This is a genomic window from Agromyces salentinus (assembly GCF_009749395.1).
GTDB lineage: Bacteria > Actinomycetota > Actinomycetes > Actinomycetales > Microbacteriaceae > Agromyces > Agromyces salentinus.
The window spans coordinates 55933-112598 of sequence record NZ_WBIR01000014.1 but is presented as its reverse complement, the minus strand read 5'-3'; the positions used below and the strand labels follow the sequence as shown (position 1 = coordinate 112598).

At 72.1% G+C, this 56666-nt stretch carries 52 protein-coding genes (2 of these 52 only partly in view); 34 read left to right on the top strand and 18 right to left on the bottom strand.

Annotated features, from left to right (window positions below; genetic code table 11):
- From GQQ95_RS13585 to GQQ95_RS13570, 4 genes are all read left to right on the top strand, one after another.
- Window positions 1-348 carry the 3' portion of an aldehyde dehydrogenase family protein gene (locus GQQ95_RS13585; RefSeq protein WP_157428206.1) on the top strand. The gene continues 513 nt to the left of window position 1, outside the view, so the window shows 348 of its 861 coding nt (coding positions 514-861); its start codon lies beyond the left edge, outside the window; the stop codon is at window positions 346-348.
- A gap of 7 nt (window positions 349-355) precedes the next feature.
- Entirely contained in the window at window positions 356-595 is a 240-nt protein-coding gene (locus GQQ95_RS13580) for a hypothetical protein (RefSeq protein ID WP_157428205.1), read from the top strand.
- A gap of 36 nt (window positions 596-631) precedes the next feature.
- A complete protein-coding gene (locus GQQ95_RS13575) occupies window positions 632-2116 on the top strand; it encodes an SDR family oxidoreductase (protein ID WP_157428204.1) in 1485 nt (494 codons plus the stop codon).
- 66 nt (window positions 2117-2182) lie between these two features.
- On the top strand, window positions 2183-3196 hold the full coding sequence (locus GQQ95_RS13570; RefSeq protein WP_157428203.1) for a glycerophosphodiester phosphodiesterase: 1014 nt from the start codon (window positions 2183-2185) through the stop codon (window positions 3194-3196).
- Window positions 3197-3269: 73 nt separating this feature from the next.
- On the opposite strand, the gene mmuM is transcribed toward GQQ95_RS13570, so the two are convergent.
- Both mmuM and GQQ95_RS13560 read right to left on the bottom strand, forming a co-directional pair.
- Complete coding sequence (mmuM, locus tag GQQ95_RS13565; protein WP_246205503.1) at window positions 3270-4199, bottom strand: homocysteine S-methyltransferase; 930 nt, start codon at window positions 4197-4199, stop codon at window positions 3270-3272.
- The gene (locus tag GQQ95_RS13560; protein WP_157428201.1) at window positions 4192-4470 is read right to left on the bottom strand and encodes a metal-sensitive transcriptional regulator; all 279 of its coding nucleotides are present in this window, start codon (window positions 4468-4470) and stop codon (window positions 4192-4194) included. The genes mmuM and GQQ95_RS13560 overlap by 8 nt, the downstream gene beginning before the upstream one ends.
- A 103-nt stretch (window positions 4471-4573) precedes the next feature.
- On the opposite strand from GQQ95_RS13560, the gene GQQ95_RS13555 reads away from it, so the two are divergent.
- Window positions 4574-6460, top strand: a complete 1887-nt coding sequence (locus GQQ95_RS13555; protein WP_157428200.1) for a DUF2207 domain-containing protein — start codon at window positions 4574-4576, stop codon at window positions 6458-6460.
- On the opposite strand, the gene GQQ95_RS13550 is transcribed toward GQQ95_RS13555, so the two are convergent.
- On the bottom strand, window positions 6416-6664 hold the full coding sequence (locus GQQ95_RS13550) for a hypothetical protein (protein WP_157428199.1): 249 nt from the start codon (window positions 6662-6664) through the stop codon (window positions 6416-6418). The two genes, GQQ95_RS13555 and GQQ95_RS13550, sit on opposite strands and share 45 nt — an antisense overlap.
- Window positions 6665-6776: 112 nt before the next feature.
- On the opposite strand from GQQ95_RS13550, the gene GQQ95_RS13545 reads away from it, so the two are divergent.
- The 9 genes from GQQ95_RS13545 to GQQ95_RS13505 all read left to right on the top strand — a co-directional run bounded on the left by GQQ95_RS13545 (window position 6777) and on the right by GQQ95_RS13505 (window position 16801).
- Complete coding sequence (locus tag GQQ95_RS13545; RefSeq protein ID WP_157428198.1) at window positions 6777-7508, top strand: ZIP family metal transporter; 732 nt, start codon at window positions 6777-6779, stop codon at window positions 7506-7508.
- Between the two features lie 276 nt (window positions 7509-7784).
- Window positions 7785-9908: a DEAD/DEAH box helicase gene (locus GQQ95_RS13540; protein ID WP_157428197.1), complete on the top strand. Its 2124-nt coding sequence runs from the start codon at window positions 7785-7787 to the stop codon at window positions 9906-9908.
- Window positions 9909-10062: 154 nt separating this feature from the next.
- Window positions 10063-11094 (top strand): 6-phosphofructokinase, encoded by a 1032-nt coding sequence (locus tag GQQ95_RS13535; RefSeq protein ID WP_157428196.1) that lies wholly within the window; start codon window positions 10063-10065, stop codon window positions 11092-11094.
- A gap of 35 nt (window positions 11095-11129) precedes the next feature.
- Entirely contained in the window at window positions 11130-11615 is a 486-nt protein-coding gene (locus GQQ95_RS13530) for an 8-oxo-dGTP diphosphatase (RefSeq protein ID WP_157428195.1), read from the top strand.
- A gap of 97 nt (window positions 11616-11712) precedes the next feature.
- Entirely contained in the window at window positions 11713-12894 is a 1182-nt protein-coding gene (locus GQQ95_RS13525; protein WP_157428194.1) for an inorganic phosphate transporter, read from the top strand.
- Window positions 12891-13235: a peptidase gene (locus GQQ95_RS13520; protein WP_157428193.1), complete on the top strand. Its 345-nt coding sequence runs from the start codon at window positions 12891-12893 to the stop codon at window positions 13233-13235. The genes GQQ95_RS13525 and GQQ95_RS13520 overlap by 4 nt, the downstream gene beginning before the upstream one ends.
- Before the next feature lie 62 nt (window positions 13236-13297).
- Complete coding sequence (locus GQQ95_RS13515; protein WP_157428192.1) at window positions 13298-14752, top strand: NCS2 family permease; 1455 nt, start codon at window positions 13298-13300, stop codon at window positions 14750-14752.
- A gap of 191 nt (window positions 14753-14943) precedes the next feature.
- Window positions 14944-15273 carry a DUF4190 domain-containing protein gene (locus GQQ95_RS13510; RefSeq protein ID WP_246205502.1) on the top strand — a complete coding sequence of 110 codons (330 nt, stop codon included), beginning with the start codon at window positions 14944-14946 and terminating at the stop codon, window positions 15271-15273.
- 61 nt (window positions 15274-15334) lie between these two features.
- Window positions 15335-16801, top strand: a complete 1467-nt coding sequence (locus tag GQQ95_RS13505) for an aspartate ammonia-lyase (RefSeq protein WP_246205500.1) — start codon at window positions 15335-15337, stop codon at window positions 16799-16801.
- Window positions 16802-16833: 32 nt separating this feature from the next.
- Here the strand turns inward: GQQ95_RS13505 and GQQ95_RS13500 are convergent, their stop codons facing one another.
- Complete coding sequence (locus tag GQQ95_RS13500) at window positions 16834-17781, bottom strand: fumarylacetoacetate hydrolase family protein (RefSeq protein WP_246205499.1); 948 nt, start codon at window positions 17779-17781, stop codon at window positions 16834-16836.
- 244 nt (window positions 17782-18025) lie between these two features.
- Here GQQ95_RS13500 and GQQ95_RS13495 point away from each other — a divergent pair, with 244 nt between their 5' ends.
- The 4 genes from GQQ95_RS13495 to GQQ95_RS13480 all read left to right on the top strand — a co-directional run bounded on the left by GQQ95_RS13495 (window position 18026) and on the right by GQQ95_RS13480 (window position 22968).
- Complete coding sequence (locus GQQ95_RS13495) at window positions 18026-19330, top strand: enolase C-terminal domain-like protein (protein WP_157428190.1); 1305 nt, start codon at window positions 18026-18028, stop codon at window positions 19328-19330.
- A complete protein-coding gene (locus GQQ95_RS13490) occupies window positions 19327-20871 on the top strand; it encodes a sugar ABC transporter ATP-binding protein (protein ID WP_157428189.1) in 1545 nt (514 codons plus the stop codon). The genes GQQ95_RS13495 and GQQ95_RS13490 overlap by 4 nt, the downstream gene beginning before the upstream one ends.
- Entirely contained in the window at window positions 20868-21905 is a 1038-nt protein-coding gene (locus GQQ95_RS13485) for an ABC transporter permease (RefSeq protein ID WP_157428188.1), read from the top strand. The genes GQQ95_RS13490 and GQQ95_RS13485 overlap by 4 nt, the downstream gene beginning before the upstream one ends.
- 79 nt (window positions 21906-21984) lie before the next feature.
- A complete protein-coding gene (locus tag GQQ95_RS13480) occupies window positions 21985-22968 on the top strand; it encodes an ABC transporter substrate-binding protein (RefSeq protein WP_157428187.1) in 984 nt (327 codons plus the stop codon).
- Window positions 22969-23137: 169 nt separating this feature from the next.
- On the opposite strand, the gene GQQ95_RS13475 is transcribed toward GQQ95_RS13480, so the two are convergent.
- Both GQQ95_RS13475 and GQQ95_RS13470 read right to left on the bottom strand, forming a co-directional pair.
- Entirely contained in the window at window positions 23138-23809 is a 672-nt protein-coding gene (locus GQQ95_RS13475; protein ID WP_157428186.1) for a FadR/GntR family transcriptional regulator, read from the bottom strand.
- Between the two features lie 40 nt (window positions 23810-23849).
- Window positions 23850-25481, bottom strand: a complete 1632-nt coding sequence (locus tag GQQ95_RS13470) for a DNA-3-methyladenine glycosylase 2 family protein (protein WP_157428185.1) — start codon at window positions 25479-25481, stop codon at window positions 23850-23852.
- A 75-nt stretch (window positions 25482-25556) separates the two neighbouring features.
- Here GQQ95_RS13470 and GQQ95_RS13465 point away from each other — a divergent pair, with 75 nt between their 5' ends.
- The 4 genes from GQQ95_RS13465 (at window position 25557) to GQQ95_RS13450 (ending at window position 29693) form a co-directional block, all read left to right on the top strand.
- Window positions 25557-26957: an FAD-binding oxidoreductase gene (locus GQQ95_RS13465; RefSeq protein ID WP_157428184.1), complete on the top strand. Its 1401-nt coding sequence runs from the start codon at window positions 25557-25559 to the stop codon at window positions 26955-26957.
- The gene (locus tag GQQ95_RS13460; RefSeq protein ID WP_157428183.1) at window positions 26954-28156 is read left to right on the top strand and encodes a PrsW family intramembrane metalloprotease; all 1203 of its coding nucleotides are present in this window, start codon (window positions 26954-26956) and stop codon (window positions 28154-28156) included. The genes GQQ95_RS13465 and GQQ95_RS13460 overlap by 4 nt, the downstream gene beginning before the upstream one ends.
- A 309-nt stretch (window positions 28157-28465) precedes the next feature.
- Complete coding sequence (locus GQQ95_RS13455) at window positions 28466-28837, top strand: FKBP-type peptidyl-prolyl cis-trans isomerase (protein WP_157428182.1); 372 nt, start codon at window positions 28466-28468, stop codon at window positions 28835-28837.
- 163 nt (window positions 28838-29000) lie between these two features.
- Entirely contained in the window at window positions 29001-29693 is a 693-nt protein-coding gene (locus GQQ95_RS13450; protein ID WP_157428181.1) for a lysoplasmalogenase, read from the top strand.
- On the opposite strand, the gene GQQ95_RS13445 is transcribed toward GQQ95_RS13450, so the two are convergent.
- A complete protein-coding gene (locus tag GQQ95_RS13445; RefSeq protein WP_157428180.1) occupies window positions 29605-30120 on the bottom strand; it encodes a protealysin inhibitor emfourin in 516 nt (171 codons plus the stop codon). The genes GQQ95_RS13450 and GQQ95_RS13445 overlap by 89 nt on opposite strands.
- 24 nt (window positions 30121-30144) lie before the next feature.
- Window positions 30145-31200 carry a M4 family metallopeptidase gene (locus tag GQQ95_RS13440; protein WP_157428179.1) on the bottom strand — a complete coding sequence of 352 codons (1056 nt, stop codon included), beginning with the start codon at window positions 31198-31200 and terminating at the stop codon, window positions 30145-30147.
- A gap of 73 nt (window positions 31201-31273) precedes the next feature.
- On the opposite strand from GQQ95_RS13440, the gene GQQ95_RS13435 reads away from it, so the two are divergent.
- From GQQ95_RS13435 to GQQ95_RS13425, 3 genes are all read left to right on the top strand, one after another.
- Window positions 31274-32164: a hypothetical protein gene (locus GQQ95_RS13435; RefSeq protein ID WP_157428178.1), complete on the top strand. Its 891-nt coding sequence runs from the start codon at window positions 31274-31276 to the stop codon at window positions 32162-32164.
- Window positions 32165-32173: 9 nt separating this feature from the next.
- Entirely contained in the window at window positions 32174-33025 is an 852-nt protein-coding gene (locus GQQ95_RS13430) for a CPBP family intramembrane glutamic endopeptidase (RefSeq protein ID WP_425482579.1), read from the top strand.
- An 83-nt stretch (window positions 33026-33108) separates the two neighbouring features.
- Entirely contained in the window at window positions 33109-34233 is a 1125-nt protein-coding gene (locus tag GQQ95_RS13425) for a CPBP family intramembrane glutamic endopeptidase (protein WP_157428177.1), read from the top strand.
- 35 nt (window positions 34234-34268) lie between these two features.
- On the opposite strand, the gene GQQ95_RS13420 is transcribed toward GQQ95_RS13425, so the two are convergent.
- A complete protein-coding gene (locus tag GQQ95_RS13420) occupies window positions 34269-35447 on the bottom strand; it encodes a DUF4190 domain-containing protein (protein ID WP_157428176.1) in 1179 nt (392 codons plus the stop codon).
- Window positions 35448-35758: 311 nt separating this feature from the next.
- Here GQQ95_RS13420 and rpsO point away from each other — a divergent pair, with 311 nt between their 5' ends.
- Window positions 35759-36028, top strand: a complete 270-nt coding sequence (gene rpsO / locus GQQ95_RS13415) for a 30S ribosomal protein S15 (RefSeq protein WP_157428175.1) — start codon at window positions 35759-35761, stop codon at window positions 36026-36028.
- 132 nt (window positions 36029-36160) lie between these two features.
- On the opposite strand, the gene GQQ95_RS13410 is transcribed toward rpsO, so the two are convergent.
- On the bottom strand, window positions 36161-39169 hold the full coding sequence (locus GQQ95_RS13410; protein ID WP_157428174.1) for a hypothetical protein: 3009 nt from the start codon (window positions 39167-39169) through the stop codon (window positions 36161-36163).
- A 29-nt stretch (window positions 39170-39198) separates the two neighbouring features.
- On the opposite strand from GQQ95_RS13410, the gene GQQ95_RS13405 reads away from it, so the two are divergent.
- Entirely contained in the window at window positions 39199-39831 is a 633-nt protein-coding gene (locus GQQ95_RS13405; RefSeq protein WP_246205498.1) for a uracil-DNA glycosylase family protein, read from the top strand.
- Window positions 39832-39834: 3 nt separating this feature from the next.
- On the opposite strand, the gene chrA is transcribed toward GQQ95_RS13405, so the two are convergent.
- Entirely contained in the window at window positions 39835-41052 is a 1218-nt protein-coding gene (chrA, locus tag GQQ95_RS13400) for a chromate efflux transporter (RefSeq protein WP_246205496.1), read from the bottom strand.
- A gap of 123 nt (window positions 41053-41175) precedes the next feature.
- Here chrA and GQQ95_RS13395 point away from each other — a divergent pair, with 123 nt between their 5' ends.
- Window positions 41176-41904, top strand: coding sequence for an HNH endonuclease family protein (locus GQQ95_RS13395; protein WP_157428171.1), 729 nt, complete (start codon window positions 41176-41178; stop codon window positions 41902-41904).
- A gap of 13 nt (window positions 41905-41917) precedes the next feature.
- Here the strand turns inward: GQQ95_RS13395 and GQQ95_RS13390 are convergent, their stop codons facing one another.
- Window positions 41918-42532, bottom strand: a complete 615-nt coding sequence (locus tag GQQ95_RS13390; protein ID WP_157428170.1) for a CGNR zinc finger domain-containing protein — start codon at window positions 42530-42532, stop codon at window positions 41918-41920.
- A gap of 94 nt (window positions 42533-42626) precedes the next feature.
- Between GQQ95_RS13390 and GQQ95_RS13385 the strand changes: the two genes are divergently transcribed.
- The 3 genes from GQQ95_RS13385 to GQQ95_RS13375 all read left to right on the top strand — a co-directional run bounded on the left by GQQ95_RS13385 (window position 42627) and on the right by GQQ95_RS13375 (window position 45372).
- Complete coding sequence (locus GQQ95_RS13385) at window positions 42627-43715, top strand: EamA family transporter (protein WP_157428169.1); 1089 nt, start codon at window positions 42627-42629, stop codon at window positions 43713-43715.
- A gap of 10 nt (window positions 43716-43725) precedes the next feature.
- The gene (locus tag GQQ95_RS13380) at window positions 43726-44628 is read left to right on the top strand and encodes an LLM class flavin-dependent oxidoreductase (protein WP_157428168.1); all 903 of its coding nucleotides are present in this window, start codon (window positions 43726-43728) and stop codon (window positions 44626-44628) included.
- A gap of 132 nt (window positions 44629-44760) precedes the next feature.
- The gene (locus GQQ95_RS13375) at window positions 44761-45372 is read left to right on the top strand and encodes a hypothetical protein (protein ID WP_157428167.1); all 612 of its coding nucleotides are present in this window, start codon (window positions 44761-44763) and stop codon (window positions 45370-45372) included.
- A gap of 43 nt (window positions 45373-45415) precedes the next feature.
- On the opposite strand, the gene GQQ95_RS13370 is transcribed toward GQQ95_RS13375, so the two are convergent.
- Window positions 45416-45802, bottom strand: a complete 387-nt coding sequence (locus GQQ95_RS13370; RefSeq protein WP_157428166.1) for a thioredoxin family protein — start codon at window positions 45800-45802, stop codon at window positions 45416-45418.
- A 181-nt stretch (window positions 45803-45983) separates the two neighbouring features.
- On the opposite strand from GQQ95_RS13370, the gene GQQ95_RS13365 reads away from it, so the two are divergent.
- From GQQ95_RS13365 to GQQ95_RS13355, 3 genes are all read left to right on the top strand, one after another.
- Window positions 45984-47639, top strand: coding sequence for a M20/M25/M40 family metallo-hydrolase (locus GQQ95_RS13365; protein WP_157428165.1), 1656 nt, complete (start codon window positions 45984-45986; stop codon window positions 47637-47639).
- A gap of 163 nt (window positions 47640-47802) precedes the next feature.
- A complete protein-coding gene (locus GQQ95_RS13360; RefSeq protein WP_157428164.1) occupies window positions 47803-49008 on the top strand; it encodes an LLM class flavin-dependent oxidoreductase in 1206 nt (401 codons plus the stop codon).
- A 9-nt stretch (window positions 49009-49017) separates the two neighbouring features.
- Window positions 49018-49659 (top strand): FMN reductase, encoded by a 642-nt coding sequence (locus GQQ95_RS13355; RefSeq protein ID WP_157428163.1) that lies wholly within the window; start codon window positions 49018-49020, stop codon window positions 49657-49659.
- On the opposite strand, the gene GQQ95_RS13350 is transcribed toward GQQ95_RS13355, so the two are convergent.
- The 5 genes from GQQ95_RS13350 to GQQ95_RS13330 all read right to left on the bottom strand — a co-directional run.
- Complete coding sequence (locus GQQ95_RS13350) at window positions 49634-50308, bottom strand: DedA family protein (protein ID WP_157428162.1); 675 nt, start codon at window positions 50306-50308, stop codon at window positions 49634-49636. The two genes, GQQ95_RS13355 and GQQ95_RS13350, sit on opposite strands and share 26 nt — an antisense overlap.
- 90 nt (window positions 50309-50398) lie before the next feature.
- Window positions 50399-54409 carry a DUF3376 domain-containing protein gene (locus GQQ95_RS13345; RefSeq protein ID WP_170297063.1) on the bottom strand — a complete coding sequence of 1337 codons (4011 nt, stop codon included), beginning with the start codon at window positions 54407-54409 and terminating at the stop codon, window positions 50399-50401.
- A 96-nt stretch (window positions 54410-54505) separates the two neighbouring features.
- Window positions 54506-54709 (bottom strand): DUF5302 domain-containing protein, encoded by a 204-nt coding sequence (locus GQQ95_RS13340; RefSeq protein ID WP_157428160.1) that lies wholly within the window; start codon window positions 54707-54709, stop codon window positions 54506-54508.
- Window positions 54710-54758: 49 nt separating this feature from the next.
- Window positions 54759-56417 carry an ABC transporter permease gene (locus GQQ95_RS13335; protein ID WP_157428159.1) on the bottom strand — a complete coding sequence of 553 codons (1659 nt, stop codon included), beginning with the start codon at window positions 56415-56417 and terminating at the stop codon, window positions 54759-54761.
- On the bottom strand, window positions 56414-56666 hold the 3' end of the coding sequence (locus GQQ95_RS13330) for an ABC transporter ATP-binding protein (protein WP_157428158.1). It continues 689 nt past the right edge of the window; the window shows 253 of its 942 coding nt (coding positions 690-942); its start codon lies beyond the right edge, outside the window; the stop codon is at window positions 56414-56416. Before GQQ95_RS13330 ends, GQQ95_RS13335 begins: the two co-directional genes overlap by 4 nt.

Below are 56666 nucleotides of genomic sequence, written 5' to 3'. Positions count from 1 at the left end.
GTCGCGGGCAATGCCGTCGTCGTGGTCGCGAGCGAGCGGTTCCCGCTCTCGGCGATCAGCCTGGCCGAGGTGCTCGCCACGAGCGATGTCCCCAAGGGCGTCGTCAACGTCCTCACCGGGTCGCCGGCCGAGATCACGCCGTGGCTCGCGAGCCATGCCGACGTCAACGCGATCGACCTGGTCGGCGCGAGCGCGCTCGACTGGGTGGACCTCGAGATCTCCGCCGCGGACACCCTGAAGCGCGTCCTGCGCCCCGAGCAGGGCCCGGATGCCGCGGCGCCGGCGCTCGGTCGCATCACCGCGTTCACCGAGACCAAGACGGTCTGGCACACGAAGAGCATGCGATAGGACGCACATGTCCGGGCGCAACGGGGCATCCGATGAGCGGGGGCGGCTGGCGGCCGACCCGTTCGAGTACCGCCTGACCGGGCGGGGCGGCGTGATCGTCTCCCGGGGCGGCCGACCGGTGATGACGGTCGGCGGCGCCGACGCCGCCCGGCTCCTCGACGCGCTCCAACGCGCGGACGATTCACAGGCGCAGCACCTGCTGGCGCGGGCGAGCGGCAACTATCGTCGAGGGAACGAACGGGGCTGACGCGGCGCGCCGGTCCGGTTCCGGAACGGGGGATTCGTGCGCATACTCGTGACCGGTGCGACCGGCTACATCGGCGGCAGGCTCGTGCCCAGGCTGCTCGCGGCCGGGCACGAGGTGCGCGTCCTCGTCCGCAGGCCCGAACGGCTCGGCGACGTGCCGTGGGCGTCATCGATCGACGTCGTCACGGGCGACCTGGCCGACCCGGCGGCCGTCGACGCCGCGGTGGCCGGCATGGATGCCGTCTACTACCTCGTGCACTCGATGGGCGGCCGCGGCGACTTCGAGGCGACCGAGCTCCAGATCGCGCGCAACGTCGCCGATGCCGCGTTCCGGCACGGCGTGCGCCGCATCGTCTACCTGGGCGGGTTGCACCCCCAGGGCGAGCGGCTCTCCCGCCACCTGCGCTCCCGGACGCAGGTGGGTGAGATCCTGCTGGCCTCCGGGGTGCCGACGATCGTCTTCCAGGCCGGCGTCGTCATCGGCTCGGGGTCGACCTCGTTCGAGATGATCAGGCATCTCACCGAGGTGCTGCCGTACATGCCCGCGCCCCGCTGGGTGCGCAGCTTCATCCAGCCGATCGCGGTCCGGGATGTGCTGCACTACCTCGTCGCCGCCGTCGACGTGCCGCCCGAGGTGAACCGCGCCTTCGACATCGGCGGACCCGACGTGTACCGGTACGGGCAGCTCATGAACGGCTACGCGGTCGAGGCGGGCCTTCCGCAGCGGCCGATCGCCGCGCTCCCGGTGCTGACCCCGTGGCTCGCCGGGCAGTGGGTGAACCTCGTCACGCCCATCCCGCGCCGGCTGGCCGTGCCGATCATCGAGTCCCTGCAGTTCGATTGCGTCATGCGCGAGCACGACATCGACGACGTGATCCCGCCGCCGCCGGAGGGACTGCTTCCGTACCGCACCGCGGTGCGCCTGGCGCTCGAGCGCGAACGCACGGGCGAGGTCGAGACGAGCTGGCGCAATGCCGAGGTCGCGGGGGCGCCGAGCGACCCGTTGCCGAGCGATCCCGACTGGGCGGGGCACACGGTCTACGTCGACGAGCGCCGGCGGGCGTCCTCGGCGGGGCCGGCGTCGCTCTGGCGGGTCATCGAGGGCGTCGGCGGCGAGAACGGCTGGTACTCGTTCCCGCTCGCATGGGCGCTGCGCGGCTGGATCGACAAGCTCACCGGCGGCGTCGGGCTGCGCCGCGGTCGCCTCGACCCCGAGACCCTGCGCGTCGGCGACGCGGTCGACTTCTGGCGGGTCGAGGCCATCGACCGGGGCAGCTTCCTCCGACTGCGTGCCGAGATGCGGGTGCCGGGCCGGGCCTGGCTCGAGCTCTCGGCCGCGGAGGCCTCCGATGGTTCCGAGTACCGCCAACGCGCCGTGTTCTTCCCGAAGGGGCTCGCCGGGCGCCTCTACTGGTGGTCGATCCTGCCGTTCCACGGCATCATCTTCGCCGGGATGGCGAACCGCATCACGGCCGAGGCGGAGGCCGAGGGAATGCCCCGAAAAAAGATAACGAAACGGTAACGGCCGCTGCTAGAGTGACGGGAACCATCGCGCAGGGAGGCGCGATCGGTGGAAAGGCCCGAACCCGTGACCCGTGCTTCCGATGCGATCGACCCGACGACCGCATCCCCCCGAGCCCGCCCGCGCTCGACCACGTCCGCCGCGCCGCCGCCTCGGCGGGGCACGTCCCTCGGCGCCATCCGGATGGGCCGGCTGCTCGCCTTCCATCCGCCGAGACGCCTCGTCCGGGTGCTCGCGGGGGCCATCGGGGTGACGGCCGTCTCAGCGGTCATCCTCATCGTCGGGACGCCCACGAGCGCGACCGCGATCGACGTCTTCGGTGCGCTCCGCGGGCCGGGCGAGCCCGCGCTGATCATCGGGCATCGGGGCGATCGTGCGGAGGCCCCCGAGAACACCATGCCCTCGCTCGAGCTCGCGATGGACCGCCTCGCCTACGTCGAGACCGACGTGCAGATGAGCCGGGATGGGGTTCCGATGCTCTTCCATGACACCGACCTCGAGCGGATCACCGGCGACCGGAGATCGGTCGGCGACCTCGACGCCCGGCAACTCCAGCGCCTTGACGTCGGCGCCTGGTACGGCACCGCGTTCGAGGGGGAGCGGATGCCGACGCTCGAGGCGTTCCTCGAGGAGCTCGCCGAGCGCCCCGACGCCCGGGCGCTCGTGGAGCTGAAGGCCGATTGGGCCGACGACGAGGTGCGCACGGTCGTCGGCCTCATCGACCGCGTCGGCCTGCGTGGCCGCGTCGTGCTCGAGAGCTTCAGCCTCGAGACGCTCTTCGCCATCCAGCGGGTCTCGCCGACCACGCCCCGCATCATGCTGATCCGCGAACTGCCCGCCGACCCGGTGCCGATGGCCGAACGCCTGGGGCTCATCGGCTTCGGCACCACGGCGACGTCGGTGACCGCCGAGCCGCAGGCGCTGGCTGCGCTGCACGAGGCCGAGATCGCCGTGCTCTGCTACACGCTGAACACCGAGGACCGCTGGGAGGAGGTCGGCGCCCTCGGCGTCGACGGCATCATCACCGACGAACCGAGCGAGCTCGACGAGTGGCTCGCCGTGACGGCGCCGGGCACCTGACCGCGACGGCCGACCCGGACCACCCGGCCTGCGGGATGCGGGACGCGGCGGCGGCGGCCGTGGGCCTCGGGGCTCAGCCCGGGAGCGGGTCGGACGAGCGCCCGCGGAGCGAGGCCGCGACGGCCGCGATCTCGGCGGGGCCGGTGCGGCAGCACCCGCCGATGAGGCTCGCGCCGGCGGCGCGCCAGGCGCGCACGAGCGAGGGGTCGAAGCCGGCGCGTCCGTGCCAGGTCCGCGTCGCGGCATCCCACGTCTCGCCGCTGTTGGGATAGGCCACGACGGCCTTGCCGGTCACCGACCTGGCGGCCCCGATCGCGTCGAGCACGACCCCGGGTGCGCAGCAGTTCACGCCGACGGCGAGCACCCGATCGGATGCCGCGGCGAGCTCGAACGCCTCGGCGATCGGCTCGCCGCTGCGGAGTCGGTCGCGGTCGGGCGTCACGGAGATCCACGCGTCGATGCCGGCGCCCTCGAGTTCGCCCACGATCGCCTCGACCTCGCGGAGCGACGGGATCGTCTCGACGGCGAGCAGGTCGGCGCCGGCGTCGGCCAGGACGCGCAGCCGGTCGTGGTGCCACGCGCGCAGGGCGGCGACGCTCAGGGCGTCGTCTCCGCGGTACTCCGAGCCGTCGGCCAGCGATGCGCCGTACGGACCCACGGATGCCGCGACCCAGCCGCCGCCGGCCTCGTCGCGGGCGCGACGGGCGAGCGCGACGCTGCGGGCGAGCATGTCCCGCGCCTCTCCAGCCGTTCGGCCTGCTCGTTCGAATCCCGACTCCGAGACCTGGTACGAGGAGGTGACGGCGATCTCGGCGCCCGCGGCGAAGTAGTCGCGGTGCACGTCGAGGATCGCCTCCGGCCGGTCGAGCAGCGTGCGCGCGCTCCAGAGCGGCGCCGCGACATCCGCCCCCCGATCCGCCAGCAGCGTGCCGAGCCCGCCGTCGACGACGACGGCGCGCTCGCTCAGCGCCGCAGCGAGGGAACCGGGTGCCCGGTCATCCACGGTTGTTGGAGAGCTCGAAGATGCGCAGCAGTTCGGCGACCGCGGCATCGCGCTGCTCGCCGCCGGCGTCGTACATGTCGCTGACGTGCGTGCGCAGGTGGTTCTCCACCAGGAGCTTGTTGAGGGAGCCGAGCGACTTCTGCACGGCGAGCGAGAGCGTGATGATGTCGACGCAGTAGTCCTCGTTCTCGATCATCTTCTCGATGCCGCGCAGCTGGCCCTCGATGATCTTGGTGCGGTGCAGGGCGCGCTTCTTGATGTCGTCGATCACCGTGCCATCCTACGCCCGATCGCGCGTACCCCCGGGGGTACCGGCGGATCCGGCGTCGTGGACTCCCGGTGGGGTGGTCGGGCGGACGCGCTAGCGTTGGGCCATGTCGACCCGTCTCGCGCGCGGCGCAGCAGCCGCGCTGCTCGCGCTCCTCGTGACCGTGCCGGCCGCGGCATCGGCGGCTGCGTCCGCGCCGGAGCCCGTCCATGCTGCGACGGCGGATGCCGGGGCCGCCGTCGTCGCGGTGCCCGCGGGCGTCGACGACTTCGAGTTCGCCTCCTTCGACGCGGTCTACGAACTCGGGCGCGACGGCGACGGCCGATCCGTCCTCGAGACCACCGAGACGCTCGTCGCCGTCTTCCCCGAGATCGACCAGAACCGCGGCATCCGCCGGGCCATCCCCCTGGACTACGACGGGCATCCGGTCGACGTGCAGGTGCAGTCGGTGACGGATGCCGCGGGCACGCCCCGCGCCTTCGAGGCCGAGCCCGACGAGGAGGACGAGTTCCTGCTCGTGACCGTCGCCGGATCCGACTACGTGCACGGCGAGCAGACGTACGTGATCAGCTACAGCCAGCACAACGTGACGCTCCAGCCCGACGACGCGGCGGTCGACGAGTTCTACTGGGACGTGAACGGCGTCGGCTGGGCGCAGCCGTTCCGCTCCGTGCGAGCGGAGCTGCGCGTCGACGCGTCGCTGGGGGCCGCCTTCACGGGGGATGCCGCGTGCTACCGCGGCGGCTCGGGCGCCGGCACGCCGTGCGAATCGCTCGAGCTCGGCACCTCACCCGACCCGCTGCTCGTCGCACGCGCGGATGCGATCGGCCCGTACGAGAACCTCACGATCGCGGCGGCCTTCGAGCCGGGCACCTTCGTGCCGCGCGACGACTCGTTCGGGGCATCGCCCGCCGCGGTCATCTCCGCCGTGGCGGCCGTCATCGCGCTCGGGCTGTTCGTCCTGGCGCTCGCGCTGCGCCTGACGTCCTGGCGGCCGGCGCGGCCCGGGACGATCATCGCGCAGTACGAGCCTCCGTCCGGGGTGAGCGCCCTGGTCGCGGCGGATCTCGTCGACCAGCCGGCCCGCGGTACCACCGCCACGATCCTCGAGCGCGCGGTCGCGGGCGAGGTTCGCATCCTCGACCGCGGGAGCAAGGCCTATTCGGTGCAGTTCGTCGGAGGTCCGCTCGGCGACCCCGATGCGCAGTCCGTCGTGCGCGCGCTGTTCGAGGGCGGCCCGTATCCCGGACAGGAGCGCTCGCTGAGCAGCAAGTCCACGACGCTCGGGCAGCGACTCATCGCCATCCGCAAGGAGGTCGCCCACCGCACCGTCGAGACCGGGCTCCGACGCAGTCCGGCGCTCGGCCCGCGGATCGTGATCGCGGCCGCCGCCTTCGCCGCGGCCGTGCTGGGGTTCATCACCGCGGTCATCGCCCTCGACTCCGTGATGGGCGGGCTGTGGCCGGTGCTCACGATGATCGCCGCCATCGTCTTCGCCCTCGCGGCCGGCATCACGGTGATCGGCGTACGCCCCCTCACCGCCGAGGGCCGACGGCTGCGCGACCACCTGGAGGGCCTGCGCCTGTTCATCCGGCTCGCCGAGGCCGACCGCATCCGGATGCTCCAGAGCCCGACGGGCGCGCTGCGGGCGCCGGTCGACAAGGCCGGTTCCGGATCGGCGGCCACCGGCCCCGACCGCGTCGAGATGCTGCGACTGACCGAACGCCTGCTGCCGTACGCGGCCCTGTTCGGGCTCGAGAAGGACTGGCTCCGGGAGCTCGCGAACCTCTACGAGTCGACCGGCCAGGCGCCGGGCTGGTACGCGGGCACCGCCGGGTTCGACGCGGCTCGCTTCTCGGTCGCGGTCTCCGCGTTCACCACGGTGTCGAGCACGGCCTGGTCCGGGTCGTCCTCGAGTTCCTCGTCGTCGGGCTCCAGCGGCGGCGGCTCATCCGGCGGAGGAGGAGGGGGCGGAGGTGGCGGCGGCGTCTGATCCGCCTGATCCGGCCGGGTCCCGCTCATCGCCGATGTCGACCCGTCGCTCGGCGTCGATGCCCGGGACCTCGTCCGCCAGGTCGTCGTCGAGCGGGCGGTGCTCGTCGTCGTTCGGCGGTTCGTCCTCGTCGAACTCGGTGTCCTGCGCCACGGTGAACTCGTCGTCTCGGGGCTCCGCGGCCGCCCCAGCCAGCTCGCTCATGGCGGCAGTGTAGGCCGGTCGGAGCGCCGCCGCACGCGATCGCGGACACCGTGCACGCGGCATCCGCGAGCCGCCCGACGGCCGGCCTGCGCCGAGGTCTAGGCTCCCGAGCATGGCGGACTGGATATGGGCGGCAGTCGCCGGGCTCGGTGCCGGTGCGGCACTCGTGGTGGGCGCCGTGATCGCGTGGACGGTGGAGGTCCCGACCAGGATCGTCGCGTCCGTCATGGCGTTCGGCGCGGGGGTCCTCATCTCGGCGCTCGCCTTCGACCTCGTGCTCGAGGCGCAGGCCGAGGGCGGGTTCTGGCCGACCGTGGGCGGCTTCGCGGCGGGTGCCGTCATCTACGTCGCCGCGAACACGCTGCTCGACCGGCTCGACCAGAGGAACCCGCGCGGTCGGGGGGAGAACGCGGGCACCGGCGTCGGCATCGCGCTCGGCGCCCTGCTCGACGGCATCCCCGAGTCCGCCGTGCTCGGCCTCAGCATGGTGGGCGGTACCGGCGTGAGCGTGCCGGTGCTCCTCGCGATCGTGATCTCCAACGTGCCGGAGGGCCTCTCGAGCACCGCCGCGCTGAAGCAGGACGGGCGGTCGGCCCGCTACGTGTTCACCCTCTGGATCGGCATCGCGCTCGCGAGCGCCGTCGCGGCGCTGCTCGGCTTCGTGCTGCTCGACGGCGCGAGCGGTCAGACGACCGCGTTCATCACGGCCCTCGCGGCGGGCGCGATCCTCGCCATGATCTGCGACACCATGATCCCCGAGGCGTTCCGCACGACCCATTCGCTCACCGGGCTGCTCGCGACCTCCGGGTTCCTCCTGAGCTACGCCGTGCACTCGGCCGGCTGACGTCAGGGGTCCGGCAGGAGGTCGCCGCGGCCGCCGCGGCCGCCGCAAGACCGTCCCGTCAGCGCGGCATCGCGCGCCGGCGCCCGTCTGCGGCTAGACTGGAGCCCGCGCCCAGGCGAATCCGTTCTTCGGCCGACCATGCGAGCTCCGCCCGCATGCTGCTCGGTCGGGTTTCGCCCGAACCGCACTCCACGCATGCAGATGCGGTGTGCGGTCCCGGCCATCGCGATCGGTGACGGGCAGGCGCCGAGGTTTCGCCCCGATACCCGGAGGATCATGGCCCAGACGAGGCAGCGTCAGCGAACGCGTTCGCGTGACGACGACGCACCCATCATCCCGATCCTCGCGCGCAAGGTGCGCGAGGTCGAGCAGAAGGCCCAGAAGGGCAAGCTCGGACCGACGAACCGCACCAAGTTCCAGGTCATCGCGCTGCTCATGCGCGAGGAGCGCGCTCGGGTCAAGTCCGACCCCGACGTGCCGGACAGCTCGCGGCCGGAGCTGCTCAAGCGCCTCGACGGCATCGCGCAGATCCTCGCGAAGACGGCCGCGCGCGACACGAGCCTCATCGCGCTGCTCGAGCCGGATGCCTCCATCTCCACGGTCGCGCAGCGGTTCCGCCGTGACTGGCTGCTCGAGTCGGGCGCCGAGCTCAGCCCCGACGAGCTCATCATCACGCGCGAGGCCGAGGTCAAGCCGGTGCTCGCCGAGAACCAGGTGATCCCGGCGTCGGTGCGCTCCAGGCAGCTCGCCAACCCGTTCCTCGCCCCCGACTTCTCCAAGCCGACCGCGCCGCCCGTGCCGGTGCGCCGCCTCGCGAACTGGGAGCTGCTCGGTCCGCTGTTCAAGGCGTTCGAGCAGGGGTCCGGCGGCCAGGCGGCCAGCATGGAGCTCCCGGAGGCGCCGAAGATCGACCGTCTCGCGCCGCGCGGCCTCGAGCTGATGATGCACCAGGCGCGCTTCATCGAGGCGGCCCGTGAGGGGCACCGCACGTTCCTGCTCGCCGACGAGCCGGGCCTCGGCAAGACGGCGCAGTCCGTGCTCGCAGCATCCGTCGCCGACGCCTACCCGCTGCTGGCCGTCGTGCCGAACGTCGTGAAGATGAACTGGGCCCGAGAGGTCGAGCGCTGGACCCCGCATCGCCGGGCCACCGTGATCCACGGCGACGGCGACACGCTCGACGCCTTCGCCGACGTCGTCGTCGTCAACTACGACGTGCTCGACCGGCACATGGCCTGGCTCTCGACGCTCGGCTTCAAGGGCATGGTCGTCGACGAGGCGCACTTCATCAAGAACCTGCAGTCGCAGCGCTCGAAGAACGTGCTCGCGCTCGCCGACCGCATCCGCCACTCGGCGCCGGGCAACGACCCGCTGCTGCTCGCGCTCACCGGTACGCCGCTCATCAACGACGTCGACGACTTCCGCGCGATCTGGCAGTTCCTCGGCTGGATCGACGGCGACCGGCCGTCGCCGCGACTGCTCGGCCTCCTCGAGGAGAACGGCCTCACGCCCGCGGAGCCGGGCTTCTACTCCGCGGCCCGACGCACGGTCATCGACCTCGGCATCGTCCGCCGCCGCAAGGTGGACGTCGCGGCCGACCTCCCGGCCAAGCGCATCGCCGACCTCCCGGTCGAGCTCGACGACGAGCTGGGCCGCTCGATCCGGGCGGCGGAGCGCGAGCTCGCCAACCGGCTCCTCGGCCGTTTCCGGGCACTCGTGGAGGCCAGGCACCTGCGCATCGGCGACCTCGACGAGGAGCAGCGCGACCAGTTCATCCGGGCGGTCGCGAGCGCCGAGCTCGAGGAGTCGAAGTCGGCCAAGACCGGCGAGAACGTGTTCACCATGGTCCGGCGCATCGGCCAGGCCAAGGCCGGCCTCGCCGCCGACTACGCGGCGCAGCTCGCGCGCTCGGTCGGCAAGGTCGTCTTCTTCGCCAAGCACATCGACGTCATGGACCAGGCCGAGTCGGCCCTCGCGGCCCGCGACCTCCGCACGGTCTCGCTCCGCGGCGACCAGACGGCGCTCCAGCGGCAGGCCGCGATCGATGCCTTCAACACCGACCCGGATGTCGCGGTCGCGGTGTGCTCGCTCACGGCGGCCGGCGTCGGCGTGAACCTGCAGGCCGCGTCGAACGTGGTCCTCGCCGAGCTCAGCTGGACCGCGGCCGAGCAGACGCAGGCGATCGACCGCGTGCACCGCATCGGGCAGGACGAGCCCGTCACGGCCTGGCGCATCATCGCCGCGCACACGATCGACGCGCGCATCGCCGAGCTCATCGACTCCAAGCAGGGCCTCGCCGCGCGTGCCCTCGACGGCAGCGACGTCGAGCCGGGCTCGGCGGACTCGGTGCAGATGGACGCGCTGCAGCACCTGCTGCGCGCGGCCCTCGACGGGGCCCTCTGATCCGGTGCCGCTGCGCGCGCTCCCGACGGGGCGCCCGCAGCGGCGGCACGTCCGCGTTGACGGGAACCTATAGACTGCCGCAGTCGAACAGCCCCGCCGTTGTGGCATCCGGCACATCTCTTGTTCTGACGAGCACCTTGGAGTCGTTCACACCATGAAGATCGGCATTCTCACCAGCGGCGGCGACTGCCCGGGCCTGAACGCGGTCATCCGCGGATCCATCCTGAAGGGCGTCATCTCCTACGACACCGAGTTCGTCGGGTTCCGCAACGGCTGGCGCGGCGTGGTCGAGGAGGACCTGATGCCGATCGTGCGTCACGACGTCCGCGGCCTCGCGAAGCAGGGCGGCACGATCCTCGGTTCGAGTCGTACCAACCCCTTCGAGGGCGAGGGCGGCGGCCCCGAGAACATCCAGCGCATGCTCGACCGCAACGGCATCGACGCGATCCTCGCGATCGGCGGCGAGGGCACGCTCACCGCCGCGCGCCGACTCTACGACGAGGGCGGCATCAAGGTCATCGGCGTGCCGAAGACGATCGACAACGACCTCGCGGCGACCGACTACTCGTTCGGCTTCGACACGGCCGTGCAGATCGCGACCGAGGCGATCGACCGCCTGCGCACCACGGCCGACTCGCACGGCCGCTGCATGGTGCTCGAGGTCATGGGCCGCCACGTCGGCTGGATCGCGCTGCACTCCGGCATGGCCGGGGGAGCGCACGCGATCCTGATCCCCGAGCAGCCGCAGACGATCGAGCAGATCGCCGAGTGGGTCGAGTCCGTGCGCGACCGCGGCCGCGCGCCGCTCGTCGTCGTCGCCGAGGGCTTCACCTTCTCCGACATGACCGAGGCGCACTCGCACAAGGGCCTCGACGCCTTCAACCGCCCGCGCCTCGGCGGCATCGCCGAGCTCATCGCGCCGATGATCGAGGAGCGCACGGGCATCGAGTCGCGCGCGACCGTGCTCGGCCACATCCAGCGCGGCGGCGAGCCCACCGCGTACGACCGCGTGCTCGCGACGCGACTCGGCATGGCCGCCGTCGACGCGGCGTACGAGGGTGCCTGGGGCTCGATGGTGACGCTGCGCGGCACCGACATCGAGACCGTCTCGATCGCCGACGCGGTCGGCACGCTCAACCGCGTCCCGCAGGACCGCTACGACGAGGCCCGCATCCTCTTCGGCTGAGCCCGACGGGGTCGAGGGTCCATCGAGGCGAACGGATGCCGCTGCTGCCGCAGGTCTGCGTCTGCTACCTCCTGCGAGAGCGCGGGGGCCGCACCGAGGTGCTCCTCGGGCGCAAGCGCCACGGCCTCGGCGAGGGCAAGTGGGTCGGGCCCGGCGGCAAGCTCGAGCCGGGGGAGTCGCCGGCGGATGCCGCGGTGCGCGAGGTGCACGAGGAGACGGGCCTCAGCGTGCGGGCGGCCGACCTCGAGCCGAGGGGACTGCTGACCTACCTCTTCCCGCACCGCGAGGCGTGGAGCCAGGAGTCGAGTGTCTTCGTCTGCCGATCGTGGAGCGGCGAGCCCGAGGCATCCGACGAGCTCGATCCCGAGTGGTTCCCGGTGGACGAGGTGCCCTACGAGCGCATGTGGCACGACGCCGGGTTCTGGCTGCCCGGCGTGCTCGCCGGGGGTTCCGTGCGGCGCACGTTCGCCTTCGGCGCCGACCTCTCGACCGTGGTGGCCGAGCCCGGCGACGTCGCGTAGGATTTACGCGGCGTTCGTCTCCGGTCCACGCGGCCTTCGTCGCCAGTTCAGCCGGTGACATCCCACACCGTTCCAGACCGAACCAAGAAAGACGCCGGTGGATCTCACCCTCATCGTCGTGCTGGTCATCGCACTGGCGCTCTTCTTCGACTTCACCAACGGGTTCCACGACACGGCGAACGCGATGGCCACCCCCATCGCGACCGGTGCGTTGCGACCGAAGGTCGCGGTCACGCTCGCGGCCGTCCTGAACCTCGTCGGCGCCTTCCTCTCGACCGAGGTGGCGAAGACCATCTCGGGCGGCATCATCAACGAGGGCGACGGCGGCGTCCTCATCACGCCGCAGCTCATCTTCGCCGGGCTCATCGGGGCCATCGTGTGGAACATGGTGACCTGGCTGCTCGGCCTGCCCTCCTCCTCGAGCCACGCGCTCTTCGGCGGGCTCATCGGCGCCGCCATCGTCGGTGCCGGCTTCGGCGCGGTCGACTTCTCGGTGGTCGTGTCCAAGGTCGTGCTGCCGGCCATCCTGGCGCCGCTCACGGCGGGGCTCATCGCATACCTCGCGACCAAGCTCGCCTACGCGATCACGCGGCGCTACGACGGCAAGCCCGACGGGCGAGACGGGTTCCGCCACGCCCAGATCTTCTCGTCCTCGCTCGTCGCGCTGGCGCACGGCACCAACGACGCGCAGAAGACGATGGGCGTCATCACGCTCACGCTCGTCGCGGCCGGACTGCAGACCTCGGGCGACGACGTGCAGACGTGGGTCATCGTGACCTGCGCCGTCGCGATCGCACTCGGCACCTACATGGGCGGCTGGCGCATCATCCGCACGCTCGGCACGGGGCTCACCGACGTGAAGCCCGCGCAGGGCTTCGCGGCGGAGACCGCGACCGCCGCGACCATCCTCGCCTCGACCCACGTCGGCTTCGCGCTCTCGACCACGCAGGTCGCCTCGGGCTCGGTCATCGGGTCGGGCCTCGGCCGGCGCGGCTCGAAGGTGCGCTGGCGCACGGCGGGCCGCATCGGCATCGGCTGGCTGCTCACCCTGCCGGCCGCGGGCGGCGTCGGCGCCATCGCGGCGGCCATCGCGCTGCTCGGGCCGATCGGCGTCCTGATCGACGCGGTGCTCGGGGTCGGCATCATCGTCACGATCTTCCTCCTCTCGCAGCGCAACGAGGTCTCGGCCAGCAACGTCGTCAGCGAGGTCGCGGCGTCGGGGCGCGCGGTGAAGATCAAGCGCAACCCGAAGCCCAAGAAGGGCAAGGTGGCCAAGTGATCGACTGGCTCGCGTTCCTGCTCGTCCTCGTCGCCTCGCTCGTGAGCACGTGCGTCGTCGTCGCGGCGTACTCGCTCGGCATCCGCCTCCTCACGGTCTCGGGCCGCACGCCCATCGTCACGCCGGCGGAGTTCACCGACGCGATCACCATCGTCACCCCGGCTGAGATCCGCCAGGCCGAGAAGCGCGCGGCCAAGGCCGCCCGCAAGAGCCCCCTGACCGAGAGCCAGAAGCGTGCCGCCCTCGTCGGGGCCTGGGCCTGCTTCGGCGTCAGCGCGCTGGCCGTGCTCGTCGGCGTCTACCTCATCATCGGCGAGCACCTCTTCGAGCTCTTCTCGTGAGCGCCCCGGCGTTCCGCGGCCCCGATGTGCGTTCGTAACACGAGCGCCGCTACTCTCATCGCATGACTGATACCCCCACCTCCGAGGCGCCGCCCGAGCAGGACGCGCCGACCTCGTTCATCGACCGCTTCTTCGAGATCACCAAGCGCGGTTCGTCCGTGGGCGCCGAGGTGCGCGGCGGCCTCGTCACGTTCGTGACGATGGCCTACATCGTCATTCTGAACCCGATCATCCTGTCGGGCGGCACGGATGTCGCGGGCGACGTGCTCGCGTTCCAGCAGGTCGCGGCGGTCACGGGGCTCACCGCGGGTGTCATGACGATCCTCTTCGGCCTCGTCGCGCGGCTGCCGTTCGCGTTCGCGGCCGGCCTCGGCATCAACTCCTACCTCGCGGTGGCGGTCGTCGGCGAGGTCACCTGGCCCGAGGCCATGGGCCTCGTGCTCATCAACGGCCTCATCATCGTGGTGCTCGCGGCCACCGGCCTGCGGCGCCTCATCTTCACCGCCGTCCCGATGCAGCTGAAGCTCGCGATCACGGTGGGCATCGGCCTGTTCATCGCGTTCATCGGCTTCGTCGACGCCGGCTTCGTGACGGGCACCGGCTTCAACTCCCCGCCGGTCCAGCTCGGCGCGGCCGGCTCGATCGCCTCCATCCCGACGCTGATCTTCGTGCTCACGCTGCTGCTCACGGGCGTGCTCGTGGCCCGAAAGGTGCGCGGCGGCATCCTGATCGGCCTCGTCTCCGGCACGGTCATCGCGGTCATCGTCGAGGCGATCTGGCACCTCGGCTCGGGTGCCGAGAAGCCCGGCGGCTGGAGCCTCGGGGTGCCCACGCTGCCCGGCTCCTGGTTCAGCATCCCCGACCTCTCGCTCGTGGGCGCGGTCAGCTTCGGCAGCTTCGAGCGCATCGGCGTCCTCGCCGCGCTCGGCCTCGTCTTCACGCTCGTCTTCACGAACTTCTTCGATGCCATGGGCACGATGACCGGCCTCTCGAAGGAGGCGGGCCTCGCCGACGAGAAGGGCGACTTCCCCCGTCTGCGCTCCGCGCTCATCGTCGAGGGCGTCGGCGCGGTCGCGGGCGGCTTCACCTCGAGCTCCTCCAACACCGTCTTCATCGAGTCGGGTTCGGGCATCGGCGAGGGCGCACGCACCGGCCTCGCCAATGTGGTCACCGGCGCGCTGTTCCTCCTCGCGATGTTCGTCACGCCGCTCATCTCCATCGTGCCCTCCGAGGTCGCCTCCGCGGCGCTGGTCATCGTCGGCGCGCTGATGATGTCGCAGATCCGCTACATCGAGTTCGACGCGTTCTCGGTCATGCTGCCCGTGTTCGTGACCATCACCGTCATGCCGTTCACGTACTCGATCGCGAACGGCATCGGCGCCGGCTTCATCACCTGGGTCGTGCTGCGCTCGCTGTCCGGCAAGGCGCGGGAGATCAGCCCGCTCCTCTGGGTCGTCGCCGCAGGTTTCGCGATGTACTTCGCGCGCGGCCCCATCGAGGCGCTCTTCGGCGGCTGAGCCCGTCGTCGAACGGATGGCCCGTGGCCACCCGGCCGCGGGGCATCCGTCGTCTGCGCGGGGCATCCGCGGGTCTGCCGCCCTCGAACGGCTCGGGGATCCCTCAGGGCGGAACCGGGGGTTCACCGGATGTCGTGGCGGGCGCGGCATCCGTAGCGTGGAATCACCACCACGAACAGGAGTTGGTTTCCATGACCACCGCAACCGCCACCACGCCGCAGTCCACGCTCGACCCGAGTGCGCCCTACGGCCAGACCGAGCGCACCGCAACCGCGGAGACGACGGGCTTCAGCATCTCGAGCCTCGTGCTCGGCATCGTGTCGATCTTCGCGAGCTTCACGTTCTTCGTGCCGGTCATCGGACTCGTGCTCGGCATCATGGCGCTCAAGCGCGAGCCCGCCTCGCGCACGATGGCGATCTGGGGCATCGTGCTGAACGGCGTCATGCTGGCCGGCACCGTCCTCGCCACGCTCGGCGCGCTCGTGTTCGGGCTCGTCATGCTGCCCTTCGCCTTCATCTAGACGGCGTCTCCGGACACCTCCGGCGGTAGGCTCGTAGACGCCTATCGACCCGGAGGTGTTCGTGACGTCGACGTCAGAAATCCCAGCCCTCACCCGAACCGAGACCGACTCGCTCGGCTCGGTCGAGATCCCGGCGGAGGCCTACTGGGGCGTGCACACGATGCGCGCGCTCGAGAACTTCCCGATCTCGAAGCGGCCGATCTCGGTCTACCCCGAGCTCATCGTGGCCCTCGCCTCGGTCAAGCAGGCCGCGGCCCGCGCCAACCGCGACGTGGGCGTGCTCAGCGGCCCGAAGGCCGAGCGCATCGACGAGGCCTGCCAGCGCATCATCGACGGCGAGTTCCACGAGCAGTTCGTGGTCGGCGTGATCCAGGGCGGCGCGGGCACCTCGACGAACATGAACGCCAACGAGGTCATCGCCAACGTCGCCCTCGAGCTCGCCGGGTACGCCAAGGGGCGCTACGACGTGCTCCACCCGATCGACGACGTCAATCGGAGCCAGTCGACGAACGACACCTACCCGACGGCGCTGAAGCTCGCGATGACCTTCTCGCTGACGACCATGCTCGATGAACTCGAACTGCTCCGCCGCTCGTTCGCGGCCAAGGGCCTCGAGTTCCACAGCGTGCTCAAGGTCGGCCGCACGCAGTTGCAGGACGCCGTGCCGATGACGCTCGGGCAGGAGTTCCACGGCTTCGCGACGACGCTCGGCGAAGACCTCGAGCGCCTCCGCGAGACCATCAAGCTGCTCGGCGAGGTGAACCTCGGCGCCACGGCGATCGGCACGGGCATCACGGCCGACCCCGGCTACGCGGGCCGTGCCGTCGCGCATCTCAGCGAGATCACGGGCCAGCGCCTCGTGTCGGCGCCCGACCTCATCGAGGCGACGAGCGACACCGGCGTGTTCATGACGTTCTCGAGCGCCCTCAAGCGCAGCGCGATCAAGCTCTCCAAGATCTGCAACGACCTCCGGCTGCTCTCGTCGGGCCCGCAGGCCGGATTCGGCGAGATCAACCTGCCGCCGAGGCAGGCGGGATCCAGCATCATGCCGGGCAAGGTCAATCCCGTCATCCCCGAGGCCGTCAGCCAGGTCGCCTACGCAATCGCCGGAGCCGACCTGACCGTGACGATGGCCGCCGAGAGCGGCCAGTTGCAGCTGAACGCCTTCGAGCCGGTCATCGCCCACTCGCTGCTCCAGTCCATCACCTGGATGCGCCAGGCCTGCTGGACCCTGCGCGTCAACTGCGTCGACGGCATCACCGCGAACACCGATCGCCTCGCCGCGATGGTCGGCTCGAGCGTCGGCATGATCACGGCCCTCATCCCGTTCATCGGCTACTCCGAGGCATCCGCGTTGGCCAAGCATGCGCTCGCGACGGGCCGGCCGGTGGCCGACCTGGTGGTCGAGGCCGGGCTGATGACCCGCGAATCGGTCGAGGCGCAGCTCGTGCCGTCGAAGCTGTCGGGCATCACGCCGATCACGCAGGCGATCCCCGTGATCGACCTGCAGGGCGAGCCCTCGGAGTGAGCCGGTGAGCCGCGGCGGCGACCCGGGCCGGCTCAGATGACGCGGCAGTGCGTGGTGAGCGAGCCGATGCCGCCGATGCTGACCGTGACCGTTGACCCGTCGCGCAGGAACACGGGCGGCTTCCGGGAGTAGCCGGCGCCGCCCGGGCTGCCCGTGGAGATGAGGGTCCCGGGCGGGATCGTCGCCGATCGCGACAGGAGCGAGATGATCTCGGCGACGCTGCGCACCATCTCGGAGGTCGAGGCGTCCTGCATGATGCTGCCGTCGAGGTTCGTGGTGAGCCAGAGTTCCTGGGGGTCGGGGATCTCATCGGCCGTCACGACGACCGGACCCGTCGGCGTGAACCCGTCGAAGGACTTGCACCTGGACCACTGCGCCTCGCTGAACTGGATGTCGCGCGCCGTGATGTCGTTGACGACCGTGTAGCCCCACACGTAGTCGAGCGCGTCGCGGGCGTGGACGCCGCGCGCCGGGCGGCCGATGATGACGCCCAGTTCGGCCTCGTAGTCGACCTGGGTCGTGAGGTCCTCGGGCCAGGTCGTCGTGGCCCCGTGCGCGGTGAGCGAGTTCGGCCACAGCGAGAAGATCGTCATCGCCGTCTCGGATCGCAGCTTCAGCTCGGACGCATGGGCGGCGTAGTTCGCGCCGATGGCGATGACCTGCGCCGGGCGGAGCACCGCCGAGGAGTGCCGGAGGTCGGCGACCGGATGCCGCGGCAGGGTGCCGGGGGCTGCAGGGTCGGACGCGACGGGATCGACCGCGCCGCGCGCGGGCTCTGCCGCGCCGACGGACGTGCCCGGCTCGGCCGCGCCGACGGCCGAGCGCACCCTGGCGAGGCCCTCGGGGCCCTGCTCGATCAGGTCCTGCAGGTCGCGTGGTGCACGGCGCATGACCTCGTCGAGGAAGATCGCGGATTCGCCCTCCACCACGGCGAGTCGGGGGGTCGTCTGGCCTTCGACTCTGAGGTGCGCAAATCTCACCCCTTCAGACTATCCGGGGGCCGAGGCCGACTGCTGTGCACAACGTACAAGATCAGGTGATGCGAACGACATGATGTCGACGGGGGATCGCGAGGTTCGGCGGCACCCTGCGCACATCGCTCCCGGAGAACATCCGAAGTATGATCGGGCTTCGCGGTCCGAAACTGCGGTGAAGTCGCCCTTCTCAGGGCTTGACGCGGCAGACATCGGATGTTTATGCTCATGATGCCCACGAAAGGACCTCATGAGCACCATCGTCAGCGTTGACACGACGGACATCCGCTTCCCGACCTCCCTCCAGCTGGACGGCTCGGACGCGATGAACCCCGATCCCGACTACTCGGCGGCGTACATCAGCATCGGCACCGACGCATCAGATGGGCTCGAGGGCCACGCCTTCGTCTTCACCATCGGTCGTGGCAACGATGTCCAGGTCGCGGCGCTCGACGCCCTTCGGGGCCACCTGCTCGGCCAGGACGTCGAGTCGCTCCTCGACGACATGGGCGCCACCTGGCGGCTGCTCGCCCACGACTCCCAGCTCCGCTGGCTCGGGCCCGAGAAGGGCGTCATGCACATGGCGATCGGCGCCGCCATCGACGCGCTCTGGGACCTCAAGGCCAAGCGCGCGGGCATGCCGCTGTGGCGGCTCCTGTCCCGGATGTCGCCCGAGCAGCTCGTGGACCTGGTCGACTTCCGCTACCTCTCCGACGCGCTCACCCGCGATGAGGCCCTCGACATCCTGCGCTCGGCGGAGCCGCGGCGCGGCGAGCGGGAGGCCGAACTGCTCGCGGTCGGCTACCCCGCGTACACCACGACGCCCGGGTGGCTCGGCTACTCCGACGAGAAGCTCGAGCGTCTCTGCCGGGAGGCGGTCGCCGAGGGCTTCCCCCAGATCAAGCTCAAGGTGGGCAGCGACCTCGCCGAGGACCGCCGTCGGCTCGCGATCGCCCGCGCCGCGGTCGGGCCCGGCTTCCCGATCGCCATCGACGCGAACCAGCGATGGGATGTCGCCGACGCGATCGCCTGGGTCAATGCGCTGGCCGAGTTCGACGTCGCCTGGATCGAGGAGCCCACGAGCCCCGACGACATCCTCGGACACGCCGCCATCGCCCGCGGCGTCGCCCCGGTCCGGGTCGCGACCGGAGAGCACGTGGCCAACCGCGTCGTCTTCAAGCAACTGCTCCAGGCCGGTGGCATGGACGTCATGCAGATCGACGCCACCCGGGTCGGCGGCGTGAACGAGAACATCGCGAACCTGCTGCTCGCCGCGAAGTTCGGCGTTCCCGTGTGCCCGCATGCCGGGGGAGTCGGCCTCTGCGAGGCGGTGCAGCACCTCTCGATGTTCGACTTCGTCGCGGTCTCCGGGAGCATGGAGGGCCGCATGATCGAGTTCGTCGACCACCTCCACGAGCACTTCACGACGCCGGCGGTCGTCGAGCGCGGGCGCTACCTCGTGCCGGAGGCCCCCGGAGCCGGCACCGAGATGCACCCGGCATCCATCGCGGAGTACACCTGGCGCGGCATCCGCGTCGGCGAGGTGCCGGCATGACCGATTCCGCACCCTCCGGCGACGTGGCCGGGACCCCGCTGCTGGATCTCACCGGGGTGAGCAAGGGGTTCCCCGGCGTGCAGGCGCTCGACGACGTGAGCCTCGAGCTCCGCCGCGGCGAGGTGCTCGCGCTCGTGGGCGAGAACGGGGCGGGCAAGTCCACGCTCATGAAGCTGCTCGCCGGCATCTACACGCCCGACGCGGGCGTCTTTCGCCTGAACGGCGAGGAGATCACGATCGAGGGGCCCAAGCACGCCCAGGAACTCGGCATCTCGATCATCCACCAGGAGTTCAACCTCATGCCCGACCTCACGGTCGCGCAGAACATCTACATCGGCCGGGAGCAGCGCGCTGCGGGGTTCTTCCTCGACGAGCGCAGCCTCAACCGCCGCGCCCGCAAGCTCTTCGAGGGCCTCGGCCTCGCCCTCGACCCGACGGAACGCGTCGAGAACCTCACCGTGGCCAAGCAGCAGATGGTCGAGATCGCGAAGGCGCTCTCGTTCGAGGCCAAGGTGCTCATCATGGACGAGCCGACCGCGGCGCTGAACGACGCCGAGGTCGACGTGCTCTTCGAGCTCATCGGCCGGTTCCGCCGCCCCGAGACGGGCGTCGTCTACATCTCGCACCGCATGGAGGAGCTCACGCGCATCTCCGACCGCATCACCGTGCTCCGCGACGGTCGCAACGTCGGCACGCGGGTCACGGCCGAGACCGACCAGCGCGAGGTCATCTCGCTCATGGTCGGCCGCGAGATCTCGGGTGAGCAGCGTCCCGCCGCCCGCCCGATCGACGGGGCGCCCGTGCTGAGCGTCGAGCACCTGTCCACGAGGTCGCTGCTCCGCGACGTCGGCTTCGAGGTGCATGCCGGCGAGATCCTCGGGTTCGCCGGGCTCATGGGCGCCGGCCGCACGGAGGTCGCCAGGGCGATCGTCGGGGCGGATCCTCGCGAATCCGGCGAGATCCGGATGCACGGCAAGGCGGTCTCGATCGGTAATCCCGCCGAGGCATCCCGTCATGGCATCGGCTACCTCTCCGAGGACCGCAAGCACCTCGGCGTCCTGCTCGAACGCAGCGTGCGCGAGAACATCGTGCTCTCCGCGTTGCGGGACTACACGTCGGCGCTGGGCTTCGTCAACGATGCCCGCATCGAGGCGACCGGTCGCGACTACATCGAACGGCTCCGCATCAAGACGCCCTCGAGCGCGCAGCTCGTGCAGAACCTCTCCGGCGGCAACCAGCAGAAGGTCGTCATCGCCAAGTGGCTCGCCAAGGACTGCGACGTGCTCATCTTCGACGAGCCGACCCGCGGCATCGACGTCGGCGCGAAGGAGGAGATCTACGCACTGCTGAAGGGCCTCGCCGAGCAGGGCAAGGCCATCATCATGATCTCCTCCGAACTGCCGGAGGTGCTGCGACTCTCCGATCGCATCGCCGTCATGGCCGAGGGCCGCCTCACCGCCATCCTCGACAACGCGGATGCCACGCAGGAGAACCTCATGGACTACGCAACCCGATTCTCGAGCGAAGGAACGATCGCATGACGAGCCCCACCGTGACGCCACCGACGTCGGACCGGTCTCCCTCCACCACCGCATTCGCCGCGATCGACAAGGGCACGCCCCGGTTCGCGCGCCTGCGCGGGTCCCTGCAGCAGCTGCTCGCGTTCGCGAGCCTCATCCTCATCGTCGTCGTGTTCTCGATCGCGAGCCCGCACTTCTTCACGGCCAACAATCTCGTGTCGATCCTCACGGCCGCGACGGTCACGGGCGTCCTCGCGCTCGGAACGACGTTCGTGATCATCACGGGCGGCATCGACCTCTCGATCGGCACCGGGATGGTGCTCTGCGGCGTGATGGCCGGCGTCTTCCTGACCTACCTGGGCTGGCCGCTCTGGGCCGGCGTCGCCGCCACCATCCTCTTCGGCGGCCTCATCGGGCTCATCAACGGCGTCAACATCTCGGTGCTCGGCATCCCGCCCTTCATCGCGACGCTCGGCATGATGCTCATCGCCGCCGGGCTCTCGCTCGTCATCTCGGGCACGAAGCCGATCTACTTCAACGAGACCCCCGAGTTCCAGTCGATCATGAACCTCTCGATCATCCCGGGCATCCGCTTCCCGATGGGCGTCGCCATCTTCATCGTGATGATCGTGGTCGCCGCGGTGCTGCTGTCCAAGACCATCCTCGGCCGGTACACGTTCTCGATCGGGTCGAACGAGGCGGCGACGGCGCTCTCCGGCGTCAACGTGCGTCGCTGGAAGATCGTCATCTACACGCTCGCGGGGCTCTTCGTGGGCTTGGCGGGCGTCCTCAGCGCCTCGCGACTCTCCTCGGCCCAACCCACCGGGGGCATGGGCCTCGAGCTCGAGGCGATCGCCGCGGTGGTCATCGGCGGCACCTCGCTCCAGGGCGGCAAGGGGTCGATCGTCGGCACGGTCATCGGCGCGCTCATCATGGCCGTGCTCACCAACGGCCTGCGCATCATCTCGGTGCCGCAGGAATGGCAGTCGGTCGCCGTCGGCATCGTGATCCTCGTCGCCGTCTACCTCGACATGCTGCGACGTCGTCGCGCCTGATCCGTCCGCGGCCGGCAGCATCCGGGCCGTGGAGGCAAGTAAACGCACCATCGAATCCGAAACACACCAAGGAGTGAGCATGTTCAAGAAGCGCACGATCGGCACCGTCGCCGGTCTCGTCGCAGCAGCCTTCGTCCTCGCGGGCTGCGCCGACAGCGGAGCCACGACGGGTGGCGACGCAGGCGGCGACACGCCGTACGTCGCCCTCGTCTCGAAGGGCTTCCAGCACCAGTTCTGGCAGGCCGTCAAGTCCGGCGCCGAGCAGGCGGCCGAGGAGTTCGACGTCGAGATCACGTTCGAGGGGCCCGACACCGAGGCCGACGTCGACCAGCAGATCCAGATGCTGCAGACCGCGCTCGACAAGGGTCCGGCCGCGATCGGTTTCGCGGCCCTCGACAGCCAGGCCGCCGGCCCGCTGCTCCAGCAGGCCAAGGACTCGAACATCCCCGTCATCGCGTTCGACTCCGGCGTCGACAGCGACATCCCACTGACCACCGCGGCGACCGACAACCTGGCCGCGGCGGCGGAGGCCGCGAAGCACATGGCCGACGCCGTCGGCCACGAGGGCAAGGTCGCCCTCGTCGTGCACGACCAGACCTCGGTCACGGGTCAGGAGCGCCGCGACGGGTTCGTGGAGTACATGGAGGAGAACGAGCCCGACATCGAGATCGTCGACATCCAGTACGGCGGCGGCGACCAGGCCAAGTCGGCCGACCTCGCCAAGGCGATCATCGCCGCGAACCCCGACCTCAAGGGCATCTACGGATCGAACGAGGGCTCCGCGATCGGCGTCGTGCAGGCCGTCAAGGAGCTCGGCATCGACCCGGCCGCACTCGCCGTCGTCGGCTTCGATTCCGGCAAGGCCCAGATGGACGCGATCCGCGACGGGCTGATGCTCGGCGCGATCACCCAGAACCCGGTCGGCATCGGCTACGAGACCGTGAAGGCCGCCGTTGAGGCGATCAACGGCGAGGACCTGCCCGAGACGATCGACACGGGCTACTACTGGTACGACGCCGCCAACATCGACGACGAGGAGATCCAGGCCGTCCTGTACGAGTAGGACCGGCCCGAACCGAGGGGGCGTCGACGAGTCGGCGCCCCCTCCGTCGTGCCCGCGCATGTCCCGCAGCCCTGTGGCGTGCGCACGCCGCGGCCGGAGCCCTGTGTCCTGCGCTCGTCGCGCCTGGCGTCGCCGTATCCTGCGCGCATCGCGCCTGCCGTCGTCCCGATCAGAGGGCGGAGCGCAGCCAGTGCTCGACGCCGCTGACGTGGGTCAGGGTGAGGGCATGCGCGAGGTCGGCATCACCGCTCGCGATCGCGTCGAGGATCGCGTGGTGCTCGTGGAGGGTGCGGTCGACCGCGTTCTCCTCGGTGATGCCCCGCCAGACGCGAGCGCGCACCGTGTGACCCGAGATGGAGTCGATGAGGCTCGCGAGGTAGGCGTTGCCCGTGGCCTCGGCGATGCCGCGGTGGAACTCGAGGTCGTGCGACACGAGGCCTTCGACGTCCGTCGCGTCGTCGACGCCGGCGACCACGGTTCGCAGCCGCTCGACGGTCTCGGCATCGACCCTGCGGGCGGCCAGGGACGCCGCGGCCGGCTCGAGGATGCGACGCACCGCGAAGATCTCGAGCACCGACTGGTCGTCGTGCAGGTCGACCACGAACGACATCGCCTCGAGGAGCAGCCGGGGCTCGAGGCTCGTGACGTAGGTGCCGTCGCCGCGTCGCACGTCGAGGACGCGGATGACCTCGAGCGCCTTGACGGCTTCGCGAAGCGAGGAGCGGGAGAGGCCCAGTCGCTCGCTGAGCTCCTTCTCGGGCGGCAGACGATCGCCTGGGGCGAGTTCGCCGGAGAGGATCATCTCCTTGATCTTCAGGATCGCTTCGTCGGTGACGGCCATACGGGCATCGTAGCGCGGCGACGCCGAGACATCCGATCTTTCAGGCGGCCCGCCAGAGGTGCATCGACGCGTAGCTGCGCCACGGCGCCCACCGGCTGCCGACGGTCGCGAGCTCGCGCGCGGCGTGCGGCAGGCCGAGCTTCGCGGCGCCGTTGCGAAGGGCGAGATCACCGGTGAGGAGTACGTCGGGTGCCCCGGTCACCCGCATCGCGACGTAGCCGGCCGTCCAGGGGCCGATGCCGGGGACCTCGAGCAGGCGCGCCTCGAGGTCGTGCCGTTCGCGGTCGGCCGCCACGACGAGGGCGCCCGAGGCGAGCCGGTTCGCGACGTCGACGATCGTGCGGATGCGCGCCAGGGGCCCGCGCAGCACCTCGGCGCCGTGCTCGGCGATCGCCGCGGCGCTGGGGAAGAGGATGTCCGGCCCGTCGAAGCCGGCGACGCGCTCGCCGAGGTCGCCGGCCAGGCGACCGAGCGCCGTGCGTGCCGCGGCCACGGAGACCTGCTGCCCGATCAGCGCACGGAAGACCAGCTCGTGGGGGTCGAGGCAGCCGGGTACCCGCATGCCGGGGACCGCTGCGACCGAGGGGGCCAACGCCGGGTCGGACGCCAGGGCCGCGTCGATGGCGACGGCGTCGGCATCGAGGTCGAAGAGCCGCCGGACCCGGGCGACGAGCGGCGGCAGGTCGGCGAGGCCGGTCAGCCTGGCCGTCACCCGGATGCCGGGCGCGGCCCGGTCGCCGTCGGGCGCGAGTTCGACGAGGGCCGGTCCGCCCGGCAGCCGCAGGGTGCGCCGGAAACCGGGCCGACCCTCGGGCGACGTGGAGGACTCCTCGACCCCGGCGACCGTGCGCGCGGCGAGCCAGGAGAAGACGCCGTCGGCGTCGAACGGTGCTCGGGCCGGGAGGCGGAGGTACACGGCCCCGGAGTCCGTCGCGCTCATGCCCGCGCGCTCGCCGGCGCCCCCGCTCGCGGCGCCGGCATCGTCCGTCGCGGGCCGGCCCTCGAGCGAGATCGCGATGCCGCCCCCGCCGCCCCCTCGCGTCACGTCGGCGCGCCCGACGGCGGGGCGGTGGCCCCGTTCGCGGACCAGCGCCGCGGCCCGCACCTCGAGCGGACTGCGCTCGTAGACCTCCCGGATCGTCTCGTTGAACTGGCGCACGCTGCCGAACCCGGAGGCGAAGGCGACATCGGCCACGGGCAGCGTGGTCGACGTGAGCAGCGCCCTCGCCGTCTGCGCCCGGTGCGCGCGTGCGAGGGCGAGCGGCCCGGCGCCGAGCTCCGCGGTGAGGACGCGGGTGAGATGCCGCGGCGTGTACCCGAGCCGTGCCGCGAGGCCGGGGACGCCCTCGCGCTCGACGAGGCCGTCGGCGATGAGCCGCATGGCGCGCGCGGCGAGGTCGTCGCGCAGGTTCCACTCGGGGGAGCCGGGCACCGCGTCGGGCAGGCAGCGCTTGCACGCGCGGAGCCCGGCCTCGTGCGCGGCCGCGGCGGTGAGGTAGAAGGTCACGTTCGACGGCTTGGGGGAGACGGCGGGGCAGCTCGGCCGGCAGTAGATGCCCGTCGAGTGCACGCCCGTGATGAACTGGCCGTCGAAGCGGGCGTCGCGGGCCTGCATCGCGCGATATCGCTCGGAGAAGGTCGGGTCGGCGGTGCGGGAGTCGGCTGCGGGCATGACTCCACGATCCCACGAGCCGCCGACGTGGACTCGCGGGATTCGGACATCACCCGCGCCGCCTATGCTGGCGGGATGCCGCACGACCTGCTCTCCCGACTCACCGCCGAGCTCGGCCCACACGTCACGACCGACCCGGCCGCGCTCGAGGCGACCCGCCTGGACCGCTCGGGCTGGCGGAGCGCCCATGTCCCGCTCGCGCTCGTGCACGCGGCCTCCGTCGACGAGGTGCAGGCCGTCATGCGCCTCGCGCACGAGACGCGCACCCCCGTCGTGCCGCGGGGCGCGGGCACCGGACTCGCGGGCGGCGCCATCGCGAGCGCCGGAGCGATCGTGCTCGACCTCTCGCGCATGAACCGGGTGCTCGAGGTCTCCGAGGCCGACGAGCTCGCGGTGGTCGAGCCCGGCGTGCTGAACGGCGACCTCAACGACGCCATCGCCCCCCTCGGCCTGTGGTTCGCCCCCGACCCCGCGAGCCGGGCGATCTCGTCGATCGGCGGCAACATCGCGACGAACGCGGGCGGCCTGCTCTGCGCGAAGTACGGCGTGACTCGCGAGTCGGTGCTGGGCCTCGCCGTCGTGCTCGCCGACGGACGCCTGCTCCGCACCGGGCACCGTACGGTCAAGGGCGTCACGGGGTACGACCTCACAGCGCTCATGACGGGCTCCGAGGGCACGCTCGGCGTCATCGTCGAGGCCACGGTGCGACTGCGGCCGCGCGTGAGCGGGGACATCGTCACCGTCGCCGCGATGTTCCCCGACGTCGAGGCCGCCGCCGCGGCATCCGCCGCCGTCACGTCCGCCCGCATCCGCCCCGCGATGCTCGAGCTGATCGACGCGGCGGGGCTCGCCCGCGTCGCCGAGTACCTCGGCGCCCCAGCCCTCGAGGACACCCCGCTCGCGTCGCTCGCCCCGGGTGAGACCTTCCTCCTGGCCCAGACGGATGCCGCCGGCGCGGCCGAGGAGGCCACGGCGATCGCCGCCATCTTCGCGCAGGCCGGCGGGCGGGTGTCGACCTCGACGGATGCCGCGTCGGGCGAACGGCTCGTGGCCATCCGCCGGGCGATGCATCCGGCCCTCGCCTCGCGCGGGCAGGTGCTCATCGAGGACGTGGCGGTGCCCCGCTCGCGGTTGCCCGAGATGTTCCGCGCGATCGAGCGCATCGGTGCCGCGCACGGTCTCGTGATCCCCACGCTCGCGCACGCCGGCGACGGCAACCTGCACCCCAACTTCGTCTTCGACGGCGAACCCGGCGCGGTGCCCGAGCACGTGTGGGCCGCGGCCGACGAGATGTTCCGCGAGGCCGTACGGCTGGGCGGCACGCTCACGGGCGAGCACGGCGTCGGCGTGCTGAAGCGGCGATGGCTCGCCGACGAGCTCGGTGAGGACTCGTTCGAGTTGCAACGCGGGATCAAGGCCCTGTTCGACCCGACCGGCATCCTGAACCCCGGCGTGATGTTCGAGGTGGCGGCATGAGCGACCGGATCCACGACCAGGGCGGCTCCGGCCGCGTTCCGCTCCACCCCCCGGGGCCGACGCTGAATCCGGGCCCCAGCCCGCACGTGCTCGCGCAGTTCGCGGCGCCACCGCGACGGCGGCTGCGAGGCGGCGTGTTCGGGCCGATCGGCATCCTCGTCGCCGCGCTGATCGGCGCGATCGTCTTCGCGTACCTCGCGTCCGCGCTCGGCACGTCGACGCTCGTCATCGGTTCCCTCCTCGCGCTCGTGCCGCTCACGATCGTGCTGCTCGCGGTGCGCTGGGTCGACCGGTGGGAGCCCGAGCCGCGTTGGGCGCTGTGGTTCGCGTTCCTCTGGGGCGCCGCCGTCTCGGTGGCCATCGCGCTCGTCGTCGACACCGGGGTGCAGCTCGCCGTCGCGTTCGCGACCTCGGCGGGGCCCGACGCCGCGGTGCAGGCGGTCGTGCAGGCGCCGCTCGTCGAGGAGGTCGCCAAGGGCCTCGGCGTCCTGCTGCTGTTCACGTTCTCGCGGAGCCACTTCGACGGCCCCGTCGACGGGCTCGTGTACGCGGCGACGGTCGCCGCCGGGTTCGCGTTCACCGAGAACATCCTCTACTTCGGCTCCTCGCTCATCGAGGGCGGCGGCGCCGCCCTCGGGGCCACCTTCGTGGTGCGCGGCCTCTTCTCGCCCTTCGCGCACGTGCTGTTCACCGTCTGCACGGGCGTCGCGATCGGCCTCGGCGCTCGCCGCACGCGCGGGCCGGGCATCATCGTCTGGTTCCTCGGCGGACTGGCCTGCGCCGTCGCCCTGCACGCCCTCTGGAACGGCTCGCTCACGTTCGCCTCCGACGCGGTGGTGCTCTACCTGCTCGTGCAGGTGCCGATCTTCATCGGCGCGATCGTCATCACCGTGCTGCTCCGCCGTCAGGAGCGCACGATCACGCGCGACCGCCTGCAGGAGTACGCCGCCGCCGGCTGGTTCAACCCCGACGAGGTCGACGGGCTCGCCACCGCGTCCGGCCGCGCACAGGCGATCGCGTGGGGCCGTGCGCAGCAGCCGCCGCGCACCGAGCAGGTGCGCCGCTTCATCTCGGATGCCACGCGCTTGGCGTTCACGCGTCAGGCGATCGTCACCGGGCGGGCCGATGCGCGCCGGCTCGCCGACGAGCGCGAGCTCCTCGAGCAGGTCGCGGCCGACCGGCGGGCGATCGCCGGCTGACACCCGCGTCAGCGACCCTCCGCCCACCGCGCCCGGTCTGCATGCAGTGGATCGTCCCGCGACCTTCTGCGCGCCGGGACCTCCCGCGAGGTCCTGCGTGCTGGAGGGAGGCTCGCAGGCGTCCTCCAGCCGGCGGAACGTCGCGGGAGGGCGGGGGCAGACAAAAAACTCGCCGCCCTGCGGTGTGGCAATGCCGACATCTCTGCGGGGCGACGAGTTCTCGGATTCCAGCGTGCGACATGTTCGCAGTCAGCGCAAGAGGGGGGTGGACGCTTGTCCACGACGGCGGGCTCATATTGGATGGATCACATGACTGACACCAACAGCAAGCCCGAGATCGACGCCCCCGAGGGACCGGCTCCCGCCGACCTCGTCATCGAGGACATCGTCGTGGGCGACGGCGCCGAGGCGACGCCCGGCTCGACGGTCGACGTGCACTACCTCGGCGTCGAGTACGACACCGGCGACGAGTTCGACTCCTCGTGGAGCCGCAACCAGTCGATCAACTTCCCGCTGCAGGCGCTCATCGCCGGCTGGCAGGAGGGCATCCCCGGCATGAAGGTCGGCGGTCGACGCAAGCTCATCGTGCCGCCGCACAAGGCCTACGGTCCCGCCGGCGGCGGGCACCGCCTCTCCGGCCAGACCCTGATCTTCGTGATCGACCTGCTCGGCGTCAGCTGAGTCCGGCGAACCAGCACAGCGACACCTGAACCACCGAAGGCCGGCGGGGCGAGATCCCGCCGGCCTTCGTCGTGCGCCGCGGTGCCGTTCAGCAGGATGGCTCCGGCGCCACCCGTGCCGTGGATCGGCAGCCACGGGGCATCCGCTCGGCTACGATCGGCGGGTGCCGAAGACGTTCACTCCCTACCTCGTGCTGTGCGCCGTCCACCTCGTGCTCCTCGAGACGGGGCCGGAGCCGGCGGTGACCTGGACCAAGGCGCTGCTGATGCCGTTGCTGGCCCTCGGGGTCGTCTTCGCGTGCCGCTCGAGCGGCACCCGCGCGCCCGTCCTGCTGCTCCTCGCGATCGGGTTCTCCTGGGCGGGCGACGTCGCGCTGTCGTTCCCCGGGCTGTTCGTCGTCGGGCTCTGCGGGTTCCTGCTCGCGCACCTGGCCTACATCACCGTCTTCCTGCGGGTCCCGGGCGAGCGGATGCCGGGCGAACGCCGACGGCCCCCGCTCTGGACCCTCGTCTACGCGGCCTGGTTCGTCGGGTTCCTCGCCCTGCTCGGCCCGCACACGGGCGCCCTGCTGGTGCCGGCCGCGGCGTACGGCCTCGTCCTCGGCCTGATGGCCGCGTTCGCAGCCAGCCGCGGCACCGTCATGGCGGTCGGCGGCGCACTGTTCGTCGTGTCGGACACGGTCCTGGGGCTCGGGCGCTTCCTGCCGGGGTACGCCTTCGCGCCGCACGACCTCGTCGTCATGTCGACCTACCTCGCGGCGCAGCTGCTCATCTCGCTCGGGGTGCTCGCGGCGCTTCGCGCTTCGGCTCGGTCGTCGTCTGCACCCGGTCGACCAGCTGCCGCCACGGCCCCGTGAGCTGACGCTCGGCGAGCGTCGCCTCCTGGGGTTCGACGAGCGGATCGTCGTGCTGCCCCGCGCCCGACTGGGGCCGCGGTTCGGACGCGTCGTCGCCCCCGTCATCCGCGGCGGCTCCGTCGTCGTCGGGCGATGCGGACGATGCGGTCGGTGCGGGCGATGCGGATGCTGCGGGCGGGTGCGCGTCGACGTCGGCGGCAGGCGGCGCGACCGCGGCGTCCGCGACATCCGTCTCGAACGGGGCGGGCTCGCACCGGATGTCCCAGGTGAACCGGTCCGTCTCGGGCGGAGCGGGAGGGACCTCGTTCCACGGGATCTGCTCGATGAGCAGGATCCACTCGTCGGCGTCGGGTTGGTCGTCGACGCGCACATGCCAGGTCAGGCGGAGGCCGGCGAGGCCGCCGCTTCGGGAGACGAAGACGTCCATGCCTCGAACGTTACCCCTGCTGCGTCACCCCTGCGCGCCCTCGACCGCGACGCCGACCTCCTGCCAGCCCTCGCGGACGGCGCGGAGCTCGAGCGAATCGGGACCGAACCGGAGCTCGGCCTGCCGCAGCGTCTCGGCCGCGAACTGCTCGAACGTGGCGTTTTCGCCCAGGCGCCCGGAGGTGAGCGTGTCGTACCAGATGCGCCCCACGCTCTCCCAGGCGAAGCCGTCGATCTGCCGCGCGGCGAGGGCGAACGCCCGGTTCGGGATGCCCGAGTTCAGGTGCACCCCGCCGTTGTCCTCCCTCGTCTCGATGTAGTCGCGCATGTGCGCGGGCTGCGGGTCGCGGCCGAGCACGTCGTCGTCGTAGGCCGTGCCGGGCTCGAGCATGGAGCGGAGTGCCCGACCCTGCACCGCGTCGGTGAAGATGCCCTCGCCGATGAGCCAGGTCGCCGCGGTGGCGTCCTGGCCGAGCGCGTACTGCTCGACGAGCGCGCCGAACGCGTCGGAGACGTGCTCGTTGAGCGCGCCCGACTGGCCCTGGTACCGCAGGCGGGCGGTGTGCTCGGTCACGCCGTGCGCGAGCTCGTGCCCGATGACGCTCAGCGAGTCGGTGAACCCGGTGAAGATCTCGCCGTCGCCGTCGCCGAAGACCATGCGCTCGCCGTCCCAGAAGGCGTTGTCGTAGGCGCGGCCGAAGTGCACCGTGGCCTCGAGCGGCATGCCGGCGCCGTCGATCGAGTCGCGGCCGAAGACGCGATCGAAGAGCCGATGCGTGTCGCCGAGACCGTCGTAGGCGTCGTCGACGGCCTCGTCGCCCGTGGCGCGCTCGCCCTCTCGGCGCACGAGCCGGCCGGGCAGCGTCTCGCGGCCCTCGGCGTCGGAGATGCGCCGGTCGGGCTGCGACGGCGCATCGGGCAGGGCGCTCGGCTGGTCGGGCGCATCGGGCACGATGAGCGGCAGGCGTGCCGGCGGGAGACGGAGCAGCGCTCGCCGCGCGGCCTCGGCCGCGAGCGGGAACCGCGGATCGGCGGACTCCGCGATGCGGTCGAGCAGGTAGGGCGGAACGATCGTCGGCATGCGTCGATGCTCGCATCCACTGCCGACATCGGCGGGCGGCGCGCGGGCCGCGCCGCGCGAATAGGCTGGAGTGGTGACCTCAACCCCGCTCCTCGGCCTCCTCCTCGACGTCGACGGTCCCATCGCGAGCCCCGTGACCCGCTCGATCGCGATCGACTCGATCGCCCGCGACCTCGCGGAGCTCGCGAACGCGCGCAATCCCGTCATCTTCAACACGGGGCGGTCGGACGCGTTCATCGCCGAACAGGTCGTGCCGCCGCTCCTCGCCGCCGGCCTGCAGCCCGGCGCGCCGGTCTGGGCGATCTGCGAGAAGGGCGCCGTCTGGGCGGAGATCGGCCGGCAGGGGCTCGGCGAGGTGTTCGTCGACCTCGACCTCGCGATGCCCGCCGACTTCGCCGCCGACATGCGCGCCTACGTCGCCGAGCACTTCGACGAGTTCGGGTTCTTCGACGACACCAAGCGCGCCATGGTCTCGGTCGAGCAGCACGTGCACGTGGCATCCGACGACTACCTCCGCGCGCAGCCGCGGTTCGACGCCCACGCCCACGAGGCGCTCGCCTCGCGCGGATTCGGCACGGTGCGTGAGGACGACGAGCGACCGGATGCCGCGGGGCGCGTGCAGTGGCGCATCGATCCCACGATCATCTCGACCGACGTCGAGTCCGTGCGCCTCGGCAAGGACCTCGGCGCGGAGCGCGCCGTCGCGCTGCTCGACGAGCGCGGCATCCGGCCCCGGAACTGGCGCACGATGGGCGACTCGCGCGGCGACTACCGCATGGCCGACTGGCTCGCCGAACGCGGCGAGTCCGTGCGCCACGTCGACGTGCGCCCGGCCGAGGGCATCCCGGCGACGTCGTACCCGGTGCTGACCGCGGGCGAGCTGATCCACGACGAGGCGGGCGCGCGCTTCCTCTCCCGCTGGGCCGAGGCGTCGCGTCGCGGCCAACTCGCCGACGACGAGTAGGGGGCTGCCGTGCCGCACACGACCGTCGCCGACGCCGCCGACGTCGCCGCGCTGCGGACGCATCCGATCGCGCTCCTGCCGGCGCTCCTCGTCTGCGGCGCCGCCGTGCTGCTCTTCGGGTTCATGGTGCCGCTCGCGGGGTACGCGATGCTCGCCGTCGGGCTCGTCGTCGCGTGGCTCTGCGACCGCTCCGGGCGCACCGAGCGCCTGCTCGCCGACCTCGCGCTCATCGCGGTCGGCCAGGTCATCATCTCGACGGTGTCGCTGAAGGCGGACCTCTCCGATGCGGGCATGGTGCGCTTCGCGGTCGTGCTCGGACTCGCGGTGCTCGTGCCGTACCTGATCTCGAGGTACGTCTACCGCGAGCACGTCATCCGCTTCCCGTGGCGCACCGGGCGGCGCTGGAACCGGACGCAGTGGCTCTACCTGATCTTCGTGACCCTCGCCGGCTGGCTGATCCTGCCGTTCTACTTCATCACCTCGGGGGTCTACCAGAACTGGCCGACGGTGACCGAGCCCGACACGATCGCGCGCCTGTTCGTCGGCGTCGCCGCCGTCGGCACGTGGGACGAGCTGTTCTTCATCTGCACGGTCTTCGTGCTGCTGCGCCGGCACTTCCCGTCGTGGCAGGCGAACCTCCTGCAGGCGATCGTGTTCGTGTCCTTCCTCTGGGAACTCGGCTACCAGTCGTGGGGCCCGCTGCTGACGATCCCGTTCGCGCTCATCCAGGGCTACACGTTCAAGCTCACGCAGTCGCTCCTGTACGTGTTCGTGGTGCACATGCTCTTCGACGCCGTGGTGTTCGCCGTGATCGTCTACGCGCACACCGGCTGGCCGGCGATCTTCCTGCTCGCGCCGTAGCGCCGCATCCGTCGCTCGACGGAGCGGAGGAATCCGCACTGCGGGGGATCCGCCCGACCCTCCCGGAGTGATGGCATGGAGTCATGAGCGACGAGGTCAGACCCGCACGGAACGACGCATGGGTGCCGCCTGGCGCCACGGCCCGGCAGGGGCCGACGCCACCGCCCGCCCCCGCAGCGCCGATGCCGGCGGCGCCGCCGGCATCCGCTGCTGCGCCGATCAGCGCCGCCGAGCGCCAGCGCGCGAAGAACGCCGAGCGTGGGCCGATCTTCCCCGACCGCGTGCCGTGGGCGGCCGTCGCCGTGTTCACGGCCATCGCGGTCGGCGCCGGCTGGCTCGTCGTGCTTCCCGTGTGGCTGAGCGGCGAGGGGCTCGCCGACCCCCTCTTCGGCCTGCTCGCGCTCGTGCTCATGTACACGCCCGCCCTCGCGACGCTCGTCGTCGTGCTGTGGGTGCGGCGGCCCGCGAGCATTCCGCGCTACCTCGGCCTCTCGCCGATGCGCCCGGCCGGCCGCACGTGGCTCTTCATCGCGATCGCCTTCGTCCTGTTCACCGTGCTGCCCTTCCTCGCGATGCTGCTGGGACAGGCCATGGGGCTCGTCCGCCTCGACTTCGCCGGCCTGAGCGGCATCACGGCGGCGTTCGAGGGAACCGGCGCCGTGCCGATCGACCCCGGCACGGTCGTGCTCATCACCCTCGTGACGCTGCCGCTCGTGACGGTCGTGAACAGCATCGCCGCCTTCGGCGAGGAGATCGGCTGGCGCGGCTGGCTGCTGCCCTCCCTTCGGCCGCTCGGCACGCTTCCGGCGCTCCTGCTGACCGGCGTGGTCTGGGGGCTCTGGCACTCGCCGATCATCCTGCTCGGCTACAACTACCAGCGCACCGACCTGCTCGGGGTGCTCGCGATGGTGGTGTTCTGCGTGCTGACGGGGGTCGTCATCGGGTGGCTGCGCCTGCGCTCGGCGTCGGTGTGGCCCGCGGTCGTCGCGCACGGCGCCATCAACACGGCCACCGCCCAGTGGCTCATCTTCGTCGACGCCGACGACCTGCCCGTCGGGCCGTGGGGCACCGTGCTGGGCTGGCCCGGCTGGATGCTCCTCGCCCTCGTGATCCTCGCGCTGGTGCTCACCCGCCAGCTCTGGAAGCAGGCGACGCCGGGGCTGACCATGGCCGAGGCGCGGGAACCCGCACCGGCGCCGGGCATGTAGCGGCTGCCGGCGAGGCTCGGGCTACGGGGGTGGGCCTACTGGGCCGCGACGTGGTACTGGACCATCCAGCCGACGTCCACCAGCCAGGTGCCGGCCTCGGCGGATGCGTCGGGGATGACGAACGCCATGTTGCCGGTCGCGCTCTCGCCCGCCTCGAGGTCGGGGAGGTCGAAGAACGCCTCGGGGATCAGGGCGTAGTCCTCCTCGATCACGCCGCCGTCGGCGGTCGCGAACGAGACGCGGACCTCGCTCCACGGTGTCGAGGTCGCCTCGGGCACGACGGTGTCGCCGTGGAACTGGACGGTCACCGGGACGATGACGTAGGACGAGCCCTCTGGAGCCACGTCGTTGTACTCGTACTCGGCCGCCACGAGGGCGTCGGCGTCGAAGTCGGGTTCGCCGAGCGTGACCGAGTAGTACGGTTCGCCGCCGTCGGTCAGCTCGACGGTCTCGCCGATGGGGAACGGGTCGGTGACCGTGCCCGAGGCGGAGCCCGTGACCAGTTCGAGGTCGCCGGCGTAGCTGCCCTCGATCGACTCGTCGGTGCCGGAGTACTGGTTGGCGGCGTCGATCGAGGACGTGATGGCCCACGTCACGGAGAGGATGCTCATGACGATCGACAGGAGGAACGCGACGACGCCGAGGATCAGGCCGGTCACGCCCTGACCCTTGCGCTTCGAGCGCTTGCCGACGAGCGCCGCGATGCCGAGGCCCACGGCAGCGAGGGCGGGCAGCCAGGCGATGAAGGTCACGAACGGGATCGCCGCGAGCACGAGCGCGACGATGCCGACGATGAGGGCGATGAGGCCGAGCGTGTTGCGCGGTTCGGCGGTCGCCGCTCCTGGAAGGCCGTAGGGCGGCGGCTGCATCGGCGCGGCGACGGGTGCTGCGGGGGCGCCGTAGGCGGGTGCTGCGGGAGCGCCGTACGCGGGTGCGGCGGGAGCGCCGTACGCGGGAGCGGCGGGCGCGCCGTACGGCGTGGGCGGCGCCGGCGGCGCTTTCGGAACCTGCCCGGTCGCCGCCGGGCCGTACGGCGGGACCGGGGGAACGGGCGGAGCCGGGGGAACGGGCGGCACGGGCGGGGCCGAGGCGCCGGCCGCCGCGACCGGGCCGGCCGCGGGCTCGCCGAGCCCGAACTGGTCCGGCGTCGGGATGGCCGGCGGCTGCGGGGGATCGGTCGGCTGCCGGTCGCGGTCGGTCGGCGAGTCGGACACGTCGGTACTCCCTTCCGGGCGCGGCGTGCGGCCCGGGACGAATGCGGTGGCGGATTCCGCTGCCAGGGAGCCGTGCTCCGAGGGCGGCGGATGCTGCGAACGTATCGTATGCGGACCCCACGACGCGCCCCCGACGGCGGTGGATGCCCTTGGCACGGCACGGGGCCGCTCGGCTGAGGATCCGAGCACCGGCGGCCGCGGGGCATCCGCTCTGGTAGACTCGTCAGGTTGCCGTGAAACGGCCGCGCATCAAGAGAGCCCAGGCATCCGGCCCCGGGCAGCGCGCAACGACGAGAAAGGGGATCCCATCTATGGCACTCGAAGCAGACGTCAAGAAGGCGATCATCGAAGAGTACGCGACCCACCCCGGTGACACTGGATCCCCCGAGGTCCAGATCGCGCTCCTCACGAAGCGGATCAAGGACCTCACCGAGCACCTGAAGGAGCACAAGCACGACCACCACTCGCGTCGTGGCCTGCTCCTCCTCGTCGGCCAGCGTCGACGTCTCCTCGGCTACCTCGCCGATGTCGAGATCACGCGCTACCGCAAGCTCATCGAGCGTCTCGGTCTGCGCCGCTAAGCGTCGTTCCTCGACGCGGCTCTCGCTGATACCGCGAACTTCTTGCGAAGGCCCCCGCCCCGCTCTCACGAGCCGGCCGGGGGCCTTCGTCATGCCCGGGCGGTCATGCGCAGGCCGTCATGCCCGGGGCCGTCATGCCCGGGAGAGCGCCGCCCTGACATCGTGATCCGCCCGCCGGCGCGCTGTCAGCACGAGCGCGGCGACGACCGCGACGATCGCCGCGACGAGCGGCAGGCCGAGTGCCGGGAGCACCGGGTGCTCGGGCACCATGTCGCCGCAGAGCCAGAAGAACCCGACGGCCGCGGTGAGCGTCGCCAGCGGGGCGAACCACACGACGAGGTCGCGGAACACGCCCGGCCGGAACGCTACCGGCACCCGCGCGAGGCCGGCGAGGACGCCGAGCGCGCCGATGAGGATCGCGAGCACCTCGAGCGTGAGCGTCGCGGCGAACGGCAGCACCGAGATCGCCTGCCACGTGCGCCAGGCGCCCTCGTCGGGGCCGGCGAAGGTGCCCGCCGGGAAGTCCAGGCGAACGCCGAGGTCGTCCACGCCCACGGCGAGCGGCACGCCGTACTCGGTGTCCTCGAAGGCGATGGCCGCGATGACGACGCCGTCGGACGAGTCGGTCGTCTCCTCGACGCCGTGCCGCTCGAGGTCGGCGACGGTCTCGTCGACCGCGCCGAACGGCACGACGGTCTCGGGCCAGTCGCGCACCTCCTCGGCGGCGTCGGTGTCGCGCGTGATCCAGCCCGCCTGCGTCGCGAGGGCGTACAGGTCGTCGGCGACGCGGAACTCGAGCCGGGTGGGAGCGAACTCCTGGCTGTCGTGGTCGCGCCAGGACGAGGCGAGGTCCCAGTTCTCGATCAGCGCCGCCCAGCGCACCCGGTCGACGGTCGGTCCCCGGCCGTACCCGCCCTCGTCGCCCGTCGCCGCGACGGCGGCCGACCCCAAGGTGTACTCGACGACGACGTCGCGGGTGCCCGAGAGCACCTCGGTCAGCATCGTGTGCATGAGCAGGGTGTCGCGCACCTGCTCGGTCGTGAACGGCACGTCGTCGCCGTCGATGCGCACCGCGTCCACGCGCAGGTCGAGCGACTGGCCCTCGACGCGGTTGCGCCACTGGTCGGCGAACTGGGGAACCCGGCCGCTCGAGTCGTCGAAGGCGACCTCGAGCGTCTCGGTGACGTGGAGCTGGGCGCGCCCGTCGCCCGACCTGGAGAGCTCGCCGACGATGTCGGCCGTCTCGACGCTCGTCCACAGCGTGCCGGGCACATCCTGGTCGAAGGCGGCGTAGCGGATGCCGCGCTCGTACGGGTTCGGCACGAGCGCGATCATCGCGATCATGCCGGGCAGCAGGAGGAGGGATCCGCCGATCACGACGAGGCGGGGCCAGCTCAGGTAACCGGGCGTGCGCCACCCGCGCCCGGCCGAGGCGTCGCCGATCTCCCCGTCGAGCAGGAGGGCCACCCGCCGTCCGGCCGAACGTGCGTCGGCGGCGAGCACGGCGTACGGGAGAACCGGATCGTTCGAGGGCCCGCGGTCGAGCAGCTGCGTGCGGTCCGCGGAGGCGTCGATGCCGAGCAGGTGCTGCTTGACCAGTGCTCCGCGGCGCGTGAGCGGACGCGAGGACCACGCGATCCACATCACGACCGCCGCGATCACCGTCGACGCGACGACGAACGCGACCGGCCACCAGACGACGGCGAGCGTCGCCTGGTGCGAGAGCTGGCGCACGAGTCCCCACTGCACGAGCACGAGCGCCGGGGGAGCGACGAGGAACGCGTCGCGCACGAAGCCGGCAGGCACGCGGCGAAGGCCGTCGGCGACGACCCGCCGATGATCGGCGCCGAACCAGTACCGCGTGAGCGCTCGGGGGAGGTCCCCGAGGCGGCCGGCGCGGCGTGCGGCGCGAGCGGCGTGCAGCCGGGCACGCGCCAGCTCGGCCGGACTGGCCCGCGTCCGTCGTGGGATGGCCGCCAGTGCCGAGCCGAGCTCCACGGCCCGCGGTGCGCCGAGGACCTGCGCCGCGATCGACGGCGTCACCTCGGGAGGGTCGTGCCTCGCGACGAACCACGGCCGGCCGCGGGCATCGGCCCACGCCACCGCGCGAGCCGCGAGCGCGAACAGCAGGGCGACCACGAGCAGCGCGAGCGGCAGCAGTGGCCCGAACGACTGCACGATGAACAGCGGCGACGGCGGCGGCATCTCGAAGGTGCCGGCCTCGAAGCTCATCGTGAACCACGCCTGCGCGTGCGGCGGGATGTTCTGGTCGTTCATCAGGCGGTACGTGGAGGTCCCGGCCAGGCCGCCCTCCTCCGGCTCGAGCCATTCGCCGCCGCCGACCAGCGTCCACGCGAGGCTGCCGCGCGGTTCGCGGATGAGCCGGTCGGCGAGGTCGTCGGGCAGGGTGATCGCGACGTCGAGCCCGGCGAGCGCCTGCGGCCACGAGGGGCCGAAGACGTCCCATTCGAGCAGGTCGACCGTCGACCCGCTCGCGTCGTCGACCGTGGCGTACGCGAGATCCCGCATCCGGTAGTCCAGCCCGAAGACGTGGTCGCCGGCGAGTGGTTCGCCGCCGTCGATGGTCACGGTGACCTGCGTCGGCCCCCGGCTGACCTCGGCGTCGACGGGCACGCCGTCGAGCGTGGCCGTGATCGAGGACGGATCGAGCGAGTGGCCCTGGTACTCGCTGGCGAGCACGCGCCGGATGCCGGTGGCCTCGACGTCCTCGGGGAAGTTCGCCGTGATGCGCTCTTCGACGTCGGCGCGCAGCCGCCCCTCGTCGTCCCGCGCGATGTCGTAGTCGGCGGCGAACTCGCGGGCGATCCAGTCGTCGGTCGCACTCGAGGCCGACGAGGTGATGTCCTCGAGGGTCATCGGCGGGTTGATGACCGGACCGACGAGGAGGATGACGCCGCAGAGCGCCACGAGCCCCCAGGCCACGCGGATGCCGCGGCGCAGCCCTCGTCCGCCGTGCGAGCGCAGCCACGCCTCCAGGCCGAGCAGCCAGCCGGACAGCAGCGCCCAGAGCGGGGTGTGCCTCGGGCGCTCCTCGCGGAGCGCGTCATCGGGGATCCCGGTCGCGGTCGGTGCGGATGCCGCGGACGCGTCGTCGTCATCGCGGCGGGGGCGTCGGGTCACCCGGCGATTCTAGGGGGGATGATGTCAGCGTGGACGACACCGCCCGCCGCGGACGCGGCACGCAGCCGGACCGGTTCGCGGCGCTCCGCGACGAGATCGCCGCGGACCCCGCGAACGCGTCGTACACCGCGCAGGGCTGGCGGCCGCTCATCACCGGTTCGCCCGCCTCCCGCGTCCTCATCGTCAGCCAGGCCCCCGGGCGCCGGGCGCAGGAGAGCGGCATCCCCTTCAACGATGCCAGCGGTGATCGGCTGCTGCGCTGGCTGGGGGTCACGAGGCCCGAGTTCGACGACGTGTCGCGCTTCGCGATCGTGCCGATGGACTTCTACTACCCGGGCAAGGGCGCGTCGGGCGACCTCCCGCCACGGCGCGGCATCGCCGAGGCGTGGCATCCGCGCATCCTCTCGGTGGTGCGACCAAAGCTCACGATCCTCGTCGGTGCGCACGCGCAACGGTTCCACCTGGGCGACCGCCGCCGGCCGACGCTCACCGAGACCGTGCGCGCGTGGCGCGAGGTCGGCCCCGACGTGATCCCCGTCGTGCACCCGTCGCCGCTCAACGTCGGCTGGCACCAGCGCAATCCCTGGTTCGAGGAGGAGCTCGTGCCCGACCTGCGACGCCGGGTCGCGGCGGCGCTCGGAACCGGAGGCGCCGAGGCCTGAGCCTCAGGTCATCGCGAGGAGCACGCCGCCGAGCGCGCCGACGATCACGACCGCCCATGGCGGCGTGCGCCAGGAGACGAGGAGCACGAAGCAGGCCAGCGCGAGGGCGAAGCTCCCCGGGTCGACGACGGCGGTGACGAAGACCGGGTCGTAGAGGGCCGCGGCCAGGATTCCGACCACCGCCGCGTTCGCGCCGCGCATGAGCGACTGGGCCCCCGGCCGCACCCGGAGCCCGTTCCAGAAGGGCAGGACGCCGATGAGGATCAGGAACCCGGGCAGGAACACGGCCACGAGCGCGATGGCGGCGGTGACAAGGCCCGCCGCTCCGGGGGCCGCCAGGGCCCCGAGGTACGCGGCGAAGGTGAACAGCGGCCCCGGCATCGCCTGCGCGGCCCCGTAGCCGGCGAGGAACTCCTCGGCGGTCAGCCACGGGGTCCCGACGAACTCCGCCTGCAGCAGCGGCAGCACGACGTGCCCGCCGCCGAACACCAGGGCGCCGGCCCGGAAGAAGCCGTCGGCGAGGTCGAGCACCGGGCCACCGAACGCCGCGGCCGCGACGGGCAGGAGCACGAGCAGCGCGACGAGCACGGCGAGCGAGACGAGGCCGGCGCGCCGGGACACCGCGAACGGCAGCGGCGGCGGCGCCTGCTCGGCCGGCATCCGGCAGAGCACGAGCCCGGCGAGCGCGCCGAGCACGATCGCCGCGAGCTGGCCCGCCGTGCCGGCGAGCAGGAGCACGAGCGTCGCCGCGCCCACGGCGATCGCGGCGCGCCGCGGGTCGGGGGTGAGGCTCCGCGCCATGCCCCACACCGCCTGCGCGACGATGGCCACGGCGACGATCTTCAGGCCCTCGAGCACGCCGCTGCCGAGCACGCCGCCGAGCAGCGGCGCGCCGTACGCGAACGCGACCATGAGGACCGCCGACGGCAGCGTGAAGGCCAGCCACGCGGCGAGCGCGCCCATCGGCCCGGCGCGGAGGAGGCCGAGGGCGAACCCGACCTGGCTCGAGGCGGGCCCCGGCAGGAACTGGCTGAGCGCGACGAGCTCGGCGTAGTCGCGCTCGCCGACCCACCGGCGACGCGTCACGAGCTCGTCGCGGAAGTACCCGAGATGTGCGATCGGACCGCCGAACGAGGTGACGCCGAGCTTCAGGAAGGCGCGGAACACCTCGCCGGGGGTGCCCCCTGCGCGGTCGGTCGCCGCGGTCCGATCGGTCGTCACGGTGGACACCGTAGTCCCTCCGGGTGACGCGTCGGGGTCGCCGCCTCGACCTGCGGCATCCGGCGCCGAGTCCCCGACGGCCCGCGGTCGGGAGCAGGCCCGCCGCCACGGGAGAATGAGCGGATGCCCCGTCGCCGACGCTCCCGCCGTTCCACCTTTCCCGCGCTCGTCATCCTCGCGATGGCCTTCGGCGCCTGGCTGTACCTGTACGGCCCGGGAAGCGACGGATCGCTCGCCGACGGCGGTCTCCTGCCCGGTCTCGACCGACCGGGGACCCCGACGTCGCCGACGGCCCCGGCGGTGTCGGACCCCGACCTCGAGGCGCTCGTCGTCGCCGAGGGGAACCCGTCCTCCCGGTACGACCGCGACCTGTTCGGCGAGGCATGGCTGGATGTCGACGGCAACGGGTGCGACACCCGCAACGACGTGCTGAAGCGCGACCTCGCCGACGTGCGGTACCGCGCCGACAGCGCGGACTGCGTGGTGCGCACCGGCACGCTCACGGACCCGTACACGAACACCGTCATCTCGTTCGTGCGCGGACCCGACACGTCCGAGGCGGTGCAGATCGATCACGTCGTGCCGCTCTCGTACGCCTGGCGGCACGGGGCGTCGGAATGGACGGCCGACGTTCGCGAGGCCTTCGCGAACGACACCGCGAACCTGATCGCGGTGGACGGTCCGACGAACCAGTCGAAGCAGGACTCCGGCCCCGCCGAATGGATGCCGCCGTCCGCCGACTTCGCCTGCACCTACGTGGACCGCTTCGCCGCGGTGCTGGTCGCCTACGGGCTCACGATCGCGCCCGAGGACCTCGACGCGATCCGGCGCGTGGAGGCGGGCTGCGCCTAGGGGTGGTTCGCGCCTAGGGGTGGCCCGCGCTCGCCGCTCGCCGCGTTTCGCGCACGGCACCCTGGGCGGCTGCCGCGTCCTCGGCATCGGCGCGGGCCCGATAGGCCCGCACGGCCATGCGGTTGCCGCACCGGCTCGTGCAGAAGCGGCGGGAGCCGTTCTTCGAGAGGTCGACGTACAGGCTCTCGCAGTCGTCGGCATCGCAGACCCGCAGGCGATCCATCTGGTCGGAGCGGATGACGTCGACGAAGGCCATCGCGGCCTCGACGAGGATGCGGGTGGCGAGCGGCTCGTCGTTCTCGGTGGCGTGGATGTGCCAGTCGAGGTCGTCGTGCCGCACGAGCCGGGGGAGGGCGCGGGCGTCGGCGAGCAGGTCGTTGACGGCTTCGGCTGCGGCGTCGCGATCGAGCAGCCACAGGGTGCGCAGCCGCTCGCGTGCGGCGCGCACCTCGGCGAGCTCACGCGCGTCGTGGTCGTGGCGACCCGAGTACCGCCAATGGGCGATGAGCGAGTCGAGCTGCGCGATCGTGCGGAGTTCGTCGTCGCCCGAATCCGAGGCGTCGGGCACCGTGTCCGTGAGCGCGGCCACGAAGGCGAGCGCCGACTCCGTGTCATGGGTGAAAAACATTTGACTCCTGACGAGTTGCACGAGTACTGTCACGAGCATAACGAGTTTCGGGCATGACGGGGTCCGACTCGCGAGCGAACGGAACGGTGTCGGCATGCGAACCTCACGCGGCATCCTCGGGATCGCGCTGGGCCTCGCGTCCGGCCTCGCCTTCGGCGCCGGCGGCGCGATCGTCAAGCCGCTGCTCGAGTCCGGCTGGTCGCCGGGCGCGGCCGTGTTCTTCCGCGTGCTCGTGGGTGCGGCGCTCCTCCTCCTGCCGGGGCTCATCGCCCTGAAGTTCGACCTGCGGCCCCTCTGGCGGGCGAAGTGGACCGTGCTCGTCTACTCGGTGATCGCGGTCGCGGGCGTCCAGCTCGCCTTCTACATGTCGATCTCGCGCATCCCCGTGAGCACCGCGCTGCTCATCGAGTACCTCGCGCCCGTGGCGCTCGTCGCGCTCGCCTGGATGCGCACGCGGCACATGCCGCAGGTCGTCGTGCTCGCCGGCTCCGTCGTCGCCATCACGGGCCTCGTGCTCGTCATCGGCCCGACCGGCGGCGGCGCGCTCGACCCCGTCGGCATCGCCTTCGCCGCGATCGCGATGATCGGCGTCGCCGTCTACTACGTGCTCGGGGAACGGACCGACACGGGCATCCCCCCGATCGCGCTCGCCGCGGTCGGGCTCTTCATCGGATGCCTCGTGCTCGGCCTCTCGCTCGCGATCGGCCTCGTGCCGTTCGAGGCCCGCTTCGGCGAGGTCGCCTTCTTCGGGGCCACGGCGCCCTGGTGGGTGCCCGTCCTCACGGTCGGCGCGGTCTCGACGGCCTTCGCCTACGTCTCGGGCATCCAGGCGATCCAGATCCTCGGAACCCGCCTCGCCTCCTTCCTCGGCCTCTCGGAAGTGGTCTTCGCCGGTGTCGTCGCCTGGGTGCTCCTCGGCGAGGCGATCGGCCCCGTGCAACTGCTCGGCGGCCTGCTGATCCTCGGCGGCATCGTGCTCGTGCGCTTCGAACGTCCCGCCGCCGGAGTCGCGCCCGCCATGGCGGCCGACCTCCCGCTCGGGGCCGAGCCCATGCCCGTCGACCACCGGTCCGACGCGGGCCGGGTCGATCCCGATGCCGATCCCGATCCCGAGCCGGAGCCCGAGCCCGAGCCCGGGTCCGGCGCCGCGACCTCGCGCGCCGCCGCCCGGCCCGCGATCTAGACTCCACACCATGCGTTTCGGAATCTGCATCCTGCCCCAGGTCGACTGGCCCGAGGCCGCGGCCCTCTGGCGCGGCGCCGAGGAGTACGGCTTCGATCACGCCTGGACCTACGACCACCTCTCCTGGCGCGACCTCGCCGGCGAGCGCTGGCACGCGACCGTGCCGACGCTCACCGCGGCCGCCATGGTCACCGAACGCATCCGGCTCGGCACGTTCGTCGCCTCGCCGAACTACCGCCATCCGGTGCCGTTCGCGAAGGACATCGCCACGGTCGACCAGATCTCCGGCGGACGCATGCTGCTCGGCATCGGGTCGGGCGGCACGGGCTTCGACGCCTTCGTGCTCGGCGACGAGCAACTGAGCCCGCGCGAGCGCTTCGACCGGTTCGCCGAGTTCACCGAGGCCCTCGACGTGCTCCTCCGCTTCGAGGATCCGGCGGCGGCGGCATCCGAGGCTCCCGGCATCTCCTTCGACGGCGAGTGGTACCGGGCGGTGAACGCCCGCATGGTGGGCGCGCCCGCGCAGTCCCCGCGGATGCCCCTGCACATCGCCGCCGACGGGCCGAAGGCGATGGCGCTCGCCGTCCGGGTGGGCGAGGGATGGGTCACCACGGCCGGCTCCGTCGACGACACCGAGGAATGGTGGGCGTACGCCGGGGTGCTGTCGCGCCGGTTCGAGGACGCCTGCGCCGCAGCCGGTCGCGACGCCGCCGAGATGCCGCGCACCCTGCTGCTCGACTCGTCGGCGCGTTACTCGCTCACGAGCGTCGGCGCCTTCGAGGACGCCGTCGGGCGCGCGGCCGAGCTCGGCTTCACCGACGTGGTCGCGCACTGGCCGCGCGAGCACGGCATCTACGCGGGCGATCGCGCCGTCCTCGACGAGGTCGCCTCGCGCCTGCCCGCACTGCGCTGAGCCGGCGAGCCGAGCGGATGCCGCGCGAGGTCGCGCCCGTCGAACGGATGCCGCGCGGAGGTCGCGCCCGTCGAGCGGATGCCGTGCCCGTCGTGTTCGGAGGGCAACGAGCCGCGCGATAGCCTGACATCCATGCCCGCACCCCGCTCGAAGCCGCTGACCGCGTGGGAGCCGGCCCCGTTCCTCGTGCTGATCGCGCTCCTGATGTTCACGGGGCTCGTGCGCCCGACCTCGTCGCCGTGGCTGTTCTGGCCCTACACCGCGCTGCTCCTGGCGACCCTCGCCTGGCTCGTCACGAGCCTCGTGCGCGGGCACCGCGACGCCTCGAACCCCGACCGGTGGGGCGACCTCTCGACCCTCGACGGCATCGAGCTCGTCGACGCGCCCCGCCGCGCGCGCGAGGTGCGCTCGGTGCTTCCCGTGGCCGAGGCGAACCGCCACCAGCCGGCGATCGACCTCGCGCGCATCCACGGCGGGGCCGAGCAGCACGCGGTGCTGGTGCCGCGATCCAGCCGCTGGCTCTCGCGCCGTTACCGCGTGGGCGTGCAGCTCGTCGGCGGCGATCGGCCGCGTCATGCGGGATTCATCGCGGATGCCGCGGCAGAGCCGTTCCTCGACCGGCTCGACGAACTGCGCGCCGCAGGGGTCTACGTTCGCGTCCCGGCGCTCGTCACCGGGGCCTCGCGGCCGTTCGGCGTCGACCTCGACGTGAGCGGGCTCGACGAGGTGCTCGCGTCGGCCTGAACGATCGGGGTGCCGCAGGCCGCGGCCCGCGGCATCCGCCGGATCAGGAAGCGGTGGCCTCGGAGTCGACCGACTGCTCGGCCGCGATCTGCGCACGCACCTGGTCCATGTCGAGCGCGCGCACCTGCGAGACGAGGTCGTCGAAGACGGGGCGGGGGAGGGCGCCGGCCTGCGCGAAGACGCCGATGCCGTCCTTGAACGCCATGATCGTCGGGATCGAGGTGATGTTCATCGCGGCGGCGAGCTGCTGCTGGTCCTCGGTGTCGACCTTCGCGAAGACGAGGTCGGGGTTCGCCTCGGAGGCGGCCTCGTAGTTCGGCGCGAACTGCAGGCACGGGCCGCACCAGCCGGCCCAGAAATCCACGAAGACGGTGCCGCCCTCGAGGATGGTCTGCTCGAAGTTCTCCACGGTCAGTGCAACGGTAGCCATGCGTCCAGCGTACGTTCTCGCGCTCCACGCTCACCCGATGTTCGCTGCGAGCGGGCTGGGCGCATGATTCATGCGTCTGCCGCGGCGACGTCGTTGGCGCCCCTTCCCTCCTCCGCGCCGCCCACCTATGCTTTCCCCCCAAACGGGTGCCAACGGTGACGCCCGTGCGGAAAGGAACATGATGCGACGATCAACACCACGATCAAGGGACATCCGGACCATCGCGATCGCGGCCACCGCCGCGGCCGCCCTCGTCCTCGTACCGACCGGGGCCGCCATGGCCGGCGGCAACGGCAACGGCGGTGCCAAGGCGAGTCCGGCCGCCAAGTGCGACAACCGCAACAACAACACGATCTCCAAGCTCCTCCAGTGCGTCGACGCCGACGGCGCCACCGAGCACCTCGACGCGTTCCAGGCCATCGCCGACGAGAACGGCGGCAACCGGGCCGCCGGCCTGCCGGGCTACGAGGCCAGCGTCGACTACGTCGTCGGCGTCCTCGAGGATGCCGGCTGGGACGTCACGATCGACGAGTTCGACTACACCTTCATCGGTGCGTCGACGCTGACCCAGCTCACGCCCGTCAACGAGGAGTACCCGACCGGCGCCTTCTCCGGCAGCGGCTCGGGCGACGTCACGGGCAACGTGGTCCCGGTCGACATCAACCTGGTCGGCGATCGGGCGAGCACCAGCGGGTGCGAGGCCTCCGACTTCACCGGCTTCCCGGCGGGGTCGATCGCGCTCGTGCAACGAGGCAGCTGCAACTTCGGCGACAAGGCGTACTTCGCCGGCCTGGCGGGCGCAACGGCGGTGATCATCTTCAACCAGGGCAACACTCCCGACCGTGAGGCCCTCATCGTGGCCGACGCGTCATCGCGGACCGACGGCTCGCCCGTCTCCCACACGATCCCGATCGTCGGCGCCAGCTTCCAGCAGGGCGTCGCACTCGCGGCCTCCGGTTCGACGGCGAACGTCTTCGTCCCGGCGCCCGAGCAGCGTCCGCAGAAGAACGTGATCGCCGAGAAGACCGGCGTCAACGACGACAACGTCGTGATGGCCGGTGCGCATCTCGACTCCGTGCAGGCGGGCCCCGGCATCAACGACAACGGCAGCGGTTCGGCCGCCCTGCTCGAGATCGCCGAGAACCTCGAGAAGCTGAAGCCGCAGAACACGGTCCGCCTCGCATGGTGGGGCGCCGAGGAGGACGGACTGCTCGGATCCGCGGCGTACGTCGACGGGCTCAGCCAGGCCGAGAAGGACCGCATCGCGCTCTACCTCAACTTCGACATGGTCGCCTCGCCGAACTACATCTTCATGGCGTACGACGGCGACGAGTCCGGCTGGGCAGCGCCGGAGGGCGTGCCGATCCCCGAGGGGTCGGTGCAGATCGAGGACCTCTTCGAGAGCTACTACACGATGGTGGGCGAGCCGTATGACGACGCCCAGTTCAGCGGTCGCAGCGACTACGAGGCCTTCATCCTGAACGGCATCCCCGCGGGAGGCCTGTTCACCGGAGCCGAGGTCGTCAAGACCCCGGAGCAGGCGGACATCTGGGGCGGCATCGCCGGTGAGTCGTACGACCAGTGCTACCACCAGGCCTGCGACGACATCGACAACATCGACGAGCACGCCTTCGACGTGAACGTCGACGCGATCGCCCTCGCGGTGCTGGCCTACGCCTACTCGACCGAGTCGGTCAACGGCGTGGCGGGCGTGCCGGTTCCCGGCGGCCTGTCGCTGCCGGCTCCGGCCGGCCCCGAGGGCACGGTCAACCTGCCGGGCGGCGGCGGGCTCGCGCCCGACCACGGCCACGACCACGGCCCGCGCGACGCGGCCTGATCCACGGCGGAACCACACGAGCGGGGGTGCCTTCGGGCGCCCCCGCTTCGTCGTCGGAACCGATCCTGATTCGCGGGAATACGATGCGTGGGGCATCCGTTGGACCCGATGTATGCAAATGCATATACTTGCAGAATCAGTAGGACCACCCAGGAGGGGCGCCATGCAATTCGGAATCTTCACCGTCAGCGACATCACCCAGGATCCGACGACCGGCCGCACCCCGACCGAGGCCGAGCGGATCCAGGCGACGCTCACGATCGCCAAGCACGCGGAAGAGGTCGGCCTCGACGTCTTCGCCCTCGGCGAGCACCACAACCCGCCCTTCTGGTCCTCATCGCCCACGACGACCCTCGCCTACATCGCCGGGCAGACCTCGACGCTGCAGCTCTCGACCGCCACCACGCTCATCACCACGAACGACCCGGTGAAGATCGCCGAGGACTTCGCGATGCTCCAGCACGTCTCCGGCGGTCGCGCCGACGTCATGCTCGGCCGCGGCAACACCGGTCCCGTGTACCCGTGGTTCGGCAAGGACATCCGCCAGGGCCTGCCGCTCGCCATGGAGAACTACGAGCTGCTCCACCGCCTCTGGCGCGAGGACGTCGTCGACTGGCAGGGCCGGTTCCGGACGCCCCTCCAGGGCTTCACCTCGACGCCGCGTCCGCTGGACGGCGTGCCCCCGTTCGTCTGGCACGGCTCGATCCGCACCCCCGAGGTCGCCGAGCAGGCCGCCTCGTACGGCGACGGGTTCTTCGCCAACCACATCTTCTGGCCCGCATCGCACACGCAGCGCATGATCGCCCTCTACCGCCAGCGCTTCGAGCACCACGGCCACGGCACGGCCGCGCAGGCGATCGTCGGCCTCGGCGGCCAGGTCTTCATGCGCAGGAACTCGCAGGACGCGGTGCGCGACTTCCGCCCCTACTTCGACAACGCGCCCGTCTACGGACACGGCCCGAGCCTCGAGGACTTCACGCAGCAGACCCCGCTCACCGTGGGCAGCCCGCAGGAGGTCATCGACCGCACCCTCGGGTTCCGCGACTACGTCGGCGACTACCAGCGTCAGCTCTGGCTGATCGACCACGCCGGACTCCCGCTGAAGACCGTGCTCGAGCAGCTCGACCTGCTCGGCGAGGAGGTCGTGCCCGTGCTGCGGCGCGAGTTCGCCAAGGACCGCCCGGCCGAGGTCCCGGATGCCCCGACCCACGCCTCGCTCGTCGCCGCGAAGTACGGCGACCAGGCGCCGCGCCAGGCGACGCCCAACGCGAACCGCGGCGACAACCTCGCCGGACCCTCGCCCTACCAGGACGCCGCCCCCGCCCGCGTCACGACCGGCTCGGCCTTCGGCCCGGCCGCAACCCGTTAGGAGCCCGCCATGACCGGCACGACCACCACCAAGCGCATCGTCGTCGTCTCATCGGGCCTGTCGACCCCGAGCTCGACCCGCCAGCTCGCCGACCGGCTCACGGCCGACGCCGTGAGCATCCTCGGCGGGCGCGGCATCGAGGTCGAGGTCGAGGTCTTCGAGCTCCGCGACCTCGCGCACGACATCACGAACAACCTGCTGCTGGGGTTCGCACCGCCGAAGCTCGAGCAGGCGCTCGACGCGGTGGCGAGGGCCGACGGCCTCATCGCCGTCACGCCCATCTTCACCACCAGCTACGCGGGCCTGTTCAAGTCGTTCATCGACGTGATCGACTCGCAGGCGCTCACCGACCTGCCCGTGCTCATCGGCGCGACCGGCGGCACGCCGCGGCACTCGCTCGCGATCGACTACGCGATCCGCCCGCTCTTCACGTACCTGCACGCGATCCCCGTGACCACGGGCGTGTACGCGGCGACGAGCGACTGGGGCGACGGCGGCGACGGCGTGCGCTCGCTGCCCGACCGCATCTACCGCGGAGCGAGGGAGTTCGCCGACCTCGTCGCGGCGACCGACCGGTCGAACCTCGTGAGCGACCCGTTCGCCCTCGATCGCCCGACGGGCCACCTCATCGGCGGTCTCGCGGGGGAGTGAGTCCCGTCTCCGCTGGGCCCGGCGCCGCGTGCGGTGCCGGGCTCTCGGCCGTCCTCCGTGCACCCCGCGCGTCGAGCGCCGCGACGAGGCGGTCGACGCCGAGGCCGAGCACGATCGCCACGGGGATGGAGACCAGCGTCGCCAGCAACGGCCGGTCGCCGAGCGCGGCGCCGACGAGCGCGCCGATCGCCACGTTGTAGCACGCCCAGGCGATGCCCGCGGCGAAGGAGAGCGGGAGGTACCGCCGCAGCGGCACTCGGCCCGCTCCCGCCGCGAGGTTCACGGCGATCCGGGCGAACGGCACGTAGCGCGCGGTGAACACGAGCACGGCCGTGCGGCGGTGGACGCCGACCGACGCCCGCTCGAGGGCGCGGCGCACGCGCGGGCCGCGCTGCCAGCGCCAGCGGTCGAGTCCCACGCGCCGGCCGATGAGGTAGCAGAGCACGTCGCCGAGCACCGCGCCCGCAGCCGCGACCGGGACGACGAGCCAGAGCGCGGGCGAACCGGTCGACGCCGACAGCGCGCCGAGGGCGACGACGAGCGTCTCGCTCGGGAGGACCACGAGGAACGCGTCCCCGACCACGAAGGCGAACAGCACCGGCAGCACCCAGGGCGAGGCGGCGAGTGCGTCGAGCGAGGGGAGGTCCACGCACCGGTTGTACCGCGGCGAGGTGAACGGCAGGTTCGCAGGGGGCGCGGTCGGATGCCGCGGAGGGATGCCGCGCCGGATGCGCCCGCGTCAGCCGCCCGTCGGGGTGGGTGCCGCGGGCTGGGCGCCTGCGGTCGCCGGCTCCGGGATCGGCGTGGGTCCGGTGGTCGGCGCGGCCGGCGCCGTCGCCGCGGTGGTGGAACGCCGCCTCGACGCGCCCGTGCGTACGAGAGAGCCGGGGTCGAGGTCGTAGACCCGGTCGTCGGGCATCGCGTCCGCCCCCGTCTCCGCGCCGCGGAACCAGGGCGCCCACCACAGGACCGTGCCGGCCACCCAGGCGGCGACGACGAAGCCGATCCAGGCCTGGATCCCGGTCACGCCGGACTCGATCACGACCGTCGCGGCATCCGCGGCCGCGACGCGCACGTCGTCGAGAGAGGCGAGCCAGGTCGACAGGGTCACGGTCGCGACCGTCGCGATGACCGTCACGAGCGTGACGACCGCCAGGTGCAGCGGCCGCAGGGCCTGCGAGAGCAGCGTGAGCGCGAGCCCGGCGACGACGAGTGCCGAGGCGATGACGCGCCAGGCGATCGATCCCCACGGCGAGGGGAGCTGGGCCGCGAGCGGATCGAGGGCGAGCATCGGCAGGAACGCCGTCGCCGAGAGCGCGAGGAGGCCGAGCGCGCCGAGCAGAATCCACCGACCGGGGCGCGACCGCCGCGCCGACGCCACCGTCTGCAGTTGGTGGTTCGCGATCTCGGTCACGGTGACGAGCGCGGCGAGCGCCACCCAGAACGGCAGGGTCCAGAGGCCGAAGGCGAGCGAAGTCCACCCGAAGACGACGACGAGCACCGCGGTGAGCGCGACGAGGATCGCCCGCGGCGCACGCGCGCGACGTTCGGCCAGGTCGATGACCCGGCGAGCCCGGTCCTCCGTGTTCGTGACCTTGTCCACGGCCGCGCGGCGTTTCCGATGCGCCGATCGTCCGCCGAGCAGCCGGATGCCGGCGATGAGCGCCGCGACGACCGTTGCGGCCGTCGCCCACCCCCAGCTCCGGGCGAGGGCCGATGAGGTGCTCAGGTCTCCGGTCAGCTCGCGGAGCGCGAGCATGAGCCCGCAGACGAGGATGATCGCCGCGAGCATGAGCCGGGGCGGCGAGAGTATCGCGGGTGCGAGGACGAGCACCGGACGGAGGAGCCATTGCGAGACGCGCGTGGGGGAGAGCAGGCCGCTCTCGCGCACGAGCGCCGGCGAGGCGACCCGGACGACCCGCGAGGCGAGCGCGACCCGGTACCCGGAGCCGAGCGATTCGAGGTCCTGCGTGCCGCGCACCATCCGCGCGCGCACGGCGTCGGCATCGGCGGGCTCGCCGCCGGACGCGACCCGTCGCGCGTATGGACGTTCGTCGCTCGCGTCGAGTTCGCGCAGGAGGGCCTCGTGCACCGGGTCGAGGTTGTCGGCGCTGGGGGACTCGACCTGCGGGGCGGGTTCCATGCTCTCGAGGAGCTCCACGATGCCGGCAGCCGCATCGAGTCGTCCCCACCACCAGTCGTTGCGGCGCCATTCGGCACTGAGGAACCCGGCGAAGTTGGCGACGCGCAGCCCCGCGAGCTTGGAGGATGAGCGCAGCTCGCGCTCGTCGAGGAGGCGCGAGACGGTGTCGTCGTCCAGCTCGCGATCCGTCTTCGCGAGGGCGGCCCGGTAGCCCTCGAGGATCTGGGCATCGAGCAGCGTGCGATAGCCCGCGACGTCGGCGGGTTGGGTGTCCGAGCCGATGCGGTGGAATCGCACGGTCGAGGAGGCGGTGGGCATCCCGCTGCCCGCGAAGATCAGCGGGAGGTCCGTGGCCGGCAGTCGGGTGCCGGCTGGCGGCATCCGGTGCCACGGGGTCTCGTCCCACCGTCCGCGACCCGACGCCGCCACGACGGCGCTCGCGTGCTGGAGCCACTCCACGATCTCGTCGAGCCCGAGCCAGAGCTCGTCGCGCAGGCGCTGGCGGTCGGCGTTCTCCTCGAGCCAGGTCGAGACGAGTCGCCCCACATGCCCGTTCCCGATCGGGACCTCGAACGCGGGGATCCGGTCGATCTCGTCGAGCGTCCGATCGACCGCGTCGTCGCGCAGGTCACGAGCCTGTCGCAGGACCCGGTACAGGCGTTCGCGGAGCACCGCCCGCGTCGTCGTCGCGGTCCCGGGCGTCTGGGCGAGCGCCGCGTCCAGCGCGTGCAGGGAGGTCGCGCGGAAGCTCTGGTCCTCGATCGCGCGGACCCAGGCGAGGGTGCAGAACGCCGCGTCCACGAGGGTCTGCGCGCCCCGCGACACCGCATCGGCCGGCACGTCGCCCACCGGCTCGCCGCGGCTGAGGTCGTCGAGCGCTGCACGGAGGGCGCGCTCGAACCTGCCGATGCTCGTCCGGTCCAGGGCTCGGCGGGGCCGGCGTCCGTCGAGATTCGTGCCGAGCGTCCATTCGCCCGGCCGGCTGAAGACCATCCCGAGGAACTCGGCATCGGTCGTCGAACGCAGGCGTGCGAAGGCCGCGAGCGAACTCACCGCGGACGCGGGATCCTCCCCGGCCGTGGTCCGGGCGTCCAGCCGCACCGCGAGCATCTCCTCCCGCCCCTTCCGGACGAGCGCCTTCGTGCGCTCCTCGTAGACGGCGTCGATCTCGTCCTCGCCGGACTCGGCGCCGCTCCGCTTGCGGACCGCCGAGAGCACCGCGAAGGTGAACCGCGAGAGCGGGTCGGAGCGGGTCGTCTTCGGGTCCGCCGGGAGCTCGGGTGCGGGTCCCTTGTACTCGGTGGCCCGCAGGCGCCAGCGCGAGCTCTCCTTGGGCGACGGGTCGAGGTAGACGAGGGCCCGGTTCACGTGCTCGTTGGCGGGGATGTTGCGCACGGCGCGGAGCGCTCGGTCGATCGGGATGTTGTCGAGCACCCCGCCGTCGACCACGCGGAACGGATGCGACCAACCATCCTGCCGGTGCGCGCTGAAGACGTTGCGCATGTCGGGCGGGCTCGAGCGGTCGCGTTGCTTCAGGGGCTCGGAGTCGGAGTAGATGAGCGCCGGCTCGAAGGCTCCCGGGAACGAGGAGGTGGACCTCGCCGCGTACGCGAGTCGCGCGTATGCGATGTCCCGGCCCTCCGGATCGGCACCGCGGCCCGGGATGCCCCGGTCCTCGACGTCGTCGTGGTCGGTGCCGACGAACCGGAAGTGCGCGTGACCCTCCGCGGTGCTGCGCTCGGTGGTGTCCTTGGCGTCGATGAGGGTCGCCGAGAGGTCCACGACCACGTGCGGGGCGGCCAGGGCGGGATGCGGCGGGTTCGTGGGCGGGCTCCCGCCGTCGGCGTCGCCGCGCACGTGACCCGTGGCGATGCGCTCGAGCGCCTCGGCGAGCTCGACCCAGAAGTACTCGTCGCCGCGGAGGACGGAGTCGAACGCCCCGGGCTTGCCGGTCTGCAGCAGGCCCCAGGCCGAGCCCGTCGTCAGCCAGGTCCCGAGGATGCCCTCGAGCCCGACCCCTGCCCGTTGCGCCACGGCGTACATGACGGCGTTGAGCCCGCCGGCGCTCGCACCGGCGAGGACGTCGAACTCGACCCGGTCGTAGCCGCGATCGGAGAGCAGGCGGGCGTACCGGTCGGCGCGGGCGAGCAGGCTCGACTCCGCGACCGCGGCGGCGTGGGCGGCCTCCGCGGCCTCCGCACCCCCGTCATCTCCGCCGTCACGGCCCCTCGTCGTCACGGTCGAGGGATGGATGAGCAGCGCGCGCGGGGTCGCGTCCCCCTCGAGGCGGAAGATCCGGATGCGCCGCAGGATGTCGAGCTCGGCGATCGCCCCGCCGATCCAGACGGCGAGGCTGACGCCGCCCTTCATCGCGAGCGCGATGCGCAGGCCGCGCGCGTGATACGGCGATGCGCCGCGCGGCAGGAAGACGCGCGGGTTCGGGTCCTCCGCGGCATCCGGCGCCCCCGTGAACGCCTCGACCGCGGCGTCGGGTGCGAGGTCGCGGCCGTGCCGGTCGGGGAACCGGCCGTACGTGCGCTCGGCGGGCGCCGTCGACGACGGCGGTTCGAGGTGCAGCAGCACGTAGTCGTGCGGGGACTCGGACATCATGCCTCCTGTGGGAGACCTGGGGTGGTCGGCCACATGCTAGCGAGGCGGATGCCGCGGCGGAACCAGTGCAGGCACCGAGACCGCGCGCGCCGATCAGCCTCCGCTCTTGCGGCGGAACTCCTGCTTCGTGGCCGCGTTGCCCTGCGCGTGGTCGACCGCGCCGCGGCCGTCGAGGTGCGCCTCGCCGCGGTGCTGCTGCTTGTTCTTGCGCTCGAGCGCCTCGCGGAACTTGCGCTTGACGTCCTCGGAGGGGCCGTTGCTCGTGGCGCCGGTGGTCTTGTCGTCGTCCGAAGTCATGGGCCCAGTCTAGGCCGGGCGGGCGCGGCGGACGCGCCCGCCCGGCAGCTCACGCCTGCGTCAGGTCGCGTGCGCGGAAGCGCAGGAGCCCGAGGATCCAGAGCGCGAGCGCGATGACGGAGAGCACCACGAGCGGCAGCGGCTCGAACTCGACGCCCGGCACGCGCGGCGTGGCCGCGAAGGGGGTGGCCGCGATCGCCTCCTCGGACAACGAGAACAGGGGTCCGAAGATCGCGATCACGGCGCTGGCGCCGAAGACGATCCACGCGATGAGCACCGTGGCGCGCGGGAGCCAGCCCGTCAGCAGCACCGCCACGCCGGTGAGGACGAACAGGGTCGGGATGTACGCGAGCGACGCGGCGAAGATTATCCCGACCTGCTCCGGGTCCGACGAGGTCGCGGCGAACGCGATGCCGAAGACGAGCCCGGATCCTGCGAGGATGACGACGCCCCACACGGCCGCGAGCAGGTAGTGCGCCAGGGCCCACGTCGTGCGCGAGACCGCTCCCGCGATCTGCGGCTCCAGGCGGCCGGATGCCTCCTCGAGGCGCACGGCCGTGGCCGCCTGCACGGCATAGCCGGCGGCGACCATGGCCGCGACCATGACCAACAGCCCCAGCAGGCCGTCGAGCATGGTGTCCGCGCCCGCGGCGAAGACCTCCGCCATCGGGCTCCCCGACGCAGGCAGGTCCGACATGGCGTTCGCGACGCCGCCGTAGAACGCGCCGCCGAGCAGGCCGCCGGCGAGCCAGCCGATCATGGGTCCGCGCTGGAGGCGCACGGCCAGCCCGAGGGTCGTGCCGAGCGATCGGCTGGCGCGTGCGGGTCCGGGCCGGTCGGGCAGGACGCCGGCTCCGACGTCGCGCCGGGACTCGATGGCCGCGGCGACGAGGCATCCGCCGACTCCGAGTCCGACGAGGAGGAGGAGGGGCCACCAGGTGTTCTCGCCGAAGGATCGCATGTTCTGCGCCCAGCCGATGGGGGATGCCCAGCTCAACGGGCTCGGGGTGTCGCCCTCGGCCTGCACGTCGGCGACGGCGCGGACCAGGTAGGCCGCGCCCAGCACGATCGAGGCGAGCGAGTTCGCCGCCCGGCTCGTCGAGGTGAGCTGCCCCGCGACGGCGGCGATGCCGAGGAAGGCGAGGCCGACGCCCGCGATCGAGGCCCCCATCGCGAGCGAGCCCTCGGCCGGGAGCCCGAGGCCGATGCACGTGAGCCCGATGAGCAGGCCCACGGCGATGCTGAGCCCGCCGACCACGAGTTGGTTCGCGAGGCTGTAGGCGTGGTGCCCGACGGCGCCGGCGCGGAGGAGTTCGGTGCGGCCGGCCTCCTCCTCGGCCCGGCCGTTCCTCGTCACGAGGAAGATCGAGGCGAACGCGATCGCGACCGCGAGCGTCATCCAGATCTTGATGTTCAGGATGCCGCCGAGGGTGCCCGCGCCGTAGGGCAGTCCGGTGAGGGCGGCCACGGCCGGGGTGTTCGCGACCGCGGCATACGCGTCGCGCGATTCCTGCGTCGGGAAGGCGACGCGCTGGGACTCGAACACCATCGCGACCATCGCCACGAGGATCACGACCCACAGCGCGAGGCGCAGCCAGTTCCGGCGAAGGATGAACGCGGTCAGGTCGGGGAACCCGGCGAAGGTCGCGACCGGGGTCGCGTGGCCGGGGGTCGCCTCGCCGGGCCGGACCGGTGCGAGCGCGGTCATGATGCGCTCACCGCGTCGGCGGCGGCGGCGCCCGCGGCGGGGAGGTCGATGCCGTAGTGCCGCAGGAAGAGGTCCTCGAGCGACGGCGGCGTCGAGACGAGCGATCGCGGGGAGCGGGCGGCCAGGTCGGCGAGCACCGAGCCGAGATCGGCATCGTCGACGGTGAAGCTCACGTGCTCGCCCACGGCGGCGAGGTCGTGCAGGTCGCGGCGCTCGGCGAGGGTGCCGGCGCCACCCGGCAGCACGACG

Bases quoted from the DNA above. Each gene is read 5' to 3' on its own strand.
- GQQ95_RS13580 (WP_157428205.1), top strand. From the start codon at position 356: ATGTCCGGGCGCAACGGGGCATCCGATGAGCGGGGGCGGCTGGCGGCC.
- GQQ95_RS13555 (WP_157428200.1), top strand. From the start codon at position 4,574: ATGTCGACCCGTCTCGCGCGCGGCGCAGCAGCCGCGCTGCTCGCGCTC.
- GQQ95_RS13550 (WP_157428199.1), bottom strand. From the start codon at position 6,664: ATGAGCGAGCTGGCTGGGGCGGCCGCGGAGCCCCGAGACGACGAGTTC.
- GQQ95_RS13545 (WP_157428198.1), top strand. From the start codon at position 6,777: ATGGCGGACTGGATATGGGCGGCAGTCGCCGGGCTCGGTGCCGGTGCG.
- GQQ95_RS13540 (WP_157428197.1), top strand. From the start codon at position 7,785: ATGGCCCAGACGAGGCAGCGTCAGCGAACGCGTTCGCGTGACGACGAC.
- GQQ95_RS13535 (WP_157428196.1), top strand. From the start codon at position 10,063: ATGAAGATCGGCATTCTCACCAGCGGCGGCGACTGCCCGGGCCTGAAC.
- GQQ95_RS13530 (WP_157428195.1), top strand. From the start codon at position 11,130: ATGCCGCTGCTGCCGCAGGTCTGCGTCTGCTACCTCCTGCGAGAGCGC.
- GQQ95_RS13515 (WP_157428192.1), top strand. From the start codon at position 13,298: ATGACTGATACCCCCACCTCCGAGGCGCCGCCCGAGCAGGACGCGCCG.
- GQQ95_RS13510 (WP_246205502.1), top strand. From the start codon at position 14,944: ATGACCACCGCAACCGCCACCACGCCGCAGTCCACGCTCGACCCGAGT.
- GQQ95_RS13495 (WP_157428190.1), top strand. From the start codon at position 18,026: ATGAGCACCATCGTCAGCGTTGACACGACGGACATCCGCTTCCCGACC.
- GQQ95_RS13490 (WP_157428189.1), top strand. From the start codon at position 19,327: ATGACCGATTCCGCACCCTCCGGCGACGTGGCCGGGACCCCGCTGCTG.
- GQQ95_RS13485 (WP_157428188.1), top strand. From the start codon at position 20,868: ATGACGAGCCCCACCGTGACGCCACCGACGTCGGACCGGTCTCCCTCC.
- GQQ95_RS13480 (WP_157428187.1), top strand. From the start codon at position 21,985: ATGTTCAAGAAGCGCACGATCGGCACCGTCGCCGGTCTCGTCGCAGCA.
- GQQ95_RS13475 (WP_157428186.1), bottom strand. From the start codon at position 23,809: ATGGCCGTCACCGACGAAGCGATCCTGAAGATCAAGGAGATGATCCTC.
- GQQ95_RS13470 (WP_157428185.1), bottom strand. From the start codon at position 25,481: ATGCCCGCAGCCGACTCCCGCACCGCCGACCCGACCTTCTCCGAGCGA.
- GQQ95_RS13465 (WP_157428184.1), top strand. From the start codon at position 25,557: ATGCCGCACGACCTGCTCTCCCGACTCACCGCCGAGCTCGGCCCACAC.
- GQQ95_RS13460 (WP_157428183.1), top strand. From the start codon at position 26,954: ATGAGCGACCGGATCCACGACCAGGGCGGCTCCGGCCGCGTTCCGCTC.
- GQQ95_RS13455 (WP_157428182.1), top strand. From the start codon at position 28,466: ATGACTGACACCAACAGCAAGCCCGAGATCGACGCCCCCGAGGGACCG.
- GQQ95_RS13445 (WP_157428180.1), bottom strand. From the start codon at position 30,120: ATGGACGTCTTCGTCTCCCGAAGCGGCGGCCTCGCCGGCCTCCGCCTG.
- GQQ95_RS13440 (WP_157428179.1), bottom strand. From the start codon at position 31,200: ATGCCGACGATCGTTCCGCCCTACCTGCTCGACCGCATCGCGGAGTCC.
- GQQ95_RS13425 (WP_157428177.1), top strand. From the start codon at position 33,109: ATGAGCGACGAGGTCAGACCCGCACGGAACGACGCATGGGTGCCGCCT.
- rpsO (WP_157428175.1), top strand. From the start codon at position 35,759: ATGGCACTCGAAGCAGACGTCAAGAAGGCGATCATCGAAGAGTACGCG.
- GQQ95_RS13395 (WP_157428171.1), top strand. From the start codon at position 41,176: ATGCCCCGTCGCCGACGCTCCCGCCGTTCCACCTTTCCCGCGCTCGTC.
- GQQ95_RS13390 (WP_157428170.1), bottom strand. From the start codon at position 42,532: ATGTTTTTCACCCATGACACGGAGTCGGCGCTCGCCTTCGTGGCCGCG.
- GQQ95_RS13385 (WP_157428169.1), top strand. From the start codon at position 42,627: ATGCGAACCTCACGCGGCATCCTCGGGATCGCGCTGGGCCTCGCGTCC.
- GQQ95_RS13380 (WP_157428168.1), top strand. From the start codon at position 43,726: ATGCGTTTCGGAATCTGCATCCTGCCCCAGGTCGACTGGCCCGAGGCC.
- GQQ95_RS13375 (WP_157428167.1), top strand. From the start codon at position 44,761: ATGCCCGCACCCCGCTCGAAGCCGCTGACCGCGTGGGAGCCGGCCCCG.
- GQQ95_RS13370 (WP_157428166.1), bottom strand. From the start codon at position 45,802: ATGGCTACCGTTGCACTGACCGTGGAGAACTTCGAGCAGACCATCCTC.
- GQQ95_RS13365 (WP_157428165.1), top strand. From the start codon at position 45,984: ATGCGACGATCAACACCACGATCAAGGGACATCCGGACCATCGCGATC.
- GQQ95_RS13360 (WP_157428164.1), top strand. From the start codon at position 47,803: ATGCAATTCGGAATCTTCACCGTCAGCGACATCACCCAGGATCCGACG.
- GQQ95_RS13355 (WP_157428163.1), top strand. From the start codon at position 49,018: ATGACCGGCACGACCACCACCAAGCGCATCGTCGTCGTCTCATCGGGC.
- GQQ95_RS13345 (WP_170297063.1), bottom strand. From the start codon at position 54,409: ATGTCCGAGTCCCCGCACGACTACGTGCTGCTGCACCTCGAACCGCCG.
- GQQ95_RS13340 (WP_157428160.1), bottom strand. From the start codon at position 54,709: ATGACTTCGGACGACGACAAGACCACCGGCGCCACGAGCAACGGCCCC.
- GQQ95_RS13335 (WP_157428159.1), bottom strand. From the start codon at position 56,417: ATGACCGCGCTCGCACCGGTCCGGCCCGGCGAGGCGACCCCCGGCCAC.